The 57,671-nt window shown below is 45.6% G+C and carries 49 protein-coding genes (2 of these 49 running past the window's edge); 35 read left to right on the plus strand and 14 right to left on the minus strand.

Going from position 1 to position 57,671, the window contains the following annotated elements; translation table 11 throughout:
• The 4 genes from QE390_RS11025 to QE390_RS11040 form a co-directional block, all read left to right on the plus strand.
• A protein-coding gene (locus tag QE390_RS11025) for a LytTR family DNA-binding domain-containing protein (protein ID WP_307142170.1) crosses the window boundary here: on the plus strand, positions 1-289 show its 3' portion. 395 nt of this gene lie to the left of the window's left edge; the window shows 289 of its 684 coding nt (coding positions 396-684); the start codon falls outside the window, past its left edge; the stop codon is at positions 287-289.
• Positions 290-395: 106 nt separating this feature from the next.
• Complete coding sequence (locus QE390_RS11030; protein ID WP_307142171.1) at positions 396-1,130, plus strand: intradiol ring-cleavage dioxygenase; 735 nt, start codon at positions 396-398, stop codon at positions 1,128-1,130.
• A gap of 69 nt (positions 1,131-1,199) precedes the next feature.
• Positions 1,200-1,709, plus strand: coding sequence for a hypothetical protein (locus QE390_RS11035; protein ID WP_106638352.1), 510 nt, complete (start codon positions 1,200-1,202; stop codon positions 1,707-1,709).
• Positions 1,699-2,403, plus strand: a complete 705-nt coding sequence (locus QE390_RS11040; protein ID WP_307142172.1) for a pirin family protein — start codon at positions 1,699-1,701, stop codon at positions 2,401-2,403. The genes QE390_RS11035 and QE390_RS11040 overlap by 11 nt, the downstream gene beginning before the upstream one ends.
• Here the strand turns inward: QE390_RS11040 and QE390_RS11045 are convergent.
• Together QE390_RS11045 and QE390_RS11050 are read right to left on the minus strand one after the other, a co-directional pair.
• Positions 2,400-3,584, minus strand: coding sequence for an acyltransferase family protein (locus QE390_RS11045; RefSeq protein ID WP_307142173.1), 1,185 nt, complete (start codon positions 3,582-3,584; stop codon positions 2,400-2,402). The two genes, QE390_RS11040 and QE390_RS11045, sit on opposite strands and share 4 nt — an antisense overlap.
• An 810-nt stretch (positions 3,585-4,394) precedes the next feature.
• Positions 4,395-7,646, minus strand: coding sequence for a S41 family peptidase (locus QE390_RS11050; RefSeq protein ID WP_307142174.1), 3,252 nt, complete (start codon positions 7,644-7,646; stop codon positions 4,395-4,397).
• A 124-nt stretch (positions 7,647-7,770) separates the two neighbouring features.
• Between QE390_RS11050 and QE390_RS11055 the strand changes: the two genes are divergently transcribed.
• The 4 genes from QE390_RS11055 to QE390_RS11070 all read left to right on the plus strand — a co-directional run bounded on the left by QE390_RS11055 (position 7,771) and on the right by QE390_RS11070 (position 11,486).
• A complete protein-coding gene (locus QE390_RS11055) occupies positions 7,771-8,739 on the plus strand; it encodes a bestrophin family protein (protein WP_307142175.1) in 969 nt (322 codons plus the stop codon).
• A 214-nt stretch (positions 8,740-8,953) separates the two neighbouring features.
• Positions 8,954-10,168 carry a pyridoxal phosphate-dependent aminotransferase gene (locus tag QE390_RS11060; RefSeq protein ID WP_106638348.1) on the plus strand — a complete coding sequence of 405 codons (1,215 nt, stop codon included), beginning with the start codon at positions 8,954-8,956 and terminating at the stop codon, positions 10,166-10,168.
• Positions 10,169-10,289: 121 nt separating this feature from the next.
• Positions 10,290-10,892, plus strand: a complete 603-nt coding sequence (locus tag QE390_RS11065; protein WP_307142176.1) for a phospholipid scramblase-related protein — start codon at positions 10,290-10,292, stop codon at positions 10,890-10,892.
• Positions 10,893-10,988: 96 nt separating this feature from the next.
• The gene (locus tag QE390_RS11070) at positions 10,989-11,486 is read left to right on the plus strand and encodes a hypothetical protein (RefSeq protein ID WP_307142177.1); all 498 of its coding nucleotides are present in this window, start codon (positions 10,989-10,991) and stop codon (positions 11,484-11,486) included.
• 6 nt (positions 11,487-11,492) lie between these two features.
• Here QE390_RS11070 and QE390_RS11075 read toward each other — a convergent pair whose 3' ends face one another.
• From QE390_RS11075 to QE390_RS11090, 4 genes are all read right to left on the minus strand, one after another.
• Complete coding sequence (locus tag QE390_RS11075; protein WP_307142178.1) at positions 11,493-11,918, minus strand: EamA family transporter; 426 nt, start codon at positions 11,916-11,918, stop codon at positions 11,493-11,495.
• A gap of 54 nt (positions 11,919-11,972) precedes the next feature.
• Complete coding sequence (locus tag QE390_RS11080; RefSeq protein WP_106638344.1) at positions 11,973-13,061, minus strand: mechanosensitive ion channel family protein; 1,089 nt, start codon at positions 13,059-13,061, stop codon at positions 11,973-11,975.
• 92 nt (positions 13,062-13,153) lie between these two features.
• Positions 13,154-14,506 carry a M24 family metallopeptidase gene (locus QE390_RS11085; protein ID WP_307142179.1) on the minus strand — a complete coding sequence of 451 codons (1,353 nt, stop codon included), beginning with the start codon at positions 14,504-14,506 and terminating at the stop codon, positions 13,154-13,156.
• A 401-nt stretch (positions 14,507-14,907) separates the two neighbouring features.
• Entirely contained in the window at positions 14,908-16,194 is a 1,287-nt protein-coding gene (locus tag QE390_RS11090; protein WP_307142180.1) for an MFS transporter, read from the minus strand.
• Between the two features lie 249 nt (positions 16,195-16,443).
• Between QE390_RS11090 and QE390_RS11095 the strand changes: the two genes are divergently transcribed.
• From QE390_RS11095 to QE390_RS11110, 4 genes are all read left to right on the plus strand, one after another.
• Entirely contained in the window at positions 16,444-16,749 is a 306-nt protein-coding gene (locus QE390_RS11095) for a putative quinol monooxygenase (protein WP_106638341.1), read from the plus strand.
• Between the two features lie 7 nt (positions 16,750-16,756).
• Positions 16,757-17,278, plus strand: coding sequence for a DUF1697 domain-containing protein (locus tag QE390_RS11100; protein ID WP_307142181.1), 522 nt, complete (start codon positions 16,757-16,759; stop codon positions 17,276-17,278).
• 92 nt (positions 17,279-17,370) lie between these two features.
• On the plus strand, positions 17,371-18,336 hold the full coding sequence (locus tag QE390_RS11105; RefSeq protein ID WP_307142182.1) for a YafY family protein: 966 nt from the start codon (positions 17,371-17,373) through the stop codon (positions 18,334-18,336).
• A 144-nt stretch (positions 18,337-18,480) separates the two neighbouring features.
• Positions 18,481-19,656 carry a L,D-transpeptidase family protein gene (locus QE390_RS11110; protein WP_307142183.1) on the plus strand — a complete coding sequence of 392 codons (1,176 nt, stop codon included), beginning with the start codon at positions 18,481-18,483 and terminating at the stop codon, positions 19,654-19,656.
• Here the strand turns inward: QE390_RS11110 and QE390_RS11115 are convergent.
• Positions 19,626-20,408, minus strand: a complete 783-nt coding sequence (locus tag QE390_RS11115; RefSeq protein ID WP_307142184.1) for a murein L,D-transpeptidase catalytic domain family protein — start codon at positions 20,406-20,408, stop codon at positions 19,626-19,628. The two genes, QE390_RS11110 and QE390_RS11115, sit on opposite strands and share 31 nt — an antisense overlap.
• A 500-nt stretch (positions 20,409-20,908) precedes the next feature.
• On the opposite strand from QE390_RS11115, the gene QE390_RS11120 reads away from it, so the two are divergent.
• From QE390_RS11120 to QE390_RS11150, 7 genes are all read left to right on the plus strand, one after another.
• Positions 20,909-21,829 (plus strand): hydroxypyruvate isomerase family protein, encoded by a 921-nt coding sequence (locus QE390_RS11120; protein WP_307142185.1) that lies wholly within the window; start codon positions 20,909-20,911, stop codon positions 21,827-21,829.
• A gap of 868 nt (positions 21,830-22,697) precedes the next feature.
• Entirely contained in the window at positions 22,698-23,972 is a 1,275-nt protein-coding gene (locus QE390_RS11125) for a DNA polymerase IV (RefSeq protein ID WP_307142186.1), read from the plus strand.
• A gap of 162 nt (positions 23,973-24,134) precedes the next feature.
• The gene (locus QE390_RS11130) at positions 24,135-25,106 is read left to right on the plus strand and encodes an aldo/keto reductase (RefSeq protein ID WP_307142187.1); all 972 of its coding nucleotides are present in this window, start codon (positions 24,135-24,137) and stop codon (positions 25,104-25,106) included.
• Positions 25,107-25,238: 132 nt separating this feature from the next.
• Positions 25,239-26,243, plus strand: a complete 1,005-nt coding sequence (locus QE390_RS11135) for a sugar kinase (protein ID WP_307142188.1) — start codon at positions 25,239-25,241, stop codon at positions 26,241-26,243.
• 190 nt (positions 26,244-26,433) lie between these two features.
• Positions 26,434-27,105 (plus strand): bifunctional 4-hydroxy-2-oxoglutarate aldolase/2-dehydro-3-deoxy-phosphogluconate aldolase, encoded by a 672-nt coding sequence (locus QE390_RS11140; protein WP_106638333.1) that lies wholly within the window; start codon positions 26,434-26,436, stop codon positions 27,103-27,105.
• Between the two features lie 77 nt (positions 27,106-27,182).
• Positions 27,183-27,815 carry a LysE family translocator gene (locus QE390_RS11145; RefSeq protein ID WP_307142189.1) on the plus strand — a complete coding sequence of 211 codons (633 nt, stop codon included), beginning with the start codon at positions 27,183-27,185 and terminating at the stop codon, positions 27,813-27,815.
• 71 nt (positions 27,816-27,886) lie between these two features.
• Positions 27,887-28,537 (plus strand): LysE family translocator, encoded by a 651-nt coding sequence (locus QE390_RS11150; protein WP_106638331.1) that lies wholly within the window; start codon positions 27,887-27,889, stop codon positions 28,535-28,537.
• 674 nt (positions 28,538-29,211) lie between these two features.
• Here QE390_RS11150 and QE390_RS11155 read toward each other — a convergent pair.
• On the minus strand, positions 29,212-30,993 hold the full coding sequence (locus QE390_RS11155; RefSeq protein WP_307142190.1) for an ABC transporter ATP-binding protein: 1,782 nt from the start codon (positions 30,991-30,993) through the stop codon (positions 29,212-29,214).
• Positions 30,994-31,187: 194 nt separating this feature from the next.
• Between QE390_RS11155 and kduI the strand changes: the two genes are divergently transcribed.
• Positions 31,188-32,018, plus strand: a complete 831-nt coding sequence (kduI, locus tag QE390_RS11160; RefSeq protein ID WP_106637955.1) for a 5-dehydro-4-deoxy-D-glucuronate isomerase — start codon at positions 31,188-31,190, stop codon at positions 32,016-32,018.
• 292 nt (positions 32,019-32,310) lie between these two features.
• Positions 32,311-33,564 carry an amidohydrolase family protein gene (locus QE390_RS11165; protein ID WP_106637956.1) on the plus strand — a complete coding sequence of 418 codons (1,254 nt, stop codon included), beginning with the start codon at positions 32,311-32,313 and terminating at the stop codon, positions 33,562-33,564.
• Here QE390_RS11165 and QE390_RS11170 read toward each other — a convergent pair whose 3' ends face one another.
• On the minus strand, positions 33,565-34,893 hold the full coding sequence (locus QE390_RS11170) for an Nramp family divalent metal transporter (protein WP_307142191.1): 1,329 nt from the start codon (positions 34,891-34,893) through the stop codon (positions 33,565-33,567). It lies immediately after the preceding gene.
• Between the two features lie 159 nt (positions 34,894-35,052).
• On the opposite strand from QE390_RS11170, the gene QE390_RS11175 reads away from it, so the two are divergent.
• From QE390_RS11175 to QE390_RS11195, 5 genes are all read left to right on the plus strand, one after another.
• Positions 35,053-35,715 (plus strand): metal-dependent transcriptional regulator, encoded by a 663-nt coding sequence (locus tag QE390_RS11175; protein WP_307142192.1) that lies wholly within the window; start codon positions 35,053-35,055, stop codon positions 35,713-35,715.
• 141 nt (positions 35,716-35,856) lie between these two features.
• A complete protein-coding gene (locus tag QE390_RS11180; RefSeq protein ID WP_307142193.1) occupies positions 35,857-36,936 on the plus strand; it encodes an LptF/LptG family permease in 1,080 nt (359 codons plus the stop codon).
• A 92-nt stretch (positions 36,937-37,028) separates the two neighbouring features.
• Positions 37,029-37,940, plus strand: coding sequence for a DMT family transporter (locus tag QE390_RS11185; protein WP_307142194.1), 912 nt, complete (start codon positions 37,029-37,031; stop codon positions 37,938-37,940).
• 66 nt (positions 37,941-38,006) lie between these two features.
• Complete coding sequence (locus tag QE390_RS11190; RefSeq protein WP_307142195.1) at positions 38,007-40,484, plus strand: prolyl oligopeptidase family serine peptidase; 2,478 nt, start codon at positions 38,007-38,009, stop codon at positions 40,482-40,484.
• A 175-nt stretch (positions 40,485-40,659) separates the two neighbouring features.
• Positions 40,660-42,477 carry a M61 family metallopeptidase gene (locus QE390_RS11195; protein ID WP_307142196.1) on the plus strand — a complete coding sequence of 606 codons (1,818 nt, stop codon included), beginning with the start codon at positions 40,660-40,662 and terminating at the stop codon, positions 42,475-42,477.
• A 1-nt stretch (position 42,478) separates the two neighbouring features.
• On the opposite strand, the gene QE390_RS11200 is transcribed toward QE390_RS11195, so the two are convergent.
• The 4 genes from QE390_RS11200 to QE390_RS11215 all read right to left on the minus strand — a co-directional run bounded on the left by QE390_RS11200 (position 42,479) and on the right by QE390_RS11215 (position 44,737).
• The gene (locus QE390_RS11200; protein ID WP_307142197.1) at positions 42,479-42,883 is read right to left on the minus strand and encodes a phage holin family protein; all 405 of its coding nucleotides are present in this window, start codon (positions 42,881-42,883) and stop codon (positions 42,479-42,481) included.
• A gap of 68 nt (positions 42,884-42,951) precedes the next feature.
• Positions 42,952-43,203, minus strand: coding sequence for a DUF6582 domain-containing protein (locus QE390_RS11205; RefSeq protein WP_307142198.1), 252 nt, complete (start codon positions 43,201-43,203; stop codon positions 42,952-42,954).
• A gap of 62 nt (positions 43,204-43,265) precedes the next feature.
• The gene (locus QE390_RS11210; RefSeq protein WP_307142199.1) at positions 43,266-43,622 is read right to left on the minus strand and encodes a hypothetical protein; all 357 of its coding nucleotides are present in this window, start codon (positions 43,620-43,622) and stop codon (positions 43,266-43,268) included.
• 185 nt (positions 43,623-43,807) lie between these two features.
• Positions 43,808-44,737, minus strand: a complete 930-nt coding sequence (locus QE390_RS11215; protein WP_307142200.1) for a hypothetical protein — start codon at positions 44,735-44,737, stop codon at positions 43,808-43,810.
• Positions 44,738-44,969: 232 nt separating this feature from the next.
• Between QE390_RS11215 and QE390_RS11220 the strand changes: the two genes are divergently transcribed.
• The 5 genes from QE390_RS11220 (at position 44,970) to QE390_RS11240 (ending at position 52,803) form a co-directional block, all read left to right on the plus strand.
• Positions 44,970-46,163 (plus strand): glycosyltransferase family 87 protein, encoded by a 1,194-nt coding sequence (locus QE390_RS11220; RefSeq protein WP_307142201.1) that lies wholly within the window; start codon positions 44,970-44,972, stop codon positions 46,161-46,163.
• 37 nt (positions 46,164-46,200) lie between these two features.
• Positions 46,201-46,908 carry a glycosyltransferase gene (locus QE390_RS11225; RefSeq protein WP_232793800.1) on the plus strand — a complete coding sequence of 236 codons (708 nt, stop codon included), beginning with the start codon at positions 46,201-46,203 and terminating at the stop codon, positions 46,906-46,908.
• Positions 46,883-47,671: a polysaccharide deacetylase family protein gene (locus QE390_RS11230; protein ID WP_307142202.1), complete on the plus strand. Its 789-nt coding sequence runs from the start codon at positions 46,883-46,885 to the stop codon at positions 47,669-47,671. Before QE390_RS11225 ends, QE390_RS11230 begins: the two co-directional genes overlap by 26 nt.
• 595 nt (positions 47,672-48,266) lie before the next feature.
• On the plus strand, positions 48,267-51,338 hold the full coding sequence (locus QE390_RS11235) for an amidohydrolase family protein (protein WP_307142203.1): 3,072 nt from the start codon (positions 48,267-48,269) through the stop codon (positions 51,336-51,338).
• A gap of 169 nt (positions 51,339-51,507) precedes the next feature.
• Positions 51,508-52,803 (plus strand): amidohydrolase family protein, encoded by a 1,296-nt coding sequence (locus tag QE390_RS11240; RefSeq protein WP_307142204.1) that lies wholly within the window; start codon positions 51,508-51,510, stop codon positions 52,801-52,803.
• Positions 52,804-52,979: 176 nt separating this feature from the next.
• Here the strand turns inward: QE390_RS11240 and QE390_RS11245 are convergent, their stop codons facing one another.
• Positions 52,980-53,906: an NAD(P)-dependent alcohol dehydrogenase gene (locus QE390_RS11245; protein ID WP_307142205.1), complete on the minus strand. Its 927-nt coding sequence runs from the start codon at positions 53,904-53,906 to the stop codon at positions 52,980-52,982.
• A gap of 191 nt (positions 53,907-54,097) precedes the next feature.
• Between QE390_RS11245 and QE390_RS11250 the strand changes: the two genes are divergently transcribed.
• The 4 genes from QE390_RS11250 to QE390_RS11265 form a co-directional block, all read left to right on the plus strand.
• Positions 54,098-54,637, plus strand: coding sequence for an RNA polymerase sigma factor (locus tag QE390_RS11250; protein ID WP_106637972.1), 540 nt, complete (start codon positions 54,098-54,100; stop codon positions 54,635-54,637).
• A 136-nt stretch (positions 54,638-54,773) separates the two neighbouring features.
• Complete coding sequence (locus QE390_RS11255; protein ID WP_307142206.1) at positions 54,774-55,340, plus strand: DUF4136 domain-containing protein; 567 nt, start codon at positions 54,774-54,776, stop codon at positions 55,338-55,340.
• A gap of 167 nt (positions 55,341-55,507) precedes the next feature.
• Complete coding sequence (locus QE390_RS11260) at positions 55,508-56,188, plus strand: response regulator transcription factor (RefSeq protein ID WP_106638018.1); 681 nt, start codon at positions 55,508-55,510, stop codon at positions 56,186-56,188.
• Between the two features lie 174 nt (positions 56,189-56,362).
• Positions 56,363-57,671: the 5' portion of an ATP-binding protein gene (locus QE390_RS11265; RefSeq protein WP_307142207.1), read on the plus strand. It continues 77 nt past the right edge of the window; the window shows 1,309 of its 1,386 coding nt (coding positions 1-1,309); the start codon lies at positions 56,363-56,365; its stop codon lies beyond the right edge, outside the window.

Genomic DNA, 57,671 nt, shown 5'->3' on the forward strand with positions numbered 1-57,671 from the left:
TGATTACAGCGTACATAAAATTGATGTTTCAGATATTCTATTCATCGAAGGACTGGACGATTACCTGAAAATTCATCTAAAGCAAAGTAAGCCCATCGTCGCCCGACTGACCATGAAAAGCCTGATGCAGCAATTACCCGATGATGAATTCATCCGAGTTCACCGCTCGTTCATTGTACCTTTTTCCAGGATTGAATCGGTGCGGAATAAGATCATTGTACTCGGCAATGAAGAGATTCCGATTGGAGCCAGTTACGAAGCTGACTTCCAGAAACGCTTCCGCAACTAGTCATTTACCGAGACATTTCGGGTGTTTACCTCAAAGCTCCAAAGGCTTGCAACGTTGCCCGGTAGTTGAACGTATTATTCACTGAACTACTCACAATACGCAAACGATGGAACGTAAAGATTTTTTAAAACGAGGTTTTACCGCTTTAGGCCTGATGGCCGTTGCTCCACTAACTGGCTCCTGCAAAAAAGATACCGAAAGTACAACCCCTGACACCGATTCAGGATCAGGTACGGGTAGTGGTACCAGTACGGGCAGTTGTACTTCCACGCCTTCGGAAACGGAAGGCCCTTTCCCTACGAAATCACCCAGCTCGCTGGTTACTAATGACATTCGTTCCGACCGTACGGGTTTACCTTTCACGATCAAGATTACCATTCAGAACAAAAATAACAGTTGTGCCGCCCTGGCCGGAGCTTTAGTAGACATCTGGCACTGCGATGCCGACGGTAACTATTCCGAATACGGGGGGACGCAGATGCAATCAACCAATTATGCTTCGGTACATTTCTTACGTGGTCGCCAGACAACAGATGCTGCGGGTTTGGTCACCTTTACGTCAATCTTTCCCGGTTGGTATTCCGGTCGGGCTACGCACATTCATGTGCACATTTATAACGCCAGCGGCAAGTCGTTATTAGTAACCCAGATCGCCTTCCCCGAGGATGTTACCAACACGATTTATACCACCGCAACCAATTATTATAAAAAAGGAAAGCAGGACACTACCAACGCCAGAGATAATATATTCTCGGATTCGGTTTCTCTGGAGCTGGGTACCTTGACGGGCAGTATTGCTGCGGGGTATGTCATTACTCATACCATTGTGGTAAGTGCCTAAATTCACAGGAAGGTCTGGATAGACGGTATCCAGACTTTTACATAGCGATTAGAGATGTGGACCACACGTATGATACGATTAGGTTATCGGAAGGTGATTAATGCGGCTTCGGACAAAGCCTGGGATCGGCAGGTTTTTGAAGATACTCACCGGGAGTTTTTCATGCAGGCTCAGTTTTACGATCAGCAAGGTAAGTATCAAACCTTTGCTGAGTTAGTAACCCACATTCCGCAGGCCGATCGCCTGCATTCCCTGGTGAGCACGGCAGCGGTTGGGTATATCCGGCAGTTAAAAGGCCTGATTCCCGATGTAAGTAATGCGTATGGAAAGCGGTGTCTTCCCTTTCAAAACTTTCGTTTTGAGATCATTCATTCGCACATGCAGCGAAAAGAAGAACACGCCGTTGCGATTTACTTTTATACCGAACCGCTCACATGGATTGATACCGTTGGCCCCAACCTGCTTATTGCCTATGAAGATAGACGGGAAGCGTTGAGGAAGGGCGAGGAGGTCGAAACGGATTTAATCCCATTGCAACCCTTTTTAACTATTCATTCGATTGAAGCTCATGAGTGCTAAGGTAATGAATGATTCCTCCGAGGCTAGAATTTACCTATCTGGTCAGCGAGGGTATTCCGGACTGGACTGGTTCAGAAGTTTGCACACATTTAATTTCGGCACCTATCAGGCGGAAGGCCGCATGCCTTTTGGAGTCTTGCAGGTGCTAAATGATGATACACTGGCCGCAGAAGCGACGCTGGGTATGCACGTAGAACAGGGCACGGAAGTGATGATTATTCCCCTGTCCGGCGGTTTACAATATCGGTTGGCCGATGGTAGAAAAGGGTTCGCTTCGCCGGGCGAAATCCTGCACCTGTCTACGCAGTCCGGAAGTTATGAAATCACGAATCCTTACCCGGATACACTCATTAACTTCCTGCAAGTCTGGATTAAGAATCCAAAAGCTGAAGAGCGAATGGGCATTGAACAGATTGACCTCAGGGAAATGAATACATTCTTACCTCTACAAAAGCCAGCGAATGCCAGCAACTATCGGGCCTTTATCGGTAAATACGATGGACGTATGCAGTCGGAGTATCAAATCACTCAGCTGGGGGCCAGTGTCTTTGTTTTTGTCATTGAAGGAGCGTTTGAAGTGCAGGATCGCCTGCTCGAGAGTCGGGATGGCTTATCACTGAAGCATGGCCGGAAAGTAGAATTTGAAGCTCTTTCCAGCCATGCCCTTTTATTAGTGATCGAAATAGAAGACTAAATCCGTATGAAGATTTTCTTTCGGTATAGGTAATACAAAATGAGCCAGTAGCCCGCCAAAACAAAAATGCCCTTGGTTAAAGGCTCGTAAACTTCCCCGAAAATTAAAAAGACGGAAGGCCCTAAGTGAGTCTGGAAGGTATCAGCGATGAAGGGTTCCAGGAGGTGAGCGATGACGTAAGCGGCAATGGAATTCATGCCAATGACAACAAAAAAGGTAGCCCAGCTTCGAAACTTCAGCATATCTACAACGTAATAAAATCCGGCGAGTAGAAGAAAGCACCAGCCTCCGCTGAACAAAACCCAGGAGGGAGTCCAGATGCGTTTGACAGACGGACAAATCCCGGTGATGGTAAATAGCCATCCCAGTCCTAAACCCGCAATACCCATAAAAATAAATCTTCGCATTAAGAGTTCTCCGGGTAACCCTGCTTTCAGCCATTTTCCCGCCTGTAATCCCAGAATCATAGTCGCCAGAGTAGGAATGAAACTCAGCGTTGCGTAACCGCCTTGATTGAAAAGAAAGGGTTTTTCGCGAGGGAAAAGATTCAGAAACCAGGTATCGAAAGCCCAGGCCAGGTTTGTGTTTTTATTAAAATGAGCTGCCCATCCCGTGAAATGATAAGGCCAGTCGGCGGGGACACCAACGGTTTGGGGATCGATAGCTGGAACGGGAAAAAGCAGGAAAGCCAGCCAGTACAAAAAGGGTAGTATGAATAAGGCTTTCCAGGCTTGTCGCTTGGGCTGATTGGCTAAGAGGAAAAGAAAAGGGTAACCCAAGCCAATTTGGGTTAAGGTATCTTCAAAAGTAAAGTTAGTCTGACTACGTCCGACGGAACGCAGAAAAATACCTAATAGGACCAGAATCAGCGAACGTTGAATGGTATGTCGGAGCTGAAGCCGATATGGTTGCTGTTTGGCCTGCCGACTAGCTAACGAATAGGGCAGAGCCACACCCACCAGAAAAGTAAAAGACGGCTGGATCAAATCGTGTAAGGTGCAACCCAGCCATTCTGCATGGCTTTGGTGATGAGCTAAAAAAGCCCAGAGCGTACTTTGGGGGAAGGCTTCAGAAATCTGGGAAAACTGTAATACTTCGGCCATCATCAGGAACATCACAAAGCCACGATAGACGTCCATAGAAATCAGTCGCTCCGACTGAAAATCAGTAGTAGTTCGCACTGGTAAAATAGATTAATGGTAGAGGTAGGAAGCAAGATACTAGGAATGAGTGAAAATAACCAAAAATGATAGATTAAAGAAAATTACATTTAATATAAGATAAAGGATATTATTTGACTACTAAACCTAAGTCTCGCTCTATTCTGTAAGTAAAAGGAGAAAAGTCTAATTAAAAAGAAAACCATTATTCATGTGAATAATGGTTTGTCAGATAACCGCCAGTAATGAACATCGTTTTACTTGAATGACGAATCAATACAAGTAGGTTGGAATAAACGATGTTTAAGTATTGTGCTTTATAAACAGGCTCTAAAGAGCTGATTGTGCGAATGATAAACTGGCCGCAAAGATCATAAATTAAATGCTAAGTATGCATTAATCTCACGCCATTTTTGTTGAAGGCACGCTCCGAAAATAAAAATATAGTCATTATGAATGATATTTTTGCAAATGTATATGTTTTTTAATTCATTGATTGTCAATAACTTGTATTTATTAATAATTGCACGTATTTTATTTTTAATTCGTATTTAATTTTTTAAAAAAAAGAAAACGGTTAGTAAATAACTCTAATTAAATACGAGTCAGAATAGGTAGACTTTAATCGCTACTTAATACTAAAATTACGATAACATTTGTTAGTATAAATACGAATTATATGAGGATAATTAATCAAAAAAGAGTTCGCCTTTTGGACGAACTCTTTTTGATAATTTAAATAATCTAATCTAGTTATTAGCACGCGTGTCTGGTTGCGGAGCAGTCTCCAGACGCTTCACTGGATTCTTTTTCAACTGATCCAGTATGGTTTCAATGGCTTTGTCCAGTTGCGGATCTTTTCCCATTTTGGGTGTCTTTAGGGGCCATTTCTACTTCAATGTCAGGAGCTACCCCGATGTTTTCAACCTCCCATTTGCCATCGGGTGTAAAGATGCCGAAGCTGGGGGAAGTCACTGATCCTCCGTCAATTAAAGAAGGATACCCGGAAATACCGACCAGTCCTCCCCAGGTTCTTTTACCAATAATAGTACCTAAATTCCGGCGGCGGAAGAAGTTGGGTAAAGCATCTCCGCCCGAACCTGCGTACTCATTGACAATCATTACTTTAGGTCCATAAATAGAAGCGGCAGGAGAGGAGAACGGACGGCCTTCGCGGCTACCCCAATAACTAAGCAGGGGCCGATTAAGCATATCAATGATGTAATCGGCTACGAAGCCACCCCCGTTGAAGCGTTCATCAATGATGACAGCATCTTTGTCAAGTTGACTGTAGTAATACCGATTGAAGAACTCATAGCCGTCTCCGCCCGTGTTAGGTAAGTAGACGTACGCTACTTTTCCGTTGGTGGCCGCGTCTACCTTTTTGCGATTTTCTTCCACCCAATTCATCTGCCGAAGCCCTATTTCATTAGAAATCGGCACGACGGTTACTTTCCGGGCTCCGGTTTCGGATGGTTTAGTATTAACCGTCAAGACTACCTGCTTACCTACCAGGTTTTCGAAGAAACTGTATACGTTATCCGTGGCTCTTAAAGGTCGGCCATTGACGGCAATTAAGTATTCTCCCGTTTTAACGTTTACGCCGGGTTGAGTTAAAGGAGCCTTCAGGTTGGGGTTCCAGTTTTCGCCGTTGTAGACTTTCTTAAAGCGATAAAAACCATTATCCGTTTCGTAATCAGCCCCTAACAGACCTATCTGAATAGGTTTTACTTCGGGAAAATCACCGCCTGAAACGTAGTTATGGCCCACAACCATTTCACCCATCATTTCAGCAATAACATAATTCAGGTCCGAGCGATGTGAAACGTATGGAAGAAATTTGGCGTATTTTTCTTTTACGGCCTTCCAGTCGGCTCCGTGCATGTTGGGCACGTAGAAGTAATCCCGCTCGATTCGCCAGAATTCATCGATCATCTGCTTCCACTCGTGCTTGGGATTAATCTGGGCCTGAAGGTTCGTTACTTCAATTTTACCATCGCCGGGGTTCGCTTTACCGCCAACGTCAACAATACCGATGTTCGAGCTACCTCCAAAGTACAACAGCTTTTTGCCATCGGCACTGAGGGTATAATTTCCTATTCCGGGCAGGAAAGGTTCAGTTTTACGCTCTTTGAGGTCAAACCGATGCAAAGCCGGACTGGTAATCGCGTCACCATAATTGACGTAGAATAGCTTACCACCGTCTGCTACGGCCAGATTACCGAGAGCAGCCGACGGAATAGGGAGTGCCAGAATGCGTTGGCCAATGCCCTCCAGATCCACGACGACCTTCGGCGTCGCGTCATCTTTCTTGGACTCATCCTTCTTGGGTTCGTCTTTCTTGCCTTCGGACTTCTTACTAGCTTTTTTGTCGTCTTTCTTATCGGACTTCTTCTCGTCTGCTTTCTTCTCATCATTCGCTTTTTCCGAGTCAGAACCTTTCTCTTCGTCCGATTCGGGAGCGAATGGGGAAGGATCTTTCGCATTCAATACTACTACGTATATACTGCTCGTTACCCGGCGGTCGTACGCACTCATGTCCAGGCCGCTCACGGTCGTTGCCGTATTGGTGCTGGCGGTAAAGAACAGATATTTGCCATCGCGACTAAAGGCCGGGTTATTGACGTCGCTTTTTCCATCCGTGATGGCCGTACGGTTACCCGTCGCCACTTCGTAGAGGAAGATCGTATTGAAATAGTTTTTCTGTTTTTCAGAGAAGACGATCCATTTACTGTCGGGTGAGAAATGGCCCTCCAGACTGTTACTGGGGCCATAGGTATCGGTCGCGACTTTTACGGGTTTTTTCGCCGATAAATCCATGTACCAGAGATTTAATTTTTTATCCTGATACAGAATCTTTTTACCATCGGGAGAAAACTCATCTAGTCGGTAAAACGAAGGATCGCCGAGCGAAATAACTTCGGGCTCTTTCTCGCCTTTCTGATCCACCAGATACAGCTGATACTCACCGGAAACGTCAGAAACGTAAGCAATTTTGTCTCCTTTGGGTGACCAGATTGGGTTACGTTCATGGGAGCCATCCGCATGAGTCAGGTTACGCCAATCGCCTTTTTTGGCGGGAACGGTGTAAATATCGCCGCGAGCTTCCAGAGCAACCCGAACGCCACTGGGCGACAGACTCGCACTGCGAATCATGCTGGATACGTTCTTCCAGGTGGGGCGTAAGGCCAGAATTTCGGGAGAAATACTAACAGGGATAGCTGTCGCTTTGCCCGAAGCGGGTTCGAGGGTGTGGAGGCGACCGGCGTATTCGAACACTAATTCCGAGCCATTGCCCGTCAGTGTTTTGACGTCGTAATCGGTATAGTTGGTAACCTGACGAACCTGTTTCGTAGAACGATCAAACTCGAAGACGTTCATGATCCGGTTTCGATCCGACAGGAAATAGATCTTCGAACCAATCCAGACGGGTTGCACATCTGAGGCATTCACGTGCGGAATGATTTCCGATTCCAGCGTTTTCAAATCCACGAGCCGAATGGGCGTTGTCATTCCCCCACGATACCGCTTCCAGGTATTAAAGGCATCGGAAATGGTGGTATAAGCCAGCGTTTTGCCGTCGGGCGAATAACTGCCCCAGTTACCCGTCATGATGAAGGGTAATTGCTGAGGTAACTCACCATTTAGCGAAACCGTGAATAACTTGGCATACCGGGGCGTCATGGACTCACCCGTGGACGTAAACAGCAAATGTTTTCCATCGGGTGACCAGCCTCGTACGATGTCCGCACTGGGATGCCAGGTAATACGCTTGGGTTCGCCGCCGTTAATGGAGATGGTGTATACGTCAACGTTACCATCGTAATTTGCGGTGAAGGCAATGGTCTGGCCGTCGGGCGAAAACAAAGGGCCCGTTTCTGTTCCGGGAGCAATGGTCAATCGACGAGGCTGTGACCCGTCCCGATTCGCAATCCAGAGATCACCCCCATAAGTAAAGGCAATGTGCGTTTTTGATAAGGTGGGCTGCCTTAATAGCAAGGTTTCAGGGGGAGTCTGGGCACGCAGAGCCGGGCTTTGAGCCAGCAGCAAAGCTCCCAGAGCAGTCAATAATAGATGCCGCATGTACAAAGGAGTTGATGTCGTATATGATAAGATGCAAGTTATGGCCGAAAGATTAGATTTGATGCGGGTTATCCGTTTTTGGTTGGTGTCGATTATGAACGGTTACTAAACCAGAACCATTCGTATGTTTAGGTGCTTGAATGATTTTTTACAACGATTATTACGTCCCTCCTTACAACTGATCACTTACGAAACAACAACCAACAACAAAATCATGGTTGAGTATAATACCAAAGACTGGTTCAAGGCCGTTTTTCGGATTCATAAAGCCGAAACGATCAATCGGCTCGCTCCCCTGTTAGGTGCAATGACCGTTTACACAACGATTGTTGCCGTCGTTGTCCTTGAGTTCTGGAAACCCGGACCTAATTATCACTTGCAAAGCATCGCCACTGTGCAGTCTTTACTGGGCTTTGTAATGTCATTGTTACTCGTCTTTCGGACTAATTCGGCTTATGATCGCTGGTGGGAAGGACGAAAACTTTGGGGCTCACTAGTCAATAACTCCCGCAACCTGGCCATTAAGCTAGCCCACATTATTCCTGCTACCGATGAAGAAGACCGGGCTTTCTTTCGCTACATGATTCCTAATTACGCCTTTACTTTAAAAAATCATTTAAGAGGGTATTTTCTTGCCGAAGAATTGAAAGAAGCTCCCGGTTTTCGGACCACGGATTTGAAGCAGGAAAATCATTTACCGAACCAGATGGCGATGCGAATTTTCGGAAAAATGGATGAGTTATACCAGAAAGGAATCATTCGGCCTGAACATTTGCTGGTACTGAACCCCGAGTTTCAGTCCTTTACTGATATTTGCGGAGCCTGCGAGCGAATCAAGAAAACGCCGATTCCTTTTTCTTATAGCCTGTTCCTCAAGAAATTTATATCCATTTACTGCCTTTCGCTGCCTTTTGGTTACGTAGTTTCCCTGCATTATTCCGTGATCCCAATGGTGCTGTTCATTTTCTATGTATTAACCAGTCTGGAGGAAATTGCGGAGGAAATTGAAGATCCTTTCGGAAAGGATTATAATGATTTACCCACGGACGATATTTCCAATGGAATTCGGAAGGCTGTCGAAGAATTATTATAAAGCGGGTCCTCGTAAATCTGGGCTGGAAACGGCTCCATTTTTTTTCATATCTTTAAGAAAGACAGCATTTTATTAACGCTTTGGTAAATAATTAATTTCTTTATTAAAAATCAGCCAGTCCTTCGTTTAATCTTGTTTTGAAAACACGTACCTTTGCCGCCGATTTAGCCTTACGGCAATTACCGATCAATTAATCACAAATTCATTTATTCAAATGGCAGTGGCAGAACAGGAAGTGAGACTAGCCGACCGTATCAACGCGTTGGAAGAGTCGTCGACGTTGGGCATGACGAAAAAAGCCCGCGAACTGGCCGCCCAAGGACACAAGGTGATTAGCCTTTCCGTTGGGGAGCCCGATTTTAAAACCCCGCAACACATTTGCGAAGCCGCCAAGAAAGCCATCGATGATGGTTTCCACGGTTATTCACCCGTTGCTGGCTATCCCGACTTACGGAAGGCCATTGCCGATAAGTTGAAGCGTGATAATAATATTGATTGGAAACCTGAAAATATCGTAGTGTCTACGGGTGCTAAACACTCGCTGGCTAATGTATTACAGGTGCTGGTAAACCCCGGTGACGAAGTAGTAATTTTCGCTCCTTACTGGGTTAGTTACTCTGAAATGGTAAAGCTTGCCGAAGGAACTTCAGTGGTTCTTGACGGTGCTTTTGATAATAACTTCAAAGTTACGGCCGAGCAATTCGAAGCAGCCATTACGCCCCAAACGAAGGTAGTAATGTTTGCCTCTCCCAATAACCCCACGGGTTCCGTTTATTCAGAAGCGGAATTACGGGCGATTGGCGACGTAGTGGCTCGTCATGAAAACGTGTTCGTGGTAGCGGATGAAATCTACGAATACATCAATTTCACGGCTGAAGGTCACTTCAGCATCGGTTCGATTCCTGAAATTAAGGATCGGGTGATTACCGTGAACGGTGTAGCGAAAGGCCATGCCATGACCGGCTGGCGGATTGGTTTCATCGGAGCCGCCAAATGGATTGCCGATGGTGTTGAAAAATTACAGGGTCAGGTAACTTCGGGTACAAACTCTATCGCTCAGAAAGCAGCCGTAGCGGCTTTCAACGGTCCTCTGGACGATGCCAAGAAAATGAAAGAAGCGTATCAGCGTCGCCGTGAACTGGTGGTAGGTAAGCTGAAAGAAATTCCCGGCTTCAAAGTAAACGTACCCGACGGAGCATTCTATGCTTTCCCCGACATCAGTGCTTACTTCGGTAAGTCTGACGGTACGACGACTATTCATAACTCAGACGATTTCTGCAACTGGTTACTCGATCAGGCTCACGTTGCTACGGTAGCGGGCTCTGGTTTCGGTGCCCCTAACTGTATGCGGATTTCTACCGCTGCTGCTGACGAGCAACTGGCTGAAGCTTGTGATCGTATCAAAGCCGCAGTAGCTAAACTGAGCTAAGTTTTTTGGATTTTATTGCCTGTTTGTTAAGACCTGTGAGGGAAACCTTGCAGGTCTTTTTATATTATCTTCAGATAATTTGAGTATACTTGGGCTTTACTTTTACCTTAAACCATTTGCTATGAACGTACCCAAGTATCCCCAATTCTTCGACTACAACGAATTTGTTATTGACGAAAAAATAGGCCTTTTTAAATTCTCTAATGCTTACAAAGTCTTTAATAGGGAAGGCGAAGAAATTGGCTTAATTCAGCAGAGAGTTTCCGGGTTCCACAAAGCCTTAAGAGTCATTGGTGATCTGAAAAAGATGATGCCCTTTACCCTGGAAATTCTGGATACAAATGGGATGGTTCAAGCTACCATTAGTCGGGGATGGACGCTGTTCCTGTCTAAAATTAGTATTACTGATTCGAATGGGGTAACTATTGGTTCAATTAAGCAGAAGTTCAAACTATTCAAGCCCCGATTTATTATTACAGATCAATATGACCAGACCATTGCCGAAATAAACGGCGACTGGAAAGCCTGGGATTTCACTATCACCGACGCCCATGCCATTCCCATTGGAAGCATTTCCAAAAAATGGAACGGGGCGATGCGAGAAATCTTTACTTCAGCCGATAAATACGTAGTTTCTATCGAAGAGTCGGTAGCAGAAGATACCCGTAAGATCGCCATTGTTTCTACTGCGATTACCATTGATATGGTTCTGAAAGAGCGTTAAATTTTTCGAAGAAAAGGAGGCCGGATATTTAGATGGACCGTTTCTTTTTTCAAGTAATAAAGTATTACCTTCAGTTATCACTATAAGCTTACCGCCATGAAAAAGTTAACGCACTTGCTAGTCTTTGCAACCCTGCTGGCTTGTAATAAAGACCCTGAACCTGAAAAAGGAGAAACCCCTAAAAAGATTTACTTCACGGGCATTACCGAATCGAACGATGTCGGCATTATTGCGAAGAGAGATACTACGGATTGGCGATTTAACGACACCTGGGTTGAACAGGAAGCTAAATTATTCCCAACCGCGGGGGAAGCCTCCTGTACGCAGGCTCACAATCACAACATTTTTGACTTTCCCAATCCCAATAAGGGCCTGATTAAGCTAAACATTACGAAGCTTCAGGCCACGCAGGTGCAAATACGCCTGGTTGATAAAGAATTTAAGGTAATTCTGTCGCGGGATAGTATTCCGAATGGGATCAATATTTTTGATCTGACCGCCTCGGCTCCTAAAGATACCTTACGACTTTATTATAAATTCATTGACGGAAGCTGTGTCTATAAAGGCCACGGAGACATTTTGGTTAACGAATAAAGTTGGTTACGATTGCCGGGCCGTAGCGATCATGACGCCACCAATGGCCATCAGAATGGCTCCGGCAATCACCACCCAATTGATCTTTTCTTTCAGAAAAATAATCCCTAAAATCAGAGCCAGCAGAAAGGACAGATTCGTGATAGGGGAAACCTGACCCGCATCGCCTAGCTTTAAAGCTCGAAAACTCAGCAGGGAGGAAAAGCAGGTAAGAATGCCGGCAGCAATGAGGAACACCCAGCTTTTACGTTCAATTCGCGTAACCTCAACCAGATTGCCCTGCCAGGCTACTACGCTCCAGGCTACAATAATGATGAGGATCGATTGTATGGCGAAAGCCACGCTGGAGTCGACGTTCTTAATGCCAACTTTAGAAAGCACAACGACACAAGCAGCCGACAAGGCAGCCAGAAGAGCAAAAACGATCCACATACGTTTAGAGAAGAAGCTGAGCCTGCTTTACTCTAAAAGGATGTTCCAAGGGTTCTAGGGAATAAAACCTTCTGGCTTATTGGTTTCCAGACTAATCCGCGTTCTGGACAGACTTTCCGGGTAGTTATTCTGAATGTAAGTAATGAGATGCTCCCGAATGTAACAACGTAAATCAAAGGCATCGCCCGAATTCCGACAGCTCATCAGGCAGCGAATCTGCATGCTGGTTTCGGTGAAATCAGTTACCTGCACTACGTCTACTTTTCCGTCCCATAAGGCATTTGTTCGTAACAATCGGCTGTGTTCCGCCCGAACGGCAGCAACCGGAAGTGTGTAATCGGTGTAAATGAAAACGGTACCCAGAATTTCAGCCGTTGTGCGGGTCCAGTTCTGAAAGGGCTTTTCAATGAAATAGGTAATCGGTAAAATCAACCGGCGTTTGTCCCAGATGTTAACTACTACATAGGTGAGGGTAATATCTTCCACTTTTCCCCATTCTCCCTCTACAATAACTACATCGTCAATTCGAATGGGTTGGGTGAAGGCAATCTGAAAGCCGGCCAGTAAGTTACCGAGCGACTTCTGAGCAGCAAAGCCGATGATAATCCCGCCAATGCCAACGCCCGTTAATAGCCCGGCTCCAATTTTACGCATACTTTCGAAGTTGAGCAAAATCGCCGAGCCCGCCAGAATAATAATCAGGGAAATGACGAATTTTCGGATGAACTGAATCTGTGTTCGAAGTTTCCGCTCCTTGAGGTTGTCAATTTTATTGTAGTCAAACAGGTGGTATAAATAATCTTCAACGACCCGGACTACTTTGATTAAGATGATGGTAAAGCAAAGGATAATACTGATTTCCAGAATCCGGTTAATGACAAATCGGGTTCCTTTTTCCAGGTGCATTAATGGAAATAAGGTATTGAAAACCAGAATAGGAATAAAGTAAATCAGAATCGATTTAAAGTGCCGGATCGAAGAACGGAAGACGGAATAAGGTAACTCCTTCGCCGTTAATTTCTTAATGACGGGCACGACCAGATACTTCACGATAACGCCGATTAAGATGGAAAATGCAATCACGCATAAGTTCCATGCATAATCGGGCATTTGATGGGAAAGATTTTGTAAGAAACTATTCATGAATAGATCTATATACGTAGGGACGCGATGGGTCGCGTCTTTGGGTGAAAATACTTTTACGATTAACCCTGTAGACGCGACCTGCCGCGTCTCTACCGGACGGATTCAGATTTTCGGGGAATCATGAAAATGTTCCGCTGACGACCGTCGATGTACCTGAACCCATTCTCATCATAATAACCATCTTCTTCCAGCATAATCCGAACAGACTTGTTCCACTCTTTAATCGGCACCGATACATTTAACTCAATAGAATAGGCCGTTTGTTTAAAAAGTGGATAATCGCCCGTGCCTTTCACCGACTTCTGGTTATCCCACATCCCGATGGCTGGGCCGGCGGCGTGCCCGTGAAAACCAATGGGGTGCGAATAAATACTGGCAGTTATACCTTCCTGAGTAGCCTGTTGCAAAGCTTCCGCCAAAATTTCATTCCCGGTTTTACCCGTCTTAAATCGTTCCGTTAGAATATCCTGTAATCGATTTCCTTTTTGGAAGGCTTTCTGGAGGTAATCCGGCACTTCTTTTTCGCCGGGTTTTAGAATATACGCGTGTTGTTGCTGGTCGGTGTTGAGGCGTAAATAGGTAATGCCAAAATCTACGTGTAATAAATCGCCGGGCAGGATGACCTGCGTTCCGGGACGTTTGGAGAAGGTGCGTAAATGATCAAACTTTGCTTCATCCGCCCGCTGAATGTCCACGGTGGGATGAAACCAGGTATCCAGCCCGAGGTCAGTCACTCGCTGCCGTAAATACCAGACGACATCTTCTGTCGTGGTTACACCCGGCTGAATCACTTTTTCCGAAAAAGCTTCGTCAATGATCTGGTGTGAAAGACGACAAATCAGGGGATACATCACCATTTCCTTTTCCGAACGCGTCTCCAGCCAGCGAACGGCCAGCCGCTCGGCAGACTGAATGCGGGCATGAAAAGTTTGAGGTAACTTCTTCATGAACTCGCCCTGTTCGGTATACGTCAAGCCGTCGGCGTGGCCGTAAGTGGTAGAATAATTCAGAGCTATTTTCTTCGGATTTTTCTCCTGAATAACCTTGACTAACGCTTCCCACTGATCAGGATTGGCACTCAAATCCCATTCGCCCTTGAGTAAGGTGCCGACGTCATAACGGGCAATGGCGAGTTTGTCCAGTGGTTTGTCTTTTCCCGGATCATAAAAAACCATAATCGTACGACGGCGGGCGGCAATCCAGGTGCTGGGTAACATGGTTCGCATAACCGGATCTTCATTGTATTCCCGCGAGATGATTACCCACATATCAACGCCTTCTTCCCGCATCAATCGGGGTAGTAACCGTTCAAAACGGTCTTCCAGAATTTCATCAACGGTAGCAGCACGGGCTCGTTCATTAAGAACGACGGGAAGAGTTTGGGCACCAACAGTAACGAATCCCCAAAAGAAAAAAAGGACAGATAATAAAGTTTTAATCATGGTTATAAGGAAGAGAGTTTTGGTTGTTTAGGGTTTTGTAAATAATGTAGAGACGCGACTTTATCGCGTCTGGGTAGAGATGGCTTTGGTGCTAATTTAAAATAATTTTCCGCCGTGGCTGGTGTCTTCACCAGCATTACTAAGCCTAATGGTTGGTGTCTTCACCAACCAGGGCGGAAGTTTTGAGTTGACTACCTAACGATCAGGGATCACAAACGTGAAAAAGCAATGCAAGTAAGGTAGAGATGCGATTCATCGCGTCTGGGTAGAGGCGGTTTTTATTGATGATTCAAAATGAGTTACATGTTCCAACAAAGGCGATACTTATTACTAGCCAATTATTTTCACCTCCGGCTAGACGCGATGAAGTCGCGTCTTTACAAAAACATGAATCCCAATAGCTAGGCGTCTTCCTTCAGTTTTGAAGTATCCCGCGTATCTTTCATAAATACATACACCAGCAGCGAAATGAAAATAGCTCCGGTGATGTACCAGTAAAAATAAGGTTCGTGCCCTGCTTTTTTCAGATCCAGAGCGATGTATTCAGCCGTGCCACCGAAGATGGCTACGGTCAGGGCGTACGGTAAGCCTACTCCCAAAGCCCGAACTTCGGCGGGAAATAACTCGGCCTTCACTACGGCATTAATGCTGGTATAACCACTTACAATAAGGAGGGCGATGAGTAAGAGTACAAAGGCTTCCCATTGGCCAGTAGCGTGGCTGAGTGCCGTTAACAAAGGAACCGTAGCGAGTGTACCAGCGATACCAAAACCCAGTAGCAAGGGCCGCCTGCCAATGCGATCAGACAGTAACCCAAAGAGCGGTTGCAACAGTGCGAAAATCAGTAGAGACAAAAACGAAATCAGGGTCGACTGGCCCTTCGTCAGATGAACCGTATTAACCAGAAACTTCTGCATGTAAGTCGTGTACGTATAAAACGCGAGGGTACCGCCCATCGTTAACCCAATCACCGTGAAAACGGCCTTAGGGTGCCGGAATAACTCCCGGATGCTTCCTTTTTCTTTCTTTGTTACTGTTTTTTCGAAAGCGTGGGTTTCATGCAAATGCTGGCGGAGGTATAAGGCCACGACTGAAAGTAGAGCTCCAATCACAAACGGAATTCGCCAGCCCCAGTCGTGAATTTGCTCTTCGGTTAATAACAGCTTCTGTAAAATCAATTGAACGCCTAAAGCCATGAGTTGCCCGCCGATGAGGGTAACGTATTGAAAGCTGGAATAAAAGCCCCGACGATCGGCAGTGGCCATTTCGCTGAGATACGTGGCCGAAACGCCGTATTCTCCGCCCACGCTAATGCCCTGTAATAAGCGAGCGACTAGTAATATTGCTGGAGCTGCCAGGCCAATGGTGTGATAGGTTGGGGTTGCGGCGATAAGTAATGAACCCAGTGACATGAGTAATACGGAAAAGGTCATGGATTTTTTGCGGCCAATCTTATCAGCGATGGTACCAAAAAGCCAGCCGCCGAGCGGTCGCATGAGAAAACCGATGGCAAAGATTCCGGCAGTGTTGAGTAATTGGGCCGTAGGATCTGCGGATGGAAAAAAGGCCGAGGAGAAATACAGAGCAAAGGCCGAATAGGTGTACCAATCGTACCATTCCACCAGATTTCCGACGGAACCTCCAAGAATTGCCTTAAGCCGTCTTGTAGAAATAGAGGTTGATTCCATGATGAAAGATAGGATTAGTAAAACATCGCTTAAATAAACCGATTTCTATCGGAAGATTACGAGGCAGGAGCAATAAAAGCAGGGTTTAACCAGAAAAGTGAAAAGCCCGTTGTCAGGCTAAACAGAAAAGTTGAAAGTTAATCATCACAAGAATTGCAGAGATTCTAAATTCTGGCACAGAATATTTGTTATTCGCTTATTTCTTAGTTCTTTGTAAAGCACAATTTAATGACATTTAACAAGAAGATTATGGTAAACGTAGCATTACTGGTTCGCCTGGAAGCGAAGCCCGGAAAAGAGCAGGAAGTAGCAGATTTTATTCAAGCCGCCTTACATCTGGCCGAAGAAGAAACGGAAACTATTAGCTGGTACGCCATTCAGATTTCACCCACAACGTTCGGTATTTTTGATACGTTCCCGCACGAAAAAGGCCGTCAGGCTCACCTTTCGGGTGAGATCGCCGAAGCACTCTTAGCGAATGCTCCACACTTGCTGGCAGGCCCCCCGATCATCGAGCAGGTAAATGTATTAGCTTCTAAAATGCCTCACGCCTAAGGACTCGATGCCATTATTTGCTTCGTTACTTCGGGGAATTAATGTCAGCGGACATAAAAAAATTCCGATGGCTGGTTTAAAGACTTTATACGAAGAGTTAGGCTTCACAAACGTGAAAACTTACATTCAAAGTGGTAATGTCGTTTTTGAAACCAAGCAGGAAGATCAAGTACTTATTCAACAGAAGATTGAGCGTACCATTGAAGCTACTTATGGGTTTGACGTAACGGTTTTCATTCGAACTGCGGCTGAGTTACAACAAGTCATAAACAGTAATCCGTTTGAAACCACTGAAGCAGTGTACGTCACATTTTTGGCAGAAAAGCCCTCTCCCGAAAGGTGGACTAATTTACATTCGTTAGACCTGGGAACGGAGCGGTTGGTATTGAAGAATAAAGATATTTTCCTTCAATTTTCTGACGGCTATGGTAGAGCCAAACTGAGTAATCCTTTTCTGGAAAGTAAACTCAAAGTAAAAGCCACCACTCGAAACTGGCGAACGATTAATGAGATTCTAAATCTATTTTAGAGGAAAACATACCCTAATGGCTGGCATCTTCGCCAGCCATTAGTAGTTTAGGGGTAGGGATGAACAAGTCCTGATTTAACCATCTGCCTGCCATGAACCGTATTGACCGAGTAACCGCTATTTTAATTCAGTTGCAATCCCGGAAGGTGGTGAAAGCTCAGGACATTGCCGATCGTTTTGGGATTAGTCTGCGAACGGTTTATCGGGATATCAATACGCTTTGCGAAGCAGGAGTGCCGATTATTGGCGAAGCGGGCGTAGGATATTCCATCATGGAAGGGTATCGGCTGCCACCGGTGATGTTTACCCGCGAAGAGGCAACGGCATTTTTGACGGCTGAAAAACTCATTGAGAAGCTAACCGACAATTCCATCCGGGAGAGTTATCAGTCGGCGATGTATAAGGTGAGATCGGTCTTACGAAGTTCGGAGAAGAGTTTGCTCGAGCACATAGAGAACCGCATCGAAATCCGGCAGAAACCATTACCGCCCGGTTTGGCAAATGCAAAACATGCATTTTTGCATCCCATTCTACAAAGTATTTCAGAGAAACGAAGCCTTCAGGTTCAGTATAAGGCTTTTAATAAAGAGCAGTCTACCGATCGCCTGATTGAACCCATCGGGATTTTTTATGCCTATGATTGCTGGCACGTGGTTGCGTATTGCCACCTTCGGTTAGAGTACCGTGACTTCCGGGTTGATCGTATTCGTAATCTACACCTTACCGCCATTCCCTTTAGCCGGGAACACCCCTTATTGAAAGAATATCTCCAGCAAAATGCTTCCAATCGCAAGCTTCAGACGGTAGTTATTGAGGTAGAAAAGACGCTGATGAGATACCTGGAAACGCAGAAATACGAATACGGTTTCGTGGATCAGACAGAAGTAGGCGATTACGTTGAAATGACTTTTTTTACGGCCTGGCCCGAAGCTATTCTTCGCTGGTTTACACTCTATGCCGAGCACGGGCGGATTATCAGTCCTGAAGCGTTAGTTGAGCAGTTTCGGGAGAAAATTACGCGTTTGTATCAGAGTGTTGCTTTGCCCATTACGGTTTAGCTAAAAAGGAAATTGGGGAATATTATACACATGTTATTAAAGAAGGATGTTAATTAACTAATTGATAATCAGCAATAATGTTCAGGCCTGGATTTTAGCATAACTATTTGATAATAAATAGTAATAAACTTTAGTTACAAAGCCATGAACAGACCACTGCGATACCTAATACCTATACTTCTTTGCATTAATTTAATAACCTCCTGTAAAAAGAAATACGAAAAAGCTTCTGAGCGAACCGACGAGGCATTGAAGCAGGAGCTGAATGAAGACGAGGTTCGTGCAAAGCTGGTGGAATATGCTCAGAAAAACGGTATTGAAACGGAGACTTTCACCGATCCAGAAGCTTCTGGATTTGCCTTACTCTCTGAAATCGGTTTTGGACATAAGCCCAAGTATATGAAGTACGTTGAGAAGGTACAACCCATTGATTCGGCTGCCGTACGAATGGCGGGTTGGAGTATCGTACAGGGTGTGGACGTAGCCGATGCTATGAAGCAGTTGGAGCCGAACTATCCAGCGTATGACCGACTGAAACAGGAATATACTCGCTTGCTGACGGAAAATAAATCAGATAGTGCTCAGTGGGTAGCCGAATCGCTTAACGCGTATCGATGGATTCATCGGCAGGCGAAAAAATCATCTCGCTTGGTATTGGTTAACATTCGGGGAGCCTATCTGGTAGGAATGGATTCGTCGGGAAAGGTAGATTTAAAAATGCGGGTTGTGGCTGGTAAGAAAGACAAGGCCACGCCGGGCATGGATACCTACGCTACGCAGATCATTACGCATCCATACTGGAACGTGCCTCGTAGCATTGCCGTAAAGGAAATGTTACCCAAAATTCAGAATAATACAGGCTTTCTGGAAGCAAATAATATCGAGGTAATTGACTCGAAAGGTAATCGCATTGATCCCGAAGACGTGGACTGGGCAGCTCTTTCGGTAAATAAATTTCCGTATCGATTACGACAGGATACCGGAGCAGATAATTCGCTGGGGTTATTGAAAGTAGAATTGAAAAATCCGCTGGCGATTTACCTGCATGATACCAATGCCCGTTACCTGTTTGCAAAAAATGAACGCTGGCGGAGCCACGGTTGTGTGCGGGTGCAACGACCTACAGATCTGGCTAACTTCATGGCAGGAGAGAAATTGCTTGAAAATGATTCTCTGGAAGAAAATGGAGCCTATTCTCTCCCGCCAGAGTCGCATGCTTTACCTCAAAAAGTACCCGTATTTCTGTTATACTTAGGAGCAGACATTGACGAGAATGGCAAGCTAGTGTATTATAAAGACGTATACGGCTGGGATGCCTGATTTGCTAACTGATCAGGCTTGTGAGCGGGGGAATCTGAAAACCCAGCTAACAGGTCTGATTTTTTTAAATACGTCTCATCGGGTGAGTATAGAAACAAACCTGAGCCTCCTTTTAGGAGATTAATCAGGATTTTGTGATCGGCATAGGAAACAGCCGGACAACCCTGGCTACGACCTAAACGACCCGTTTGTTTGATAAAAGATTCACTCACGTAATCAGCTCCGTGCATAACAATTGCACGATTGTAAACCTGATCGTTAATTCCCTTTTCCAAACCTTCGAGTTTTAGCGAAAGGCCGTGTTTTCCCTGATAAGTACCTAAAGTCCGGTAAAACCCAAGGCTGGACTGATAGGACGAATTTGCATTGGAAAAATGAGTAGCGAATTCCTGACCGGAATTTCTTCCGTGAGCTACGTAAGTGTTATAAATTACTTTCTTTTTCAGTAAATCAATCACGTACAAGCGTTTGTTACGTGATGATTGGCTGAAATCAGCAATGGCAATAATGGGTTGTTGTAGTTTCATCCGCTGGAAGCCATACCAGGCATAATGAAAGGCTTCGGAGGATAAGCCAAGGGTATTAAGGCCCAGGCTATCATACAAACTTACCCATTCCTGATCGGGACTAACGACGATGGTCTTTGAGAGGGGAATTTCTTTTTTCTCGTTAAAAGCAAAGCGATCAATAAATCCAAGTGAGAAGACAAAAACCAGGGTCGAAGCGACCAGAATCGCTAGTGACTTGTTCATTTAGTGTTCGTTTGGTTGGTGAAAAAACGTACTAATCGAATAAAAGCTCTAGTGGAGAAGGCAGTTGAAAAATACTGACATTATTAAGAAACGGCAAATCTTTTGCTTAAGTTCCTAAGGATTGAATAGTTTTTGTAGGGACACCAATCTTATCCTCAGTTCTTCTCAAAGCTCGATGGTTACACAATCTGGCCCTTTTTGACCCAAAAATGGGGAAAATCTGACTTAGATAAAACATCTTTCATATACGATCTGACTGGTCTAATTAGTTTGCGTAACGTCTGAATTTTTTAATAATTCTTTTTGTGAAAGGGTATTTTGGGGAAGGCCTGTTGGGGCCTTTTCTAAAACGGATCATTATTCATGGACTAGCTAAAGTTTTTGAAGGCCATTTGGAGTATAAGTAATTAAAAATTTACTATACCTTACGACAGAATTTCCCGATGGCGGTCTGAAAATCTGGCCGTTCAGCTTGAATATAATACCTCTAAATTCATCACATGTTACGTCGTACGTTAGTTAAAAACCTCTCTGCTGCTGCTGGCGTTGCCATGCTTGGTGGTATAAAGGCCTCCGCAGCCACACCACCCGCTCATACTTTTAAGCTCAGATATGCCCCTCACTTTGGAATGTTTGAGAATCTGGCTGGAAAGGACATTTTCAAGCAATTACAGTTCATGGCCGATCAGGGTTTCAAAGCTCTGGAAGACAATGGCATGACGGGCCGCCCGGAGGCTGAGCAAACCAAAATCGGTGACATGCTGACGAAGTTGGGCATGGAAATGGGGGTATTTGTTTTGCATAAAGGTGGAAATGGGGCTAATACGCTGGCGGCAGGCAAGAAAGAGCACGTAGACATTTTCCTGAAAGGTTGCCAAAACGCAATTGAGGTTTCTAAACGTTGTAAAACTAAATATACGACGGTAGTGCCCGGTGACTTTCAACGTAACTTACCCATTGGTATTCAGACCGGTAACGTTATTGATGCCCTGCGTCGCGGAGCGGAAATGCTGGAACCACACGGCCTGATTATGGTATTGGAGCCTCTGAGTGATACGCCTGATTTATACCTCCGCACTTCCGATCAGACTTATGAAATCTGCCGGGCGGTGAATAGTCCTTCCTGTAAAATTCTGTTTGACATTTACCACATGCAGAAAAACGAGGGGAATATCATTCCGCACATCGACTGGGCCTGGGACGAAATTGCTTACTTCCAGATGGGGGATAACCCCGGTCGGAACGAACCCGGTTCAGGAGAAATTAATTACCAGAATGTTTTCAAGCATATCTACAAGAAAATGAAAGAAACCAATCGTGATTTCATCTTCGGTATGGAACACGGCATTTCCGTTCGCGGCGTAGAAGGCGAGAAAAAGTTAATTGAAGCTTACAAACAGGCCGATAGTTTTCAGATTTAATCAGGGTGTTGACCGGGTACTATCCAGACCCGGTCTGGATGGACCGGTCCCATCCGTATTACCCCGGGTTAGCACCCGGATCCATCCAGACCGGGGGTATTCATATTGAACCCCTCTGGGGTTTAAAGTATGTGGTGGCCCTGCCGTTGCCAGCTTTTTCGCTGGCAACATGAGTTACTAGCGGGAGTCACTCCTCAGATTATTATCTAATTTAGGTCTATCCGCAATACCCCGGGTTACACCCGGATCCATCCAGACCGGGGCTATTCGTATTGAACCCCTCCGGGGTTTAATGTATGTGGTGGCCCTGCCGTTGCCAGCTTTTCTGCTGGCAATAGTAGTTACTTACATGAGTCACTTCTATAAGTTAATATCTATCATTTACACAGACTGGGGTCGGTCTATGTTAAATCTCAATGGAATCATTAGTAAAACTGTGATTAATGGATTGATGCAGTGCTACAGTTAAACTCCAGTGATTTAGTAACTTCCTGCCAATGGCTCATGTTGCCAGCGAAAAAGCTGGCAACGGCAGGCCACTACACACTATAACCCCAGAGGGGTTCCATACGAATAGCCCTGGATGAAATCCCGGGTTACTTAATGGATGGACCCAGTCTGGATAGACCCGGTCTGGATGGACCCGAGTACTAATTCGGGGGACTTTCAAGTCTGTAAAAAACAAAAGATAGCCAGCGAGATACAAGAAGCAAACGAACACTACTAATGTTCAAATGTTCAATAAAACAAGACAAAGTATATAAAATGAATATAATTTTTAATCAACAGATATTTTAATGCTCTTGATTGTCTTTATAATTTAATCAAAAAGCTTGTTTTCTTGCTCAGAAAGTATTGATTTTGAATTATGAACGAATTCAGAGTTCCTCCGGGAGCAGCGGTACTTTTTGTAGACATGAACAGCTTCTTCGCTAGTTGCGAGCAGCAGGATAACTATTACCTACGGGGCAGACCCGTAGCAGTATGCGTATATCCAAGTCAGTTTGGCTGTGTGATAGCTCCGTCTATCGAAGCCAAGAAGAAAGGTATCAAACTAGGAATGCGTCTGAATGAAGCCATGCGAATATGCCCGGATTTGGTGCCACTTCCTACCAACCCGGAAAAGTATCGGGATTATCATACCAAAATCATAGAAATTCTAAAACGATTTTCGGATCAGGTCATTCCGCGAAGCATTGATGAAGCCGTCGTCATTCTTACCAATCATCGGCTGATCTATCATGATCTGGAGAAAGTTGCCTCTGCTATTAAAAAGGCCATCAAACAGGAAGTAGGCGATTACCTCCAATGCTCCATCGGCATTGCCCCCAATGCATTTCTGGCCAAGCTGGGGTCTGATCTGATTAAACCCAATGGGTTAACTGTTATTACACCCGACAACATTGACTTGATTCTGAGCCAATTGGAGTTAGTAGATTTGCCGGGTATTGCCGCAGGAATGGCCCGTCGGCTTCAACATTCGGGTATTGATTCTCCGCTAAAATTGCGTTATGCCGATCCTGAATTTCTGCGTGCGGCCTGTCGGAGCATCATTGGCTGGCACTGGCACTTGCGACTCAATTTTTACGAAATAGACACCGAATACACGCCCGCGTACAAAAGCATGCAGGCCATGCGGCACCTGTCGCGGAGTCAAAGGCAAGACCCGGAAGTATTGGAAGAAATCCTCTTTATGCTCTGCCAGACGTTGGAACGACGCATGGTCAAACAGAATGTATTCTGCAAAACGGCCTTCTTTTGGGCGAAATACGAAGAGGGAAGGACGTATAGCGACGAAATGCTGTTCCAAACGCCCATTCAGGAAGGAGTAGCCTTATTCAATCTGATTCTGAAACGGGCGGCTACCAAGGCCCAGTGGCAGCATTCCTCCGAATCTATACTTAATTCAGGGTTAGTTTTAATCGGCGTAGGCGTTCGGCATTTTATACCGGATCAGTTGGTGCAATATCAAATTTTTGAAGACAATGTTCGGAAGGATAAACTTCGAAAAGTGTATTACGAATTACGGGATAAACACGGAAGCAGAAAAATAATGCGGGCCGCAGAAGTAAGCGATGATCCCCCAGTGAAGGATGTCATCGGATTTGGTTCCGTGAAGGATATGTACAGTCAGAATGTATAATCCGTGAAGTATCGTAAGCACCTACTGACTCGTCTTGCATAGATTTAGTAGAGTGTCTGAAATTTGCTGAAAGCGGGTAATCCCTGAAAATCCTGTTATACCTTTGAGAAAAGTAACGGGCTGCTACAGCTACATACTAAACAATTATTACCTCTCGACAATATGAACTATCGTAGATTTGGCCGTACCGACTGGAAGATTTCCGAAATGGGTTATGGCATGTGGGGACTGGCTGGCTGGACCGGCTCTGATATTGAAGAAGTAAATAAATCGCTGGATCGCTCGGTAGAGTTAGGCTGCAACTTTTTTGATACAGCCTGGGGTTATGGAGCCGGAAAAAGTGAAGAAATTCTAGGCGATTTGCTTAAACGCCACTCGGATCGTTGCTTATACGCAGCTACCAAAATTCCTCCCAAAAATTTCAAATGGCCTTCTAAACCAGACTATACGTTAGAAGAGTGCTTTCCTGCTTCACACATCATTGAATACACCGAAAAGAGCCTGAAAAACCTGAAAGTCGAGCAGATTGACTTGCAGCAATTTCACGTTTGGGAAGATGCCTGGGCCACGCATGATGAATGGAAAGAAGCCATTCAGAAATTAACGCAGGAAGGAAAAGTAGCCCACTGGGGCATTTCTGTAAATCGCTGGGAACCCGAAAACGTGCTGGAAACGCTTCGAACGGGCCTTATTTCTTCAGTACAGGTAATTTATAATATTTTCGATCAGGCTCCCGAAGATGTCTTATTCCCGCTTTGTAAGGAACTTGATGTCGCCATTATTGCCCGCGTGCCGTTCGATGAAGGAACATTAACCGGAACGTTGACCGAAGAAACTACCTTCCCCGCCGACGACTGGCGTTCAACGTATTTCGTTCCTGAAAATCTCAAAGACAGCGTGCACCACGCCGAGGCTTTACGTCCGCTCATTCCGGCTGGAATGACCATGCCTGAAATGGCTCTGCGGTTTATTTTAAGTAATCCTGATGTCGGAACGATTATTCCCGGTATGCGGAAGATCAAAAATGTAGAAGCAAACATGGCCGCTTCCGACGGAGAAGGCTTAATGCCAGCCTTATTGCAGGATTTAAAAAACCATCGGTGGGACCGCACCCCAACTGAATGGAGCCAATAGAACGATTACCCAAAGATTATACGGGTATTTATCGCTTATTTGCGTCTCTTTATTAGGAATGAGTCTGACGTTCGGAGAAATAGCTGAACGTCAGATAATTTATATTCTACCTCAGAAGGATTACTACCCTGCATGAAAAAAGTTGTCACCTTTGGCGAGATTATGTTGCGGCTGAGTACGCCCGGTTTCGCCCGATTTGTTCAAACGACAAGTCTCAATGTAAACTTTGGTGGCGGCGAGGCAAACGTAGCCGCAGCTCTGGCTTACCTTGATGTTCCCGCTAGTCACGTAACCCGTTTTCCTGATAACGACTGGGGCTATGCGGCTACCGCGATGCTACGTCGCTACGGAGTTCAGACTCAGGATATTATTCAGGGTGGTGATCGGATCGGAACGTATTTTCTGGAAACGGGAGCCATGATGCGGGCCAGTCGAATCATTTATGATCGTACAAACTCTTCTTTCGCTCATATGGACCCCAGTGAATTCAATTGGGAAGAAATTCTGTCCGATGCTCAGTGGTTTCACTTCACGGGTATTTCTCCGGCTATTTCAGAAGGAGCTTATCTGGCCTGTAAAGCAGCCGTCGAAACGGCGAATCGATTAGGGATTAGCGTTTCAGCGGATGTAAATTCCCGAAAAAACCTCTGGAAATGGGGTCGTCCGGCAGGTGAAGTGATGACAGAATTGACCGCTGGCTGTGACGTGATTGTTTGTGCGGAAGGTGATGCCGAAGAGTTATTTGACATCAGACCTAAAGAAGAAGGCGATCGCTTTATTTCAGTCGCCGAACAACTTCAGGAGAAATTCCCTCGCGTAAAAAAGATTATTAATACCAAACGCGGTTCTGTTTCGGCTTCACACAATACCTTATCGGGCCGTTGCTGGAACGGGGAACTACTGGAAACCATCACACACGAAATGGTTCCTATGGTGGATCGTATCGGCGGCGGGGATGCTTTCCTGGCTGGTTTTATTTATGGTCAGATTAAGGGGTATAGCGATCAGAAATCAATCGATTTTGCCACCGCAGCCTCGGCTTTGAAACACAGCATTGAAGGCGATTTCAACTTGGCATCCGTGGCTGAAATCGAAACAGTAATGAACGGAGACACGAGCGGACGGTTGAGCAGATGAGTTAGGTTTAGCGTTTTAGGTTTAGAGTTTGGAGGTATTTTGCTTGTAAAAGAGATACTCAAATTTTAATCATGAAATGGTAAAATAAGAGTATAAATTTAGACGATTATTATAGTGATAGTGGAGTCAACGTTTTGAGACTGGTTAGAAGCAAAAACTCAAAACTCCAAACAAAAAACTCTGAACTACAATGGCTAGTTTCACGCGATTACAGGTTTATCAAACCTTATTGGAAAATCCGATTATGCCGATTTTCCACCATAATGATTTAGAAGTTGCTAAGAAAATCCTGACGGCCTGTTACGAAGGCGGTATTCGGATTTGTGAGTTTACGAACCGGGGCGATTATGCCCACGAAACGTATTCGGAGTTACGGAAATTTGGTAAGAAGAACTTCCCCGACTTAGTAGTAGGGGCCGGAACCATTGTAGATGCTGCGTCAGCAACGTTATATCTGCAATTAGGAGCTGATTTTATCGTTGCACCCGTGTTACACCAGGATGTAGCCATTACTTGTAATCGCCGCAAAATTGCCTGGATGCCCGGTTGCTTTACGCTATCTGAAATATCCAAAGCTGAAGAATGGGGAGCCGAAATTGTGAAATTATTTCCCGGTCAGGCTTCCTCTCCTGAGTTTGTAAAAGCGATCAAAGGCCCTATGCCCTGGACCGACATCGTGGTAACGGGTGGAGTAGAACCCACGCAGGCTAGTTTGAAAAGCTGGTTTGACGCTGGGGTGCGTGGCGTGGGCATTGGTTCGCAGTTGTTCCCAAAACATCTGGTTGAGGCGAATGACTGGCAGACGGTTGCTGATAAAATCACCGAAGCTGTCCGCGTAGCTAAGTGGGTAAAAGAGCAGTAGAACTTTAGGGCTTAGCTCAATAAAAAGATCGCTTTCAGAAGCGATCTTTTTATTTTTGTGGCTGATCTAACGATGCCTTGAAAACGATTATCCTTTTTTTTGTAACCTTTTTTATCAGCTTTGTCGGTTCCATTCATCCAGGTCCGGTTAACCTTTCGGTGATTCAGTCTGTACTGAGAAAAAATTTTCCCGCTGCCTTGTGGATTGGTTTGGGAGGAGCTCTCGTAGAAATTCCCTATGGCTATCTGGCTTTGCAGGGCATTCACTTTGTGGAACGTTACCCCACCGGATTAAAGCTGTTACAGCTAATCGTTATCCCTATCCTGATTTTACTGGGCGTATTGGCCCTTCTTCGCAAACCGCAGGTAAATCCAGAAATTCCCCAGACGAAGACCTCCCAACTTTCTTTTCTGAAAGGTGCTTTTCTGTCTTTAATTAACGGACAGTTACCGATTTACTGGTTTGCTATTCTGCTGAATTATCAGGTTTACCCCTGGCTGCGGGTAGAAACAGGCTGGCACCAGGCGGGTTTTGTGGCGGGAGCCAGTGTGGGCTCTTTTGCTTTGCAGTGTACTTACGCTACACTGGCCCGCAAGTATCAGGATCGTTTGATGAAATACCTGAAAATTGAATGGATGGAGCGGATTATTGGCTTATTATTCATTGCCGTTGGGATTTGGCAAGCCCTTCTTTTCTTCTGGAAATCCTAAAGATGGAATAGCTTTTTCATGAATTAGGGCAACCTGACTGGCGATTTTACCCACGCACGAGTCGGTCATTTATGAAAGTTTTATCGATTTTTATTGTTGCATTGACGGTCGGATTCTTGGGTTCGGTTTATCCGGGGCCAGTTAAATTAAGTGTTGTTCAATCCGTTATTCAGAAAAATCTTCGGGTCGGATTCTGGGCATCGGTGGGAGCTTCATTGCCGGAAGTAATCGGGAGCATTCTGGCCATTCGAGGGATGCGTTGGCTCGAAGAAGTACCCGACGTACTGATCTGGTTTCAATGGTCGATTATTCCTATTTTATTACTGGTTGGATTTTTCACTTTACGCAATAAAAAAACACCCGATTCGCCAACTGCTGCTACCGAAAATGAGGTCACCGACGACCAGCCTGCAAGTCGAAAGGCTTTTCTAAAGGCAATGGTCTTGAATATTTGCAACCCGCAGTTAATCCCATTCTGGTTAGTAGCCGCCGTCTGGTTCAATCGAAAAGCCGAACTTTCCATCGATACTTTCTTTGACGAAATAGCTTTTATACTCGGAGCAACGGCGGGGTCTTTCGCCATGAATTACCTGTACGCCAAACTTACCTTTATTAATCGGGAACGCATTCTGGAAAAAATGAAACCCCAAACCATTCGCTTGGTAACAGGCTGGGGTTTCATTCTATTAGGTCTATGGCAAGCCGTACAGGCTTTTTATTAGTGTTGAATGATTAAATGAGAGAAGGATTGAATAGGATTAACTGGTGTGAAATTCCTGTCTGTTTTCTTAAACAGTGAAAGGCTTAACAAAAACTGCCTCTACCCAGACGCGATAAAGTCGCGTCTCTACATTTAGTATAAAAAACACATCTTTTTTGATTCAGATGGCCAGAGGCCTACAGTTAGGTAGTCACTCGGCTCTGCCGAGTGACGCAATAGCTACAGGCCTCTGACTGGGCGGTATCGAAATATCTTTGGGGTAAGATCAGTATTTAGTTACCTGGACTTTTTTGAGTCAGACGGCCAGAGGCCTACAGTTAGGTAGTCACTCGGCTAGAGCCGAGCGACTGCGAGTAAGTAGAGACGCGACTTTATCGCGTCTAGCCAGGGAGATGAGAATCAATATAAAGGCAACAAAACCGCATCTTACCCAAGTATGATAAAGGTAAAGTAATATCTAATGTTCCACCCGCAGTCGCTCGGCTCTGCCGAGTGACGCAATAGCTATAGGCCTCTGGCCGGGTGATATTGAAATATCTTTGGCGTAAGATCAGTATATTCGTTACCTAGACTTTTTTCAGTCAGACGGCCAGAGGCCTACAGCCAGGTAGTCACTCGGCTAGAGCCGAGCGACTGCGAGTAAGTAGATTAACTGAACCCAAAACGCCCAACCTACTAAGCTTCTTCGCCTTGCAACTGCTTTTCGTATAACTCACGGTACGCCCCGTTTTTCTTCATTAATTCTTCGTGCGTGCCTTGCTCTACAATTTCGCCTTCGTCGAGTAATACAATCTGGTCGGCTAGTTTAGCAGAAGATACCCGGTGGCTGATAATCAGTGAAGTACGATTTTGCATAATACCTTTCAGATTCGAAAGAATCGTCGATTCCGTTTTGGTATCAACGGCAGATAAACAGTCGTCCAAAATCAGAATTTTAGGTTCCCGGGCAATGGCTCGGGCAATGCTTAACCGTTGCTTTTGACCCCCGGAAAGGGTGATACCACGTTCTCCGATTTTAGTTTCAAAACCTTCTGGAAAATCCACGATGTTCCCGTATAAATCCGCGTCTTTCGTGGCCTGAACTACTTTATCTTGAGGTAAGTCGGGCAGCCCGAACCGTACGTTATTCGAAATATTATCCGAGAACAGGAACACATCCTGTGGCACATAACCCATCTGACGACGCAGCGTCGGAATGTCATAGGCCTGAATAGCTTCCTGATCAATCAGAATTTCCCCCGAAGAGGTATCATACATGCGAGTCAGCAGGTTCGCCAGCGTACTCTTACCCGAACCCGTTCCACCGAGAATGGCTACCGTTTCTCCGGCTTTTATACGCAGGTTAAAATTCTTCAGAGCAATAATACCTGAATCGGGATAAATGAAGGTAACGTGCTTGAATTCAACGTCTCCTGAAATTTCTTTTTGTAGATTTTTGGTAGAAACAAGATCCGTTTTCTGTTGCAGGAATTCATTGATCCGGGTTTGTGAAGCCGCTGCCCGCTGAATTTGTGAGGTCGTCCAGCCCAGAGCCGTTACTGGCCAGGTCAGCATGTTCACATAAATGAGAAATTCGGCAATGTTACCGGGTGTTAATCGACCCGCGATAACTTCCTGACCACCAATGTATACGCAAAGAATGTTGGAAAGCCCCACCAGCAGGAAAATCAGCGGCGTGAATAACGAATCAACTTTAATCAGATTTAATGATTTATTACGATAGTTTTCTGACTGATTTTCAAACTGTTTAGTCGAGAACGATTCCTGAACGTACGCCTTTAACACCCGAATGCCTGAGAATGCTTCCTGAGCGTTGGTCGAAAGCATGGAAAGATTTCGCTGAATTTCCTCTGAACGTTTATTGATAATGTTAGAAACGAAGAAAATACTCACGGAAAGAATCGGTAGAGGCAATAACACGTAAAAAGTTAGGTGTGGACTTACCGAAAGCATGTAACTAATGACCATTACAAAGAGCGTAATGAGGTTCAGTCCGTACATAATACTCGGTCCGACATACATCCGAACTTTCGAAACGTCTTCGGAGATACGAGCCATTAAGTCCCCCGTGTTATGCCGGCGATAAAAACTTAAGGGCAGGGTTTGATAATGTTCATAGATTTCGTTTTTCAGATCAAACTCAATGTGACGTGACATCACGATAAGCGTCTGTCGAACGAGGAACAGAAAGACACCTTTGAGTAGGGCCATGGCGAGGATTAATACGCCGTAAATCAGAATGTTATAGGCAAAATCTTCGTAAATGTTAGCCTGAACTTTCGAGCCGTCAAAAAGAAAATACAGATCCAGTGTTTCTTTGACCAGATCCAGGGCATGCCGGACGATCTGAGCCGGAATAATTCCGAAAAGATTGGAAACTACGGTAAATAAAGTGCCCAGCAAAAGGGTGCCTTTATACTTCCACAAGTATTTGTTAAGATAAGCGAGGGATTTCAAGAGTATAAATGTTCGATGTATGAATGCAATCAGGGCTCGTCGTAAGGGTGGCCATTTCAGTCAATTACCGCAAAAAATGAAAGACTGTAGACTGAAAACAAAGATACATCGGAATGGTTCGCTTCTTTTGCAATTGAAGGGTATTCGGCACGGAAGTCGTCTATTTCTTAGCTGTAGCAACTATTCAAACTCCTATGCAGACTCGTTATGCACATCATCCCGACGACGTTCGGCACTACGACACCGACCGTTTACGGGAGCAATTCCTGATTGAAGACGTCATTGCCGACGATCAGTTTCAATTTACGTATTCCCATTATGACCGCTTTATTGTAGGCGGTGTGAAACCCGTTAACGAAGTATTAAGCTTACCCACGTATGACGAGTTACGCTCCGGGTTTTTCCTCGAACGCCGCGAGTTAGGAATCATTAACGTAGGTGGCCCCGGCGTAGTTACCGCTGATGGCGAAACCTACGAATTAAGCAAACTGGAAGCCCTTTATCTCGGTAAGGGCACGGTTGATGTAACTTTTGCCAGTGCCGATGCGACCAGCCCGGCAGTATTTTATCTGGCTTCTACACCCGCTCACCGCGTGTGCCCTAATGCCAAACTGACGAAAGAAGGAGCTTCTCCCGTTCAGGCAGGAACCAAGGAAACAGCTAATGAGCGTACCATTTATAAATACATTCACGCCGAAGGTCTGGAGTCTTGCCAACTGGTGATGGGGCTGACTATCCTGAGTACGGGTAGTATCTGGAACACCATTCCCGCCCATGTGCACGATCGTCGAATGGAGGCTTATTTTTATTTTGATGTTCCTGAAAATCAGCGGGTGTTCCATTTCATGGGCGAGCCTCAGCAAACCCGTCATTTGCTGGTGAATAACTATCAGGCGATTTTGTCGCCACCGTGGTCGATTCACTCTGGGGCGGGAACGGCAGCTTATTCCTTCATTTGGGCGATGGCTGGTGAAAACTATACGTACACTGACATGGATCTGGTGGACCTGAAAGAATTGAAGTAATACAAACTTTTGAAAAGTAATAAGCCCGAAATCGGTATGGTTTCGGGCTTATTACTTTTCAAAACGCTGCCAGCTTCTTTCTTCTTTAGATTATCCCCTAGTGCTATTTACCATAACCCCAGCGGGGTTATGGTAGGCAATTAATTACAAACAGAGCTACGAACTACTTAAATTAATACTTGATAATAACCTCAGCGGGATTAAATTTACAATAGCCCTGGGTGTTAACCTCCGGAAGAGGATGATTTCATTAACCTCATCTTAAAAGCATAACTCCTCATTTCCCATCCTGATGAAACGACTTTTAGTATTCTTGGTTTTCCTAAGCACGCTAGTGAATGCTCAATCTTCAAAACCGTACTTATTGATTCCTGATCGGGTTTTTGATGGGAAAGAGGTACATACGAACTGGCAGGTATTAGTCATTAATAATAAAATTGAAGCCGTGGGGGCTAACCTCAAGAAGCCGGAGGGAACGGAAGAAATCATTCTCAAGAATCAGACTTTGTTACCCGGTTTAGTAGAAGGTCATTCCCACCTGTTTTTACATCCGTATAACGAAACGTCCTGGGACGATCAGGTCTTGAAGGAATCACCGATGGAACGGGCCGCTCGGGCGGTTATTCATGCGGAAAAGACCTTATTAGCTGGGTTTACTACCGTTCGGGATTTAGGAACGGAAGGAGCCGATTTCGATGATGTGGGTCTGAAACAGGCCATTGAAAAAGGCATTATTCCCGGCCCGCGGATGATTACGGTCGGACGGGCGTTGATTGCTACGGGAAGCTATGGCCCGAAAGGGTATAATACTCGCTCGAATGTACCGCAGGGAGCCGAAGAGGCCGACGGTAACGACCGATTAATACAAGCTGTTCGCGGACAAATAGGGCGTGGCATTGACGTCGTGAAAATTTACGCCGACTATCGCTGGGGGTTAATGGGCGAAGCGAAAGCGACGTTTCTTCAGGAAGAAATTGAGTTAATGGTGAAAGTAGCTGCCTCATCGGGCCGGTCGGTAGTGGCCCATGCTTCTACCGAAGAAGGCATTCGCAGAGCGATTTTGGGCGGATGCAAAACCATTGAGCACGGGGATGCCGCTACCGCAGAGTTATTTCAGTTAATGAAAGATAAAGGCGTGGCTTATTGCCCAACCTTAGCGGCCAGTGATGCCATTTCGCAGTATCGCGGCTGGAAAAAAGGGCAGGAAGCTGAACCCGAACGTGTTCAGCAAAAACGGAAAAGCTTCAAAGCCGCTTTGGAATCGGGCGTGGCGATTGTGATGGGGGGCGATGTGGGTGTCTTTACCCACGGTGATAATGTTCGGGAAATGGAATTAATGAACACCTATGGCATGAAACCACTGGACGTGTTACGCTCGGCGACTTCCGTTCCCGCGAAAATATTTGAAATGAAGCAGTTGGGGGAAATAAAATCGGGTTACCTCGCCGACTTGATTGCCGTAGAAGGTAACCCGACTGAAACCATTTCTGCCTTAAGAAAGGTAACGATGGTGATGAAAAATGGACAATGGTATAAGAGACCCTGACTAAATCGTTTGGATCAGCAGGTAGCTATTCAGTAACAGAATAATTCCCGCAATAACCCAGCTCACAACTTTCAGTACCGAAGAGTTTACAAATGCTCCCATCATTTTGGCGTTCGAGGTAAACATAACTAATGGGATAACCGCGAAACTCAATTGAATGGAAAGCACTACCTGACTGAAAACCAGTAACTCGGAGGTACCTTTTTCGCCGTACCATGCTGTAGCTACAAAAGCCGGAATAATGGCAATCGAGCGGGTTAACAAGCGGCGAACCCAGGGCTTCAGTCGCAGATTCAGAAAACCTTCCATAACGATTTGCCCCGCCAGAGTTCCAGTAACGGTAGAGTTTTGTCCGGCGGCAAGTAGAGCTACGGCAAATGAAATACTCGCCAGCTTCACCCCCAAAACGGGATCGAGTAAACGATGAGCATCGGTAATGTCGGCCACATCCTGATTGCCGGTAGCGTGAAAAGCAGCGGCGGCTACGATCAGAATGGCGGCGTTGATGAAGAAGGCCAGGAATAGCGAAATCGTGGAATCAAGCGTGGCAAACTTAATGGCTTCCCGCTTGCCAGTATCGTCCCGATTAAAATTACGGGTTTGCACAATGCTACTGTGCAGGTATAGATTATGCGGCATCACAGTCGCTCCTAAAATGCCGATGGCCACGTAGAGAATGGGGCCGTTGGTGATGATTTCAGGTTTGGGAATCAGGTTCTGAACAATGGCTGGGAGGCTGGGATTAGACGCAATCATCTGATACACAAAGCAACAGAGAATCACGAAGATTAACCCCCCCACAATACTTTCCAACGCCCGGAATCCCCTATTCTGAAAATACAGAATCACCAGAACGTCCAGAATGGTAATGACCACGCCCACCGTAAGGGGGAGTCCAAAAAGCAGATTCAGGGCAATGGCAGAACCTAAGACTTCGGCCACATCGGTAGCGGCAATGGCAATTTCGGCAAATATCCAAAGGATAAATCCAACGGGTTTGGAGAAATGATCGCGACAAGCCTGGGCTAGATCTCGTCCGGTCGCAATGCCTAGCTTTAAGGCTAGATGCTGTAGAACCATCGCGAAGAGATTGGAGATCAGTACCACGGAAAGAAGGGTGTAGCCAAACCGCGAACCACCTTCAATATCGGTTGCCCAGTTACCGGGGTCCATGTAACCCACCGCTACCATTAAACCAGGACCAACAAAAGCCATGAACTTTTTCCAGTTACTGGCATTGTGCGGAATCTGGATAGATGCATGAGATTCGGGAAGGGACTGCTCCAATAAATTATATTTATGATCTGTGTTGGGTATAGGCGTATTCATCTATTATTGATCTATTCGTCTGATTGTGTGTGCAATGTCTGAATGAGTAAAACAAATGTAATGAAGGTTTTGTTAAATCAAAAAAAAAATTTAGACTCACCTAAATTTTTATTTTGCACGGTGAGAATCTACCTTTGCAGCCAACTTCCGAAAACTTGAATGGCTTCATTAGCAGAAGAGAACTATCTGAAACTGATCTATCATCTGTCCGGCTCCGGTGCAGATGAAGTCAGTACCAACGCCCTGGCGGAACAAACACAGACGCGAGCGGCTTCGGTGACGGATATGTTACGTAAGCTAGCTGAAAAAAATCTAGTCCACTACAAGAAGTATCAGGGCGTTCGGTTAACTCCGGAAGGGCAGGAGGTAGCTTTGCAGGTGATCCGTCGGCATCGACTTTGGGAAGTCTTTATGGTTCAGAAGCTGGGTTTTCGCTGGGACGAAGTACATCCCATTGCGGAAGAACTCGAACATATTGCTTCGGAAGAACTTATTAACCGTTTGGATGCGTTCCTGGATTTTCCCGTTTCTGATCCGCACGGTGACCCCATTCCGACGGCAGCGGGGAAGATGCCTTCCGCTGAGTACGAGAAGCTTTGCGAAGTAACCGCCGGGAAACAGGTAACGATGATGGGCGTTTCTGAGCACGCCGCTTCTTTTTTGCAATTTTTAAGTAAAGCGGGATTAATTCCCGGAAGTGTAGTTTCGGTGCTGGAAATCAATGACTTCGACCGATCCATGCTATTGAAAATAAACGAATCCGGCCCTTCTTTTGTCAGTTACGAAGTGGCCAGAAATATTTTGATTAAGTTTTCAGTTTAAGTTCAATGAGGGAATGAGTGAAGGATAGAATCAGGAATGTTCAGAAGGCTGGGTTGACATTGATAAATCAGGGCTGAAGGATTCCATTTTTTACAAGTCATCCCTGAAAACCGCAAACTGACCACAGACAACTCATAGGCAGTGAAAATACTAGACTGGTATATTTTTAAACGATTCCTGACGACTTATGTCTTCGTCGTTTCGCTCGTAACGCTGATTATTTTAGTAATCGACTATACCGAAAAGGTAGAAAACTTCATTCGTTATAAACCTTCCACGTACGAACTACTGGTTACGTATTACATGAACCTGGCCATTTTCTGGGCGAATTACGTAAGCCCGTTGATGGTGTTTATTACGGTCGTTTTCTTTACGGCCAACATGGCGGCAAAGACCGAAATCATTGCCATTTTTAGTACTGGCGTTAGCTTTATTCGCTTCATGCGTCCGTATATGATGGCCTCCACGCTGATTGCCGGTATTATTTTCTGTCTGGTAGCCTATGTAATTCCAGCAGCTGACAAAAAGCGACTGGCTTTTGAGCAGAAATACGTTGAGGGGGGTACCTATTACTTCGACAAACGCGACGTTCATATTCAGGTAGGCCCTAGTGTGTACGCCTATCTTTCCAGTTATAACAACACCACACAGCAGGGCGATAAGTTTACGCTGGAAAAGTTTGAGGATAATAAGCTGGTTCAGAAGCTTTCGGCTGCTTACATCGTCTGGAAACCGGAGATTAAGAAATGGTCGGCGGTAGACTATAGCATTCGAACCATTACCGAAACGGGTGAAACCATGACGTATGGAAAGTTAATAGATACCACGATTGCTCTGGAACCCAAGGATTTTGAAAATACGAACAATCTGGAGAAAACCTTCACCCTTTCCGAGCTTAACAATCACATCGCCAAACTTCAGAGTCGCGGAGCCGAAGGGGTGGTGTTATTTCAGATTGAACGTTATACCCGGATCGCTAATCCTTTCGGTATCATCATTTTGACCGCCATTGGCGTTATCGTTTCGGCCCGTAAATCACGCGGAGGCGTGGGGTTCCAGATCGCCCTCGGTTTTGGTCTGGCCTTTGTTTATATCCTCTTCTTCATGATGAGTAGCGGCATTGCCAAGAAAGGAGCGTTCGATCCCTTCCTGGCCGTCTGGCTACCCAATATCGTATTCTCTATCATTGGCCTGGTTCTATACCGAACCGTCCCTAAATAGTTTGTGTTTCGAGTTTTGAGTTTAGGGTTTTGAGTTACTGGAGATACCAGAACTGTTTTAAACCCTAAACTCAAAACTTCCCAAACTCTCCCATGAAACCATCGTTACAATCGTATTTGCAGCTACACTTTGTGGTGCTGATTTTTGGCTTTACGGCCATTTTAGGTCAATTGATTAGTATTCCGCCGCTGGCTTTGGTCTTCTGGCGAACGGGCCTGGCTACGGTCGGGATGTGGGCTTTTCTAAAAACTCAGAAAAGTACGTCTAAAGCTTCCGCCGGATTAATCATTCGTCTGTTGCTGACGGGTGGATTGGTGGCTCTGCACTGGATATTATTTTTCGGCTCGGCCCGGGTTTCCAACGTTTCGGTATGCCTCGCAGGTTTATCCACGAGTTCTTTATGGACGGCTTTACTCGAACCCCTTTTTACCCATCGTCGGCTGAGTCTAGTGGAGGTTTTTCTTGGATTATTAGTGATGGTAGGCTTATACCTGATTTTCCTGTTCGAGTTTAACCATGCCTTAGGATTAACCATGTCCGTGGTGGCAGCGTTGTTATCGGCTTTATTTTCCATTTTCAATTCCCTTTTTGCAAGGACGTTAGAGCCTCGTCGGATCACGGCCTACGAAATGGCCGGGGCCTGGATAAGCACGGCGATCTTTCTGCCCATTTATTACTTCCTGATTGCTCCTGAAGAAAAAATGAATCTTATTCCGCAGGGTTGGGACTGGCTTTGGGTGCTTATTCTGGCGGGTGTCTGTACCGTTTATGCCTACGCGGCTTTTGTACGTTTATTCCAGACGTTCTCTGCTTTTGTCATGAATTTGACCACTAACCTGGAGCCGATTTATGGGATTGTCCTTGCCTTTCTCATTTTTGGAAGTGCTGAAAAAATGACGGCGGGCTTCTATGCGGGAGCTTCTTTGATACTGGGAGCAGTGCTGTTGTATCCGATTTTAAACCGTTGGTCGAATCGGCGGGCAAAGGCTTCGGCAATCTCTTAACTTGTTCATCCAATTAGAGCATTGGATTACCGAAGTACTGAACTTCATCTCCTAACAAATTCTTGCATGAAAAAACAACTCCTTGTGCTGGTTCTGGCCTTGGGTATGGTTTCGTTTGTACAGGCTCAGGACGCCACGTATCAGACGCCGCCGAAAGCTCTGGCCGATTTAGTAAATACGCCGCCAACGCCCGGTTTTAGTGTAGACTCTAAAGGGCAGTGGGTCATTATTACCGAACGGGCTGCAAACCCTTCCATCGCTGAGTTATCTCAACCCGAGTTACGCATCGCTGGTCTGCGGATTAACCCCGCTAATAACGGTCCCAGCCGTGGTTTCCCGCTTATCAACCTGAAGTTGCGTAAACTGAATGGTAAGGAAGAAATTCAGGTCAAAGGCTTACCTCAAAAGGCCGCGATTTCTAACCTGAGCTGGTCGCCCGATGATGCGAAAATCGCCTTTACTAACTCGACAGATACAAAAATCGAGTTATACGTCATCGACGTGGCTACGGCTACAGCTCGCAAGGTTACCGACCTGGCCCTGAATGCCGCTTTAGGTTCCCCCGTGAGCTGGGTTTCTGATGCTCAGTCTCTGATCGTTACTACTGTTCCTGCCTCTCGCGGAGCGGCTCCTGAAGTAAGTCGCGTACCCGTAGGGCCGACCATTCAGGAAAACCTGGGTAAAAAAGGTCAGGCTCCTACGTATCAGGATTTGCTGAAAAACCCATCGGACGAAAAGCAGTTTGAGTATTACGCCACCGCTCAGGTCGTGAAATTAGGACTGGATGGTTCGGTGAAGAATATCGGTCAGCCCATGCTGGTACGTGACGCAACGCCTTCTCCCGATGGTAAATACGTATTAGTTGAAAGCGTGCACCGTCCTTTCTCGTACATCGTTCCGCTGCGTTATTTCCCTTCGAAAGTAGAGATTTTTGATACGAACGGATCCGCCATTAAAATGCTGACGGATAACCCGCTGGTAGAAAATGCTCCCTGGGGTTCTGACGCCATGATTCCTTTTCCTCGTAACTACAACTGGCGTGCCGACGTGCCTGCAACGGTAACCTGGGTAGAGCCTAAAGACGGCGGCGATTCCCGTAAGAAAGTAGCGATTCGCGATGTATTGAAAGCTCTGGAAGCTCCCTTCTCTGGCGAAGCAAAAGATTTATACTCAAGTGCGTTGCGTTTCGGTGGCGTAGTTTGGGGGAACGCTACAACGGCCATCGTTTCTGAACGCTGGTGGCAAAACCGGAAACTGGTGACGAAGATTCTGAATCCTTCCGACCCTGCTAATCCCGTTGTGCTGTTAGACCGTTCGTTCGAAGACAAATACTCCGATCCTGGTCAGCCCGAAACAAAGAAAAATCAGTACGGTCGTCAGGTGCTGGACATTAATGCAAAAAATGAAGTCTATTACCTCAACACAACCGGAGCCTCTCCCGAGGGCGATCGTCCGTTTGTGAGTGTGCTAAACCTGAAAACGAAGGAGAATAAAATCATCTGGCGTTCAGAAGCACCTTACTTCGAAATTCCAGTAAGCATTCTGAATGCGGAAAAAGGCGAAGTATTGACCCGTCGCGAAGCCGTTGACCAGAATCCGAATTACTTCGTTCGTAACCTGAATTTTAACGCCAAGAAGAAGAAAAACGAAACAGCTCTGACGCAGGTAAGCTTCTTCCCCGATCCTTATCCACAACTGAAAGGGATTCAGAAACAGGTGCTTCGCTACAAGCGTAACGACGGCGTAGACTTAACGGCAACGTTATACCTGCCTGCGGGGTATAAAAAAGAAGACGGTCCATTGCCTACATTCCTGTGGGCGTATCCGGCTGAGTTCAAGAGCAAGGATGCGGCTGGTCAGGTGAGTGGTTCGCCTTATAAATTCAACGCCATCAGTTTCTGGGGTGCGGCGGCTTTCGTTACGATGGGTTATGCGATTCTCGACAATGCCTCTATCCCCATCATCGGCGAAGGTGACAAAGAGCCTAACGATACATACGTTGAACAATTGGTAGCTTCAGCCAAAGCTGCCATTGAAACGGGCGTGAAAATGGGTGTGGTAGATTCCAGCCGCGTAGGCGTAGGAGGGCACTCATACGGAGCTTTCATGACCGCCAATTTATTAACGCATAGCAAGTTGTTTAAGGCAGGTATTGCCCGGAGTGGTGCGTATAACCGGACGTTAACGCCATTCGGTTTCCAGAATGAGCAACGCACCTACTGGCAGGCACCGGATGTCTACAATACGATGTCGCCGTTTATGAACGCTGATAAAATGAAGACCCCCCTGTTGCTAATTCACGGAGAAGCGGATAACAACACGGGCACTTTCCCGGTGCAGTCCGAGCGTTATTTCAATGCGTTGAAAGGAATGGGAGCAACAGCGAAACTGGTATTTTTACCTTACGAAAGTCACCATTATGATTCGCAGGAGTCACTCATGCACATGTTGAGCGAAATGAATAACTGGCTCGACAAATACGTGAAAAATGCCGGAAAAACCACGGGAGCTTCGGGTTCTGTGGGTGGTAAAGGTGAAAAGTAATTAGAAGTTTATTGTTGATTAAAAAGGCCTGCTGAAAACTCAGCAGGCCTTTTTATTGTCTTAATTAATAGTTAATAAGAGATTCAGGCCCGGCCCAGCCGGGCTTTTTTACTAAAAAGCCTTATGAAATATTATTTTGTAAAAGAATCAATATGCGGTATTATTGATGGTGTTTATGGAATATAACATTCTTTCTTTCATTAATATGCTGCGTTTTTACAAAGGTATAGTAAGCCTTTTGCTTCTCTTCTTTTCTAATACGATCTGGGCTCAGTCGATCGCCTATACGGTTCGGATGGAAAACCCTCAAAACCATATTTATCAGGTAAGTTTTACGTATACCGGGCTTACCTCCTCCGTGCTTGAGCTGAAAATGCCAGTCTGGACGCCGGGATATTACCAACTGATGAATTATGCCAAATCGGTAGAAGGTTTCGAGGCCAGTGATGAAGCAGGTAAAATTCTGCCGTTCGAGAAGTCCACACCTAGTACCTGGCAGGTTCGGACGGGTGGTAGTAAAACCTTAAAAGTAAAGTATCAGGTTCGGACAGGTATGTCTTTCGTAGCTAGCAACTATCTGGATGAAAACCGGGCTTATATCTCTCCAGCGGGTTTATTCCTATACCCGAGGGGCCAGTTGAATCAGAAGGTAACGGTCACTTTTGTACCTGATTCTTCCTGGAATCCTCGTATTGCGACGGGACTGGATTCCCTGGCAGGTTTGCCAAAAACCTACATTGCTCCGAATTTTGATATTTTATACGACAGCCCCATTCTGATTGGAAAGACGGAGGAATTAGTACCGTTTGAAGTGAAGGGCATTCCGCATTATTTCGTAGGATATAACATGGGCGAATTTGATCGGGTAACGTTCATCATTGATCTTAAAAAAATTGTAGAGCAGGCTTCCCAGGTTATTGGTGATATTCCCTACAAACACTACACCTTTATTGCGATTGGTCCCGGTGGAGGTGGGATTGAACATTTGAATTCCACTGCCGTGAGTTTCAGTGGCAAGCAGATGAATACACGATCCGGAAAATTGAAGATGTATAACTTTCTGGCTCACGAATATTTTCATCATTACAATGTTAAACGTATTCGTCCCATCGAACTGGGACCTTTTGATTATGATCAGAAAAATAAAACCAAAATGCTCTGGGTATCAGAGGGATTTACGGTTTATTATGAATACCTGGCGGTAAAGCGGGCTGGATTGATGACAGACGAAGAGTTAATGAAAGCTTTCCAGAAGGAAATTCAGAGTTATGAAAATAAGCCCGGCCATTTGTTTCAATCGGCTACACAGTCGAGTTACGAAACCTGGGAAGATGGACCGTTTGGACGAACAGGAGATGAGGTTAATAAAACGATTTCATATTACAACAAAGGCCCTGTGCTCGGAGCCATGCTCGATTTCGCTATTCGACATGAAACTCACAATAAGAAGTCGCTTGATGATGTCATGCGATTGCTCTATCAGCAATATTACCAGAAAAAGCAAAGAGGTTTTACAGAAGATGAATTTAGAAAAGGCTGCGAGAGAATCGCTGGAACTTCGCTGCAAGAAATCTTCGATTATGCTTCTACTACGCAGGAAATCAATTACCCAAAATATTTCGGTTACGCTGGGCTGGCGATAGATACCACCACAAAAGCCCTAGCCGGCGGGTGGTTGGGCATTAATGCGGCAACCAAAGGTGATTCATTACTCATTACAAACGTAGAGTACGAATCTCCTGCCTGGAAAGCGGGCTTGCGGAGTAAGGTCGCTATACTTGAAATAGACGATCAGCGGCCAACAGCGTTAGATGCTATTTGGAAGGACCGCAAAGTAGGAGAAATGGTGAAAATGAAGGTATGGCAGAATGGAAAGATCAAAGAAATAACGGTGACGCTTGGACAAAAAGGAACGAAAGATTTTACCCTTTCTTACCTGCCACAAGCTTCACCGTTACAAAAAGAAATTCTACAAAGCTGGCTGGGCCAGTAGCTTAAAAAGTTTGTATTAATGACACCGGCATGAGTTGCGTAACCGAGTCATAAGTAGCGGCAGGAGTAGGAGCAAGCACCTGATCCAGAACAGCTCCAGCCACGGCAACTGCCAGGGCGATGACCAACGCGGGCCAGAAACCCTGAATGGTGAGACTGCTCATGAACGAGTCGACCAGCTTTAGTAAAAGAGCCGTAACGACCAGCCGAATGACAAATGACAAAGCGAAGAAGGTAACCAGATTACCGACTCCGCGTAAAAGCCAGCCAATCGTAACGTTTAGAAAAGCCAGGATAATAGCAACCAGAAAAGCTTTTCCAAAACTCTTCACGTCAACTTGGGGCATCACATAGGCCAGACCAAAAATGACAGCTGCGTCAAGTAGCAAATGCAGAATTAAATTCATCGATGAAATAATTTAAGGTTGAAAATACTTATCCAAAAATAAAAAATGAGTAATAATGCGACGCATTGTTACTCATTTTTTATTTCAATATGGTGTTGTTCGGCAGCTTGCCGAATCCGACTTTTAATTAATTCCAATTCATCCGAGTCATATGTAGAGGCATTGTCTTTGTGATGGATATAACTCCAGGCCGCCCGGATGTGTTCAGGCGTATCGATGGGATATTTGTTATTGGTAGTATCGGCGAAGGAAACATCTCCGTATTTCCGTTCCCCTTCTTCGGGATTGACGTCGTCCCGACGATCAATTTTTGTACTCATGGCTTGGTAGAGTTGGTTCAGGAAACCTGTAACAAACACTGTACCAGCCTCAGTATCCTCAGCTACCAGTTGTAAAGATTTTGTTCAAAAATTACTTTCTCATCTGTTAATTGAGAATATATCTCGCATAGACCAGGCTGATTATGAATGCGTACTAACATAAAATCACACAGCTTGGTACCATCGCAGCTATAGATTGTTACAAGTGCACCAGCAATACCACGGCTGGAAGTTGCGGTTACATAAACCGTCTGATCCTGATAACGAGCCTGAGAAATTGACTCAACTGCCTGCGTCTTAGCCTTCAACCAGGACAAATCTTTGAGCGGGCGTTTAACGCCACAGGTGTTGGGTATTACGTCTTTTTTGTTACAGCCCAGACCTAAGCCGAGTAAAAGAATAAGTAAAAGATAACGCATGATAAAGTGGGTTTTTACTAATAAGACCCTTGAACAAGAGAAAGGGTTGGATTGAGAAGATACTAATTTTCAGACATCCGCTGGCAGCGGTGCATGAACGCACTGTTAGTCCGCTTATGCGGCACTGAAGCATTATCCATGCATTTTTCTACTATTTGCGACATCGAAATGTAAGGCATCACTCCTTAGGGCAAACGGTTTACCGCCATTACAAAACTCTGCAAATCCTGATTAAGCGAACGAATGCTGGATTGTAACTGATTCAGCAAATCAGCCCGGGTGTGCAAATCTTCGGCTTTGTAGGTGCCGCCTTTACCAAACAATAATTGCTGTTTTTTTCCTCCCTTGTCGCCATCAAATGCCAGGGTTAACCAGCGGTCGTGGATGGAGCGGATAATTCCCTGTTTATGCTCATTGCTGAAGCTTTTTTCATTGAGCATGTACCAAATGAAAGGCGTGTAGACTTCAGATTTCTCAGGCATTAACCAAATGTCCCTCAGTACATTTCTGGGATGGTCGAACTGTACTTTCCGACCTTTAATCAAACTACTTCCCCCTAAGCCCCCGCTCATCAGACCACCCACCAGACCTACCGTTTTCTGGGTTGCGTCGGAGGGAATAGCTACGGTTAAAATGGTAGTTAAAGCACCCACGGTGATGGAGGCTACCGTGAGTAAATCGTTTCGGTGATCCGCCCGTTCGTCCAGATACGAGGCCAGTTGATCGGCTCGTTCGCCCTCGCAGTCCAGCTCGGCTGAAAAGGAATTAAGTTCCGTACTTACTAACAGAAGTCGGTTCTGTAGTTCATTCTTCAGGTGAAGCCGATTCACCTTGCCTGCCAGCGAAGAATCTGCCTGTTTCTGAATCAGCTTTTCCAGAAAAGTCAAGGTTCCGGTGGCGTTTGCCATCAGAAGATCATGACTGGAGAAGTAAGGACTTAAACCCGTCGTATGCTTGAGTAGCGAGTCCGTATTGGTTAAGGGAATGTAGGGATCTTCGACATGAAAAGCAGGTTGACAATAACTAGTTCTGACTGATGAGTGAATTCGGCTACAGCCTGAAATTACCAGACCTAAACCTATAAATAGTACAAGGGAGGATGACTTTAGATACATTCAATTCATTGATTAACAGATACTGAGATATGCTTATTAGTAAGATGAACCTATTCATTACTTCTACCAAAGCAACATTCTAAGCGACCACTGGTATAAAAGAAAAAAAACCTGAAAAATCAGATAAGCTGGATTGAATATTAAAATAATTTAATTCTTATTAATTATTAAGTATGTAATACTTCACTTAAAAAGTGTATACTTTTGCTTTCATAGTTACTCACCCCATTGCATGAAAAAAATTAAGGCCTTCTTTTCGAAAGAAGGGACAGTGCTCGTTAGTTTTCTGCTAATGGGTCTGATCGTGGGCATCCAGCATTATTTCATGGGCCCCAAATATTACAACAATTACCTCATCTTCCGGCAGTCGTTTGTACACCTGCTGGCGGGTACTAATCCGTACGTAGAGTACCCGGCTGAGTACTTTGATATTTTCCTCTATCATCCCAGCTTTTGCCTTTTCTTCAGTCCTTTTTCCTACCTCCCCATTTGGTTAGGCATGCCACTCTGGACGGCTGCGAGTGCTCTGGTACTCTTCTACGCCATCCGGCAGTTGCCAGTGACGTACTCGCAAAAGCTATTTTGCTGGTGGTTTGTTTTTCTGGAAGTAGTATTTGCGTTGCATTATCAGCAAACCAATCCACTTATTATAGCTCTGGGTTTGTTAACCTTCGCTTTTCTTGAAAAGGGGAAAATGGGTTGGGCTGCTTTATTTCCACTGTTGGCCTTCTGCATCAAGGGGTACGGGCTGATTTTCGCCGGAATGTTCTTGTTTTATCCGCGTCCCTGGCGGTATATCTTCAGTTCGCTGGGCTGGTTACTGATCCTGACTTTTCTGCCCTTACCTCTGCTGGGCTGGAGTCGTTTTGTAGAAGTATATCAGCAATGGATAGCCTGCTTACAGGCCGACTACAAAGTCAATTACGGCTTTTCCATCATGGGCCTCATTAAACTGGTACAGCCGACTTTTGAAGCCGTGGGAAAGGTGCAGGTGGTAGGTTTGTTACTACTGGCCTTAACCTGGAGCCTCTACTTCCTGAAATCGCTTTACCGGCCCTTGGATCTGGCTACCCGTTTGAGTTTACTGGCTTATTTATGCTTATGGGTCATTCTCTTTAATCATGCCGCCGAGGCTCAAACGTACATCATCGCTATTCAAGGAGCGGCTCTCTATATTTTACTCGAAAAAGAAAAGCGGCCCCGCTGGGCGTATACCTGTGCGGTGCTGGTCGTTTTGCTGGCCATTTTTCCTGCCACGGACCTTTGTCCCCCCCTCTGGCGTAGGGAGTTTTTCTATCCCTACCTCATGAAAGTCATTCCCTGTACGCTGATTTGGTTTGTTTTACAATTTGAATTGATTAGTCGTGGGCTTCAACAACGTAAGTACCGAACCCCTGAGAATCAGCCTAGTTATTCCCTGCTATAACCCCTCGGAAGGCTGGAGTAATTTGATTCTGAAACGTATGCAGGAACTCAAGGCCATTTGGCCCGCATACGAACTTGAATGCATCATTTCAAACGACGGTTCTACCCGTTTGCAAATGGAAGAAGTCGAACGCTTGAGCCGGGAGACGGGTATTCTTTTCTTAAACAATCAGGAAAACCAGGGCAAAGGAGCCTCCATTCGTAAAGGGGCGGCTTCTTCGCACGGTGAAATTATTATTTATACCGACATTGATTTTCCCTTCGGCATCGAACCGGTGGTAGAGATGGTGGAGTTACTGCAAGTCAACCCCAGATGTCAGTTTGTGTATGGGGCTCGCAGTAAACAGTATTTCCGGCAGTTACCTTTCAAGCGGAAGGTAATATCCCAGTGTCTGAAAATGCTGAATGTATTTCTGCTTTCCCCCCGAATCAAAGATACGCAGGCGGGTATCAAGGCTCTGCGTCGGGAGGTATTGAATGAAATGCTGGCCACGCAAACCAATTCATTTGTGTTTGAAATTGAGTTGATTCGAAAACTCATGCAGAGAAAAGTAGAGATTCGTTCGGTGGCGGTAAGTCCTGAACCTGGTTTGGTATTTAGTGACTTTGGCTCGCAGACGCTTTGGCGGGAACTCATTAACCTGGTTCGTATCTTTACCCGGAAAGCTCCCGTTGCGACGGCAGTGGAAATACCCATGATAGAAATCCAACCCGAGACGTATGCAGGCGGTTACGCTGACTTTTGATCTGGAAGAATTCGATATTCCCGAGGAGTACGGGCAGCTCGTACCCGAGCGTGAGCAAATGGAGGTCACGCGGCGGGGCACGGAGTCTTTATTAACCCTGCTGGATCAATATAAGGTTCGGGCTACCTTTTTCACGACGGGCCATTACGCCCGTATGAATCCTGATTTAATCAGGGCCGTAGCCGAACGGCATGAAATTGCTTCGCACGCACTGTATCACTCGCCCAGGCATGAATTCCAGATGGAAGATGTACGGGAGTCCAAGCAAATACTGGAAGCCTTAACCGGGCAGGAGGTAAAGGGGTTTCGAATGCCCCGACTGAAGCCTTTTGCCATGGAAAAGTTACTGGATTATGGCATTACCTATGATGCCTCCATTAATCCGGCTTACCTGCCCGGACGTTATAACTTGTTGCACGAAAATCCACAGCCTCATCTTCGCAACGGTCTGATGGAGTTACCCAGTTCAACAACGCCTTTGCTTCGTTTACCCTTATTCTGGTTATCGTTCAAGAATCTGCCTGCGGCTTTATTTCGCTATTGGGCGGCTCAAACGCTGAACAAACGGAAGGTTTTAATGCTGTACTTTCATCCCTGGGAATTTGCTGATATTCAGTCGTATAACGTGCCTTCTTACGTCAAAAAAGTGGATGGGGAAAGGTTACTGCAAAGACTTGAAAAATTGATTGTATCGCTTCAAAAACAGAAGGCAACGTTCCTGACCTGCCAGGAATACATTCGGGAAATGCCTACGGGTCAATAGGTTTCTTCTTTCGTAGAGACGTCGATTTATCGCGTCTGGGTAGAGGCTGTTTTCAGGTACCTTGCTATCATTTCCATTACCCGGCGGAGACGCCATAAATGGACGTCTCTACGTTTTCGAATGTCCTTAACCTGACTGTCAACGAGTGAAATCCAGCTTCAGGTAAGGTTCTTCGCTTTGCTCTGAATGACAGCTGGAGGTAGAAAATAGGCCCTTGTGCCGCAAACAGCGGTTGGTGAGACACCAACCACGGGCGTAAAAGTTACTCCTCGATAAATTTCTTCAAGGTAGAGACGTCCATTGATGGCCTCTGGGTAGAGGCGGTTTTTATTACCTTTCAATTATTTCTATCTTCCGACTGAGACGCTATCAATGGACGTCTCTACATTTATTCAATATCCTGATTCTGTTATTCTGAACACAGAATGATTTTGTTTTTCGCAGAGAAAACAGTACAAAAGGAATGACTATTACACATCGTCGCAACTTTTCTTTTACTCGTCGTTGGGATGGATGAGGTTTCTTCTGAATTATCTTATGAAGGTTATCTTTGGTTTTTACTTCTCTAATTTCCACATTGATACTTCATCTGTTTATGAAGAAACGATTACTCTTCTGGCTATGCCTCATTCTGGCAGGAATGCAGGTCATGGCCCAAACGCCGACGTTCCCCACGAACGGTGTTCAGGATGAGCGGCCCGGTCGGGTAGCGTTCACCAATGCCACCATTGTTACCGATGCCCAAACCACACTTGAAGGAGCTACGCTGTTGATTCAGGGCGGCTTGATTGAAGCGGTTGGCAAAAACGTAAAAATTCCCACGGGTACGCAGGTAATTGACCTGAAGGGCAAGCGAATTTATCCTTCGTTCGTCGAAGTGTATGCGGCTTATGGTATGCCCGAAGTAAAGCGGGAGGCTCGCATGGGTCGCGGAACGCCGCAGATGGAATCCAAGAAAAAAGGGGCTTACGGCTGGAATCAGGCCGTGTTACCCGAAGTGAAAGCCGCTGAAATGTTCAGTGGGAACGCTAAAGAAGCAGCAGAGTTACGGAACATCGGCTTTGGCTCGGCAGTAACCCACTCGCAGGATGGTATCGTTCGTGGAACATCGGCTCTGGTGGCTCTTTTGGATGCTAAAGATCAGGAAGCCCTTTTAAAATCGAATGTTTCTGCTCATTACTCGTATTCCAAAGGCAGTTCTACGCAGGATTATCCCAACTCACTTATGGGCTCAGTAGCTCTGGTTCGTCAGACGTATTACGATGCTCAGTGGTATAAAGGCGTGAAGGGTCGCACGGAAACAAACCTTTCGCTGGAAGCCTTCAATCAGAATCAATCTTTACCCCAGGTTTTTGAAGTAACGGATAAACTCGGGGTCTTACGCACGGCTAAAATTGGCAAGGAATTCGGCGTAACCTATATCATCAAAGGCAGCGGCGATGAATACCAGCGTTTACCGGAAATTAAAGCTACGGGTTTGTCCTTCATCCTGCCCGTGACTTACCCTACGGCTCTGGATGTGGAAGATCCTTTCGATGCAAGCGTAGTTTCGCTTTCAGACATGAAGCATTGGGAAATGGCTCCGGCCAATGCTGGGTTACTGGCGAAGCAATCCATTCCCTTTAGCTTTACCACTAGTGGTCTTCGCAGTAAAGCGGATTTTATGGCTAACGTTCGGAAAGCCATTGCGGCGGGTCTGGATGAAAAAGCGGCTTTGGCAGCTCTGACGACAGTTCCGGCTCAGTTGATGAAAATTGAAGATATGGTAGGAAGTCTGAAACCCGGAATGCTGGCCAACTTCCTGATTTCTTCTGAAAGTGTATTCAGTGAATCGAACACCCTGTACGAAAACTGGGTGAAAGGGACACGCTACATCGTGACCGATATGAATGCAAGCGATTTCCGTGGCTCTTACGATCTGGCCTTAGGTTCTCGCTCTAATCTGAAACTGAACATTACCGGGAAGGCGGATAAACCTACGTATCAAATTCAGGTAGATACCACCAAAATTACCCCGAAAGTAACTCGTCAGGGCGATTTATTAACCCTTTCGTTTAAACTCAATAAAGCCGAAAAAGGAGAAAACCGGATTTCTGCTTATTACGATGGTAAGAACATCAAAGGGGATGGGTTCGATGCGACGGGAGCTCCGTTGACCTTCCTGGCTACTTACAAATCAGCTCCCCAGGCGGATCGTGCTCGTTCGGATTCTAGTAGAAAAGCGGCTCCTTATGAAATGGGTAAATTGATTTTCCCATTCGCCGGGTACGGAAGCGAAGAAAAAGCCAAAGCTGAGACGATTCTCATTAAAAACGCAACGGTTTGGACGAACGAAAAAGACGGTATCGTTCCCAACACGGACGTGCTCCTGCAAAACGGTAAGATCGCGAAAGTAGGAAAAAGCCTTTCCACGCCTTCAGGGGCAAAAGTGATTGATGGCACGGGTAAACACCTGACTACCGGAATCTTCGATGAGCACTCACATATTGGCCTGTACTCCGTAAACGAAGGCACGCAGTCGGTTACTTCCGAGGTTCGGATGGGTGACGTAGTGAACTCGGAAGACGTCAACATTTATCGTCAGCTGGCGGGTGGGGTTACTTCCTCACAGTTATTACACGGTTCTGCGAACTGTATCGGTGGTCAGTCGGCGGTTATTAAACTCAAATGGGGCGAAACGCCAGACAATCTACTCATTCCCGAAGCTCAGTTTATCAAGTTTGCCTTGGGTGAAAACGTAAAGCAGGCGAACTGGGGCGATGCGGCCCGTGTGCGTTTCCCACAAACCCGGATGGGTGTGGAACAGGTGATGATGGATGCCTTCATTCGTGCCAAAGCTTACGAGAAAGAGTGGAAAGAGTATAACGGTTCTTCGAAGAAAGCTTCGTTGGTAGCTCCCCGCCGTGATCTGGAGTTGGATGCTCTGGTGGAAATCCTCAACAAAAAACGTTTCATTACCTGTCACTCTTACGTCCAGTCGGAGATCAACATGTTAATGAAAGTAGCCGATTCACTGGGCTTTACCATTAACACCTTCACGCACATTCTGGAGGGCTACAAAGTGGCCGACAAAATGAAAAAACACGGAGCCAATGGTTCGACGTTCTCTGACTGGTGGGCGTATAAAATGGAAGTAAAAGACGCGATTCCTTACAACGCGGCGATGTTATCGAAAGTAGGTGTAAATACGGCTATTAACTCCGATGACGCAGAGATGGCTCGTCGATTGAATCAGGAAGCGGCGAAGACGGTATTGTATGGTGGGGTTTCGGAAGAAGAGGCCTGGAAAATGGTAACGCTGAATCCCGCGAAAATGATGCACCTGGATAACCGTCTGGGTAGTATCAAAGTAGGTAAGGATGCCGACGTAGTACTTTGGAATAACAATCCTTTATCCGTATACGCCAAGCCCGAAAAAACCATCATTGAAGGAGCAATTTACTTCGATCTGGAAAAAGACAAAGTATTACGTAAGGAAATTGATACCGAACGGAACCGTTTAATCCAGAAGTTACTGACGGCAAAAGCTTCCGGTGCGGCAACGCAACGTCCAGCCATGCAACGTCCCCGCCACTTCCACTGCAATACTCTGGGTGGTTTGTCGGAAGAAGAAGGCCACATACGTTTCTTCGGTCAGTTCAACTGCGACGGTTCTTGCGGGTTTTAATTGGTTTGATGAAGTTTGACAGAGTTAGATAATAGTTTGAGATGTTTGAAAGTTTGATAGGATACAGATTGAATAAGTAAAGAATGTTTGATCAAACTTCTCATATTTATTCAAACTTTTCAAGCCTAATATCTCAAACTTTTTCAAACGCTATCCTAAAGATATTTTAATGAAAAAGATAGTATTTACCCTACTGGCACTCAGCACGATGCTGAAGACGGCTCAGGCTCAGAATGAGGCTGCTGCTTCGCCACAAACGGCTCCCATTGCCCTGACGGGAGGCACCATTCACGTAGGAACGGGCGAGGTCATTCAGAACGGGACTGTCGTTTTTGATAAAGGAAAAATTACTTACGTAGGCAGCGGAACGCCGACCTTACCCGCCGGAACGCAAAGCATTTCGGTCGCTGGAAAGCACGTGTATCCGGGATTAATCTCTCCTTCCAATCAATTAGGTCTCGTAGAAATTGCCTCCGTTCGGGCGACGAACGATCAGGAAGAAGTAGGCGATTATACCCCCAACGTGCGGGCTTTGATCGCTTATAATACCGATTCAGAAGTCATTCCAACCGTGCGGGGTAATGGGATTTTATTAACGCAGGCTACGCCCGTTGGTGGAGTAGTCTCGGGCATGTCATCCGTTATGCAACTGGACGGCTGGAACTGGGAAGATGCCGCTCTGAAGAAAGACGACGGCGTTCACGTGAACTGGCCGGGTTACTTCCGCCGGGGATATAACTTCGAAACGGGGTCATTCAGTGTCGGTAAAAATGATCGTCGTGAGGAGCAGTTCCGCGAATTGGATAAGCTGTTTAGCGATGCCATTGCTTATGCTCAAACGCCAGCGGCTTCGCCTGTTAATATGAAGCTGGAAGCTATGCGAGGGCTGTTTGACGGAACGAAAAACCTGTACGTAGCGGCTGATTATGGCAAGGAAATCATTGAAGCAGTACGTTTTGCGAAGGCTAAAGGCGTGAAAAAAGTAGTCATCATTGGTGGAGAAGAATCATTAATGGCGGCTGATTTCCTGAAAGAAAACAATGTTCCGATTATCGTGAATACCACGCACCGTTTACCCAACCGTACGGACGATGATACGGATTTGCCTTATAAACTGCCTTACCTGCTTTCCCAAAAAGGGCTAACGGTAGGTTTGGGGTATGTGGGTCTGAACTGGCGGACGCGTAACCTGCCTTTTTTAGCTGGAACCGTGGGCGGTCATGGCATGACGGCGGAAGAGGCTTTGAAGCTGGTTACGCTGAATAATGCGAAGATTTTGGGGATCGATAACGTAGTAGGTTCACTCGAAAAAGGGAAACACGCCACGTTAATCGTTTCAGCCGGAGATATTCTGGACATGCGGACGGCTAAGGTTGAACAGGCTTATATTCAGGGTAAATCCTTAAACCTTGATGACAAGCAGAAGAAACTCTATCGTACGTTTTCCAGTAAATACGCGAAGTAGTTACTTCTGACTTTATACTAAAAACGGCCCTGAGTCTTTCGATTCGGGGCCGTTTCATTTTGAGAAGGCGGATTATAAATCCGTGACAGACGGAAGTTTCGGATGGCAAATCCGAAACAGCATTCGAGTATGATAGCAGCTTAACTATCGTGGGATTTGAGCGGTCAAATCCACCTTTAAATAGTCACCGCTACTTTTCCCACAAAGTGCCCTTCTTCCAGTTTCTGGTGAGCCTGCGTAATATTTTCCAGCGGAAAAGCTTCGGCAACGTATGGCTTCAAGTGTCCGTCCTCCACCAGCATTTTAATCTTTTCCAGATCGTTGCCGTTGGGTTTCGCCATAAAAGGCCTTACCTGTTTACGAAAGATGACATCAATTGCCGTACTCACGTCCTTAATTTCCGGGCGAGTAGTCACGTAATATGCCTCTTCCGTCAAATGATCCTTGATGTCGTCGAAAGAAAACTTACCCGAAGCATCAAAAATCAGATCATAGCGTTTGGTGGCGGGAATGGATTGGGTTTTGTAGTCAATGACTTCGTCGCAACCCAGGTCACGGGCCGTTTGCACGTGTTCAGTGCTACACATACCAGTGACAATGGCTCCCCAACTTTTGGCGACCTGAACGGCAATGCTCCCTACGCCGCCCGTACAGCCATTAATCAGCACTTCGTCCCCTGCTTCGATTTGGCCATGGTCCACCAGACCCTGCCAGGCAGTAGTCGCTACCAGCGAAAGACTTCCGGCTTCTTCGAAACTAATGTTCTTGGGTTTGATCGCTGCGATGTCTTCATCGACAGCGAGATATTCGGCGTAAGCTCCGCCTTTTACCGGACTAACATGTCCAAAAACTTCATCACCAATGTTAAACTTATCAGACTTGGTAGCGATAACGGTACCGCTGAAATCACTGCCAATGATCTGATCCCCAAAGAGCCCAGAGGCTAGTTTCATCGCTCCTGAACGAATAATGGTATCAACCGGATTAACAGAAGAAGCCTCATTCCGAATTAGAATTTGCCCTTCTTTGATGTCTGGGGTGGATGCTTCTCTGATAATAAACTGCTCCGCAGAGCCATAGGATTCTAACACAGCTGCTTTCATAAGGTTGGATATTAATTGGTTACTAAAAAATAGAAAGGACTCTCATGGAACCCTTCTATTACACCTATCTCCCCACACTAAAGCTGTTCCATCTGGACTTTAATAGCGTTTTAATGTGGCTTTAAATTCACCTTAACTCAGTTGCGGGACTTTTGGGTCAGAAATCGCCACAGTCTTAACTCTGTAAAGCCATGCAAACGGTCACTTTCCAACCTGAGAATCGCTTTGGCACTTTTAATGCCATTGTCAAAGTATACGAACGTAAACTGAACTATCACATTCGTCGCTACGTACGCGATCCCGAAGATGCCCGGGATGTGACTCAGGATGCTTTGTTAAAGATTTGGCAGGGGCTCCCTAATTTCAGAGGGGACTCTCAACTGTTTAGCTGGATGTATCGAATTGCGACCCACGAAGCCCTGAATTTTCTTCGTAAACAAAAGCACCACGTAGGTACGCAGATGGATACGGAAGTTCTGGAAAATCGTCCCGTTTTCGCGGATGTAGATACGACCTGGAACGGTGAAGAAGTAACCATCTGGCTTACGCAGGCCATTGAGCATTTGCCCGAAAAACAGCGTCAGGTCTTTCGCTTACGCTATTTCAAGGAGTTACCCTACGAAGAAATTGCTACGCAAACCGGAACGTCGGTAGGAGCTCTTAAAGCTAATTACCACTTAGCCGTACAGAAAGTAGAGAAGTATATTCTCGGTCGTCGCAATGATTTTTAATCCCGCTATAATCTTGATTTTATACGGATTTCAGGTCGCGTTTCTACGTTTATGATACTCAAACGAAGCGTAAAGAATCGGAAGATACCCGATGAAACGAAAGTGGTTTTGAGATTAACTTAAACGACGGATTGCCATGAAAAAAATCCTGCTTCTGACAACGCTATTCCTGGGTCTGGTTACGCTCCATAGCTCCGCTCAGGTAACTATTGATAAAGATAATCAGGCCAATTTTAGCCAGTATCACACCTTTAATTGGGCTCCCGCTGACATACGAACGGGAGCAAATCCGGTCTACCACAGCGATCTGATTCTTCAGAATATCCAGAATAATCTGGCCGACGAATTAAACGCTCGGGGCATTTCCCAAAGTGATGAGCCCGATTTACAAATCACCGTTCATACCTACACCGAAAATAAAACGCAACGGGTAATGAATGGCGGTTATGGCTACCCTTATTACGGTTATGGCTGGGGCCGGGGATTTTTGTATAGTCCTTTCATGTATGGCTATGGTCCCAGCTATCAGAACTATCACTATACTGAAGGAACGCTGGTAATAGATATGATGGATACCCACACGCACCATCTGGTCTGGAGAGGCGTAGCTCAGGGAGCGTTAAATGGCCCTCGTGGACTGGAACGGGAAATTGCCAGAGGTATTCATAAAATGATGAAACACTATCCTGCCGGATTGGCTTAGGATCTGAAAATAAAAATGTTAGGTCGGTGCCTGATGCAGATTGCTTCTGCTCATCAGGCACCGATTCCTGCAAGAAACCCAACCGATTTTCAATATTAAAGTCGAAAGAGATGATGCTCTATCAAAATATTACTACTTTCCGGGAAGAAAATGTACCGACAACTCCTATGAAAGTATTGATTGTAGAGGATGAACCTAAACTAGCCGCCTTTGTAAAGCGTGGACTGGAAGCGGAAGCATTTGACGCAAAAGTAGCCTATGACGGAATGATTGGCCAGAAAATGGCTCTGAGTGAGTCTTTTGATGTGATAATTCTGGACGTTAATCTTCCCCATATTAATGGTTTTGATTTAGTAAAAAAGCTTCGGGCTGAAGGAGTTAATACACCCGTATTGATGCTGACGGCTTTAGGAGAGCTGGAGGATAAAGTAACCGGACTGGATTCAGGAGCGGATGATTACCTGGTAAAGCCTTTTGAATTCCGGGAGTTACTGGCTCGTCTACGGTCCTTATACCGCCGAAGCCAGTCGGGGCCGGTGAGTCAGCATATTTTACAGGTAGCCGATCTGGAGCTGGACCTGGAAGAAAAAGTAGCCCGCCGGGGTGGCCGTCGCATTGACCTGACTGCGAAAGAATTTAGCTTACTTGAATACCTTCTCAGAAATCGCGGACGGGTCGTCTCTCGCGTAGATATCGCCGAAAAAGTCTGGGATTTACATTTTGACACCGGAACCAATACGATTGAAGTATACATTAACTTCCTCCGTAAAAAAGTAGATAAAGATTTCCCCAAAAAGCTCATTCACACCGTGATTGGGATGGGTTATGTTTTGCGGGAAGAAAACTGAGTGAGTTTCCGGTGACGATAAAATAATAGCATGGCTGGTGTTTTCGCCAGCCATTTTTGCTATAGATTAAAAAGGCGAAATCTATCCCTTGGAGGGAATGAATTACTTCATTTCCTTTGTTAAACTGCGTGGCTTGGGCCTTTGTGGCGAACCAGAATATAACCTCGTACCTAGATGCTTATACGTAATAAATTAATCCTGCTTTTTACGCTCCTGACGATGGGCGTGCTAATTCTGTTTTCAACCTTTCTTTACTCAACGTTTTCCTTATACCGTCAGGTCATTTTCCGGACGCGGCTAACTGAAAAGGCCCAGACAGCAGCGAGCTTGTTAATCAATCGTCGGCACCAGTTTGATGACTTTTTCAATCAGCTCATGGAGAGTGATATGCTCACGATTGTTGACGAGCACATTATGATTTTTGATGATCGTGATACGCTGGTGTATACCAACCGTCGTGGAGAATCGTCGCCGAGTTTGATGAACTTTATTCATACCCTGAAAACGAACCAACCCACCTTTGCTCAACTGGGTGAAAATGAAGCCGTGGGCATGGCTCACCAGGATTCTTCGCAGACTTTTCGAGTTGTAGCGATGGGGTATGACCGGGTTGGGTTCACCCGGCTCATTATGCTGAAACAGTTAATGATCTGGGGAAATCTGGGCAGTATAATTTTGCTGGTGGCGGTGGGGTACTTTTTCGTAAAAAGAATGCTGAAACCTATATCCAAAGCTATGGATGAGGTCGATACCATCACGGCCCAACATTTGGACAAACGGCTGGACGAAGGAAACCGACGGGATGAAATAGCCCGATTGTCGATGACTTTTAACGAGATGTTAAACCGTCTTCAAAAGTCTTTTGAAGCTCAGAGGAGTTTTGTGTCCCATGCCTCCCATGAGTTGCGAACACCGCTGACCAATATGCTCGGTACGCTTCAAATCTCGCACGATTACGATCAGGATTCTGAAGAACTGAAAGCGTCGATTCGTTCGGCGATGGAGGAAATCCGGCAGTTAATTTCCTTAACGAACAGTCTGCTTTCGCTGGCCCGAACGGGCGAAGGACTGGTTGGACTGGAAATTATTTCGGTGGATGATTGTGTCACAAATGCTCTTGCACACATTCATAATAAATACCCCGATCGACAGATTCATTACGATTTTGGAATATTACCCGGGGATGACTCCGGGACATTTTTCGAAACCCAAGGGAATGGTTCTCTACTAACGACTTGTATTCTGAACGTGCTTGATAATGCCTGTAAGTATTCGGAAGGATCGGTAGAAATCGTATTAAGTCAGGAAGATATGATTTCGCTTTCGATAAAAGATCATGGCAACGGGATTAATCCCAGCGATTTACCCCATTTGATGGAGCCATTTTTCCGAAGTAATGAAGTTTCCAGCATAAACGGATTTGGCATTGGGCTGGCTGTTGTTCAGAAAATTATCGCTCTGCACGGGGGCACGATCCATTTTC

The organism is Siphonobacter sp. SORGH_AS_1065, assembly GCF_030818595.1.
Classification (GTDB): domain Bacteria; phylum Bacteroidota; class Bacteroidia; order Cytophagales; family Spirosomataceae; genus Siphonobacter.

What these genes read in the sequence shown, in the direction of transcription:
- QE390_RS11030 (WP_307142171.1), top strand. Translation starts at nt 396, where the DNA reads ATGGAACGTAAAGATTTTTTAAAACGAGGTTTTACCGCTTTAGGCCTG.
- QE390_RS11035 (WP_106638352.1), top strand. Translation starts at nt 1,200, where the DNA reads ATGATACGATTAGGTTATCGGAAGGTGATTAATGCGGCTTCGGACAAA.
- QE390_RS11040 (WP_307142172.1), top strand. Translation starts at nt 1,699, where the DNA reads ATGAGTGCTAAGGTAATGAATGATTCCTCCGAGGCTAGAATTTACCTA.
- QE390_RS11050 (WP_307142174.1), bottom strand. Translation starts at nt 7,646, where the DNA reads ATGCGGCATCTATTATTGACTGCTCTGGGAGCTTTGCTGCTGGCTCAA.
- QE390_RS11055 (WP_307142175.1), top strand. Translation starts at nt 7,771, where the DNA reads ATGTTTAGGTGCTTGAATGATTTTTTACAACGATTATTACGTCCCTCC.
- QE390_RS11060 (WP_106638348.1), top strand. Translation starts at nt 8,954, where the DNA reads ATGGCAGTGGCAGAACAGGAAGTGAGACTAGCCGACCGTATCAACGCG.
- QE390_RS11065 (WP_307142176.1), top strand. Translation starts at nt 10,290, where the DNA reads ATGAACGTACCCAAGTATCCCCAATTCTTCGACTACAACGAATTTGTT.
- QE390_RS11070 (WP_307142177.1), top strand. Translation starts at nt 10,989, where the DNA reads ATGAAAAAGTTAACGCACTTGCTAGTCTTTGCAACCCTGCTGGCTTGT.
- QE390_RS11075 (WP_307142178.1), bottom strand. Translation starts at nt 11,918, where the DNA reads ATGTGGATCGTTTTTGCTCTTCTGGCTGCCTTGTCGGCTGCTTGTGTC.
- QE390_RS11080 (WP_106638344.1), bottom strand. Translation starts at nt 13,061, where the DNA reads ATGAATAGTTTCTTACAAAATCTTTCCCATCAAATGCCCGATTATGCA.
- QE390_RS11085 (WP_307142179.1), bottom strand. Translation starts at nt 14,506, where the DNA reads ATGATTAAAACTTTATTATCTGTCCTTTTTTTCTTTTGGGGATTCGTT.
- QE390_RS11090 (WP_307142180.1), bottom strand. Translation starts at nt 16,194, where the DNA reads ATGGAATCAACCTCTATTTCTACAAGACGGCTTAAGGCAATTCTTGGA.
- QE390_RS11095 (WP_106638341.1), top strand. Translation starts at nt 16,444, where the DNA reads ATGGTAAACGTAGCATTACTGGTTCGCCTGGAAGCGAAGCCCGGAAAA.
- QE390_RS11100 (WP_307142181.1), top strand. Translation starts at nt 16,757, where the DNA reads ATGCCATTATTTGCTTCGTTACTTCGGGGAATTAATGTCAGCGGACAT.
- QE390_RS11105 (WP_307142182.1), top strand. Translation starts at nt 17,371, where the DNA reads ATGAACCGTATTGACCGAGTAACCGCTATTTTAATTCAGTTGCAATCC.
- QE390_RS11110 (WP_307142183.1), top strand. Translation starts at nt 18,481, where the DNA reads ATGAACAGACCACTGCGATACCTAATACCTATACTTCTTTGCATTAAT.
- QE390_RS11115 (WP_307142184.1), bottom strand. Translation starts at nt 20,408, where the DNA reads ATGAACAAGTCACTAGCGATTCTGGTCGCTTCGACCCTGGTTTTTGTC.
- QE390_RS11120 (WP_307142185.1), top strand. Translation starts at nt 20,909, where the DNA reads ATGTTACGTCGTACGTTAGTTAAAAACCTCTCTGCTGCTGCTGGCGTT.
- QE390_RS11125 (WP_307142186.1), top strand. Translation starts at nt 22,698, where the DNA reads ATGAACGAATTCAGAGTTCCTCCGGGAGCAGCGGTACTTTTTGTAGAC.
- QE390_RS11130 (WP_307142187.1), top strand. Translation starts at nt 24,135, where the DNA reads ATGAACTATCGTAGATTTGGCCGTACCGACTGGAAGATTTCCGAAATG.
- QE390_RS11135 (WP_307142188.1), top strand. Translation starts at nt 25,239, where the DNA reads ATGAAAAAAGTTGTCACCTTTGGCGAGATTATGTTGCGGCTGAGTACG.
- QE390_RS11140 (WP_106638333.1), top strand. Translation starts at nt 26,434, where the DNA reads ATGGCTAGTTTCACGCGATTACAGGTTTATCAAACCTTATTGGAAAAT.
- QE390_RS11150 (WP_106638331.1), top strand. Translation starts at nt 27,887, where the DNA reads ATGAAAGTTTTATCGATTTTTATTGTTGCATTGACGGTCGGATTCTTG.
- kduI (WP_106637955.1), top strand. Translation starts at nt 31,188, where the DNA reads ATGCAGACTCGTTATGCACATCATCCCGACGACGTTCGGCACTACGAC.
- QE390_RS11165 (WP_106637956.1), top strand. Translation starts at nt 32,311, where the DNA reads ATGAAACGACTTTTAGTATTCTTGGTTTTCCTAAGCACGCTAGTGAAT.
- QE390_RS11170 (WP_307142191.1), bottom strand. Translation starts at nt 34,893, where the DNA reads ATGAATACGCCTATACCCAACACAGATCATAAATATAATTTATTGGAG.
- QE390_RS11175 (WP_307142192.1), top strand. Translation starts at nt 35,053, where the DNA reads ATGGCTTCATTAGCAGAAGAGAACTATCTGAAACTGATCTATCATCTG.
- QE390_RS11185 (WP_307142194.1), top strand. Translation starts at nt 37,029, where the DNA reads ATGAAACCATCGTTACAATCGTATTTGCAGCTACACTTTGTGGTGCTG.
- QE390_RS11190 (WP_307142195.1), top strand. Translation starts at nt 38,007, where the DNA reads ATGAAAAAACAACTCCTTGTGCTGGTTCTGGCCTTGGGTATGGTTTCG.
- QE390_RS11195 (WP_307142196.1), top strand. Translation starts at nt 40,660, where the DNA reads ATGGAATATAACATTCTTTCTTTCATTAATATGCTGCGTTTTTACAAA.
- QE390_RS11200 (WP_307142197.1), bottom strand. Translation starts at nt 42,883, where the DNA reads ATGAATTTAATTCTGCATTTGCTACTTGACGCAGCTGTCATTTTTGGT.
- QE390_RS11205 (WP_307142198.1), bottom strand. Translation starts at nt 43,203, where the DNA reads ATGAGTACAAAAATTGATCGTCGGGACGACGTCAATCCCGAAGAAGGG.
- QE390_RS11210 (WP_307142199.1), bottom strand. Translation starts at nt 43,622, where the DNA reads ATGCGTTATCTTTTACTTATTCTTTTACTCGGCTTAGGTCTGGGCTGT.
- QE390_RS11215 (WP_307142200.1), bottom strand. Translation starts at nt 44,737, where the DNA reads ATGTATCTAAAGTCATCCTCCCTTGTACTATTTATAGGTTTAGGTCTG.
- QE390_RS11220 (WP_307142201.1), top strand. Translation starts at nt 44,970, where the DNA reads ATGAAAAAAATTAAGGCCTTCTTTTCGAAAGAAGGGACAGTGCTCGTT.
- QE390_RS11225 (WP_232793800.1), top strand. Translation starts at nt 46,201, where the DNA reads ATGCAGGAACTCAAGGCCATTTGGCCCGCATACGAACTTGAATGCATC.
- QE390_RS11230 (WP_307142202.1), top strand. Translation starts at nt 46,883, where the DNA reads ATGCAGGCGGTTACGCTGACTTTTGATCTGGAAGAATTCGATATTCCC.
- QE390_RS11235 (WP_307142203.1), top strand. Translation starts at nt 48,267, where the DNA reads ATGAAGAAACGATTACTCTTCTGGCTATGCCTCATTCTGGCAGGAATG.
- QE390_RS11240 (WP_307142204.1), top strand. Translation starts at nt 51,508, where the DNA reads ATGAAAAAGATAGTATTTACCCTACTGGCACTCAGCACGATGCTGAAG.
- QE390_RS11245 (WP_307142205.1), bottom strand. Translation starts at nt 53,906, where the DNA reads ATGAAAGCAGCTGTGTTAGAATCCTATGGCTCTGCGGAGCAGTTTATT.
- QE390_RS11250 (WP_106637972.1), top strand. Translation starts at nt 54,098, where the DNA reads ATGCAAACGGTCACTTTCCAACCTGAGAATCGCTTTGGCACTTTTAAT.
- QE390_RS11255 (WP_307142206.1), top strand. Translation starts at nt 54,774, where the DNA reads ATGAAAAAAATCCTGCTTCTGACAACGCTATTCCTGGGTCTGGTTACG.
- QE390_RS11260 (WP_106638018.1), top strand. Translation starts at nt 55,508, where the DNA reads ATGAAAGTATTGATTGTAGAGGATGAACCTAAACTAGCCGCCTTTGTA.